General features: G+C 43.4%; 38 protein-coding genes, 1 tRNA gene and 1 other annotated feature (2 of these 40 cut by a window edge). Of the genes, 8 read left to right on the top strand and 31 right to left on the bottom strand.

From position 1 onward, the window contains the following. The 7 genes from KHZ77_RS04195 to ileS all read right to left on the bottom strand — a co-directional run. On the bottom strand, nt 1–189 hold the start of the coding sequence (locus KHZ77_RS04195) for an iron ABC transporter permease (RefSeq protein ID WP_295196029.1). The gene continues 918 nt to the left of window position 1, outside the view; only the first 189 of its 1,107 coding nucleotides appear in the window; it begins with the start codon at nt 187–189; its stop codon lies beyond the left edge, outside the window. 278 nt (nt 190–467) lie between these two features. After that, nucleotides 468–686 (bottom strand): 4Fe-4S binding protein, encoded by a 219-nt coding sequence (locus KHZ77_RS04190; protein WP_295196027.1) that lies wholly within the window; start codon nt 684–686, stop codon nt 468–470. Nucleotides 687–774: 88 nt separating this feature from the next. Then, nucleotides 775–1,650, bottom strand: a complete 876-nt coding sequence (locus KHZ77_RS04185) for a Cof-type HAD-IIB family hydrolase (protein WP_295196026.1) — start codon at nt 1,648–1,650, stop codon at nt 775–777. 32 nt (nt 1,651–1,682) lie between these two features. Continuing rightward, nucleotides 1,683–2,051: a surface-adhesin E family protein gene (locus tag KHZ77_RS04180; RefSeq protein ID WP_295196024.1), complete on the bottom strand. Its 369-nt coding sequence runs from the start codon at nt 2,049–2,051 to the stop codon at nt 1,683–1,685. Nucleotides 2,052–2,510: 459 nt separating this feature from the next. Continuing rightward, entirely contained in the window at nt 2,511–20,231 is a 17,721-nt protein-coding gene (locus KHZ77_RS04175) for a YadA-like family protein (protein WP_295196022.1), read from the bottom strand. 859 nt (nt 20,232–21,090) lie between these two features. Further along, the gene (locus tag KHZ77_RS04170) at nt 21,091–21,471 is read right to left on the bottom strand and encodes a hypothetical protein (protein ID WP_295196020.1); all 381 of its coding nucleotides are present in this window, start codon (nt 21,469–21,471) and stop codon (nt 21,091–21,093) included. A 242-nt stretch (nt 21,472–21,713) separates the two neighbouring features. Then, nucleotides 21,714–24,545: an isoleucine--tRNA ligase gene (ileS, locus tag KHZ77_RS04165; protein ID WP_295196018.1), complete on the bottom strand. Its 2,832-nt coding sequence runs from the start codon at nt 24,543–24,545 to the stop codon at nt 21,714–21,716. 37 nt (nt 24,546–24,582) lie between these two features. Then, nucleotides 24,583–24,805: a binding site (T-box leader), on the bottom strand. 274 nt (nt 24,806–25,079) lie between these two features. Between ileS and KHZ77_RS04160 the strand changes: the two genes are divergently transcribed. Next, on the top strand, nt 25,080–26,258 hold the full coding sequence (locus tag KHZ77_RS04160; RefSeq protein ID WP_295196014.1) for an MFS transporter: 1,179 nt from the start codon (nt 25,080–25,082) through the stop codon (nt 26,256–26,258). A gap of 122 nt (nt 26,259–26,380) precedes the next feature. Here KHZ77_RS04160 and KHZ77_RS04155 read toward each other — a convergent pair whose 3' ends face one another. The 5 genes from KHZ77_RS04155 to fusA all read right to left on the bottom strand — a co-directional run bounded on the left by KHZ77_RS04155 (nt 26,381) and on the right by fusA (nt 31,660). After that, nucleotides 26,381–27,265 (bottom strand): radical SAM protein, encoded by an 885-nt coding sequence (locus KHZ77_RS04155; protein WP_295196012.1) that lies wholly within the window; start codon nt 27,263–27,265, stop codon nt 26,381–26,383. A 250-nt stretch (nt 27,266–27,515) separates the two neighbouring features. Beyond that, nucleotides 27,516–27,839 (bottom strand): metalloregulator ArsR/SmtB family transcription factor, encoded by a 324-nt coding sequence (locus KHZ77_RS04150; RefSeq protein ID WP_295196011.1) that lies wholly within the window; start codon nt 27,837–27,839, stop codon nt 27,516–27,518. A 143-nt stretch (nt 27,840–27,982) separates the two neighbouring features. Next, complete coding sequence (locus KHZ77_RS04145) at nt 27,983–28,882, bottom strand: EamA family transporter (RefSeq protein ID WP_295196009.1); 900 nt, start codon at nt 28,880–28,882, stop codon at nt 27,983–27,985. 129 nt (nt 28,883–29,011) lie between these two features. Next, nucleotides 29,012–29,485: a YhcH/YjgK/YiaL family protein gene (locus tag KHZ77_RS04140; protein ID WP_295196007.1), complete on the bottom strand. Its 474-nt coding sequence runs from the start codon at nt 29,483–29,485 to the stop codon at nt 29,012–29,014. Between the two features lie 105 nt (nt 29,486–29,590). Further along, nucleotides 29,591–31,660 (bottom strand): elongation factor G, encoded by a 2,070-nt coding sequence (gene fusA / locus KHZ77_RS04135; RefSeq protein ID WP_295196006.1) that lies wholly within the window; start codon nt 31,658–31,660, stop codon nt 29,591–29,593. Nucleotides 31,661–31,947: 287 nt separating this feature from the next. Between fusA and KHZ77_RS04130 the strand changes: the two genes are divergently transcribed. Continuing rightward, a complete protein-coding gene (locus tag KHZ77_RS04130) occupies nt 31,948–33,333 on the top strand; it encodes an amino acid permease (protein ID WP_295196004.1) in 1,386 nt (461 codons plus the stop codon). Between the two features lie 66 nt (nt 33,334–33,399). On the opposite strand, the gene KHZ77_RS04125 is transcribed toward KHZ77_RS04130, so the two are convergent. From KHZ77_RS04125 to KHZ77_RS04115, 3 genes are all read right to left on the bottom strand, one after another. Next, nucleotides 33,400–33,903: a hypothetical protein gene (locus KHZ77_RS04125; RefSeq protein WP_295196002.1), complete on the bottom strand. Its 504-nt coding sequence runs from the start codon at nt 33,901–33,903 to the stop codon at nt 33,400–33,402. A 13-nt stretch (nt 33,904–33,916) separates the two neighbouring features. Continuing rightward, nucleotides 33,917–34,420 carry a hypothetical protein gene (locus KHZ77_RS04120; RefSeq protein WP_295196000.1) on the bottom strand — a complete coding sequence of 168 codons (504 nt, stop codon included), beginning with the start codon at nt 34,418–34,420 and terminating at the stop codon, nt 33,917–33,919. 192 nt (nt 34,421–34,612) lie between these two features. Beyond that, complete coding sequence (locus tag KHZ77_RS04115) at nt 34,613–35,620, bottom strand: AraC family transcriptional regulator (protein ID WP_295195998.1); 1,008 nt, start codon at nt 35,618–35,620, stop codon at nt 34,613–34,615. 220 nt (nt 35,621–35,840) lie between these two features. Between KHZ77_RS04115 and KHZ77_RS04110 the strand changes: the two genes are divergently transcribed. Continuing rightward, on the top strand, nt 35,841–37,004 hold the full coding sequence (locus KHZ77_RS04110; protein WP_295195996.1) for an iron-containing alcohol dehydrogenase: 1,164 nt from the start codon (nt 35,841–35,843) through the stop codon (nt 37,002–37,004). A 17-nt stretch (nt 37,005–37,021) separates the two neighbouring features. Next, nucleotides 37,022–37,579, top strand: a complete 558-nt coding sequence (locus KHZ77_RS04105) for a sugar O-acetyltransferase (RefSeq protein ID WP_295195994.1) — start codon at nt 37,022–37,024, stop codon at nt 37,577–37,579. A gap of 273 nt (nt 37,580–37,852) precedes the next feature. Here KHZ77_RS04105 and KHZ77_RS04100 read toward each other — a convergent pair whose 3' ends face one another. The 5 genes from KHZ77_RS04100 to KHZ77_RS04080 form a co-directional block, all read right to left on the bottom strand. After that, nucleotides 37,853–38,761, bottom strand: a complete 909-nt coding sequence (locus tag KHZ77_RS04100) for a LysR family transcriptional regulator (protein ID WP_295195992.1) — start codon at nt 38,759–38,761, stop codon at nt 37,853–37,855. A 299-nt stretch (nt 38,762–39,060) separates the two neighbouring features. Then, nucleotides 39,061–40,383 carry a putrescine-ornithine antiporter gene (gene potE, locus KHZ77_RS04095; RefSeq protein WP_295195990.1) on the bottom strand — a complete coding sequence of 441 codons (1,323 nt, stop codon included), beginning with the start codon at nt 40,381–40,383 and terminating at the stop codon, nt 39,061–39,063. A 790-nt stretch (nt 40,384–41,173) separates the two neighbouring features. After that, nucleotides 41,174–41,767 (bottom strand): hydrolase, encoded by a 594-nt coding sequence (locus KHZ77_RS04090; RefSeq protein ID WP_295195988.1) that lies wholly within the window; start codon nt 41,765–41,767, stop codon nt 41,174–41,176. 151 nt (nt 41,768–41,918) lie between these two features. Continuing rightward, on the bottom strand, nt 41,919–43,349 hold the full coding sequence (gene argH, locus KHZ77_RS04085) for an argininosuccinate lyase (RefSeq protein ID WP_295195987.1): 1,431 nt from the start codon (nt 43,347–43,349) through the stop codon (nt 41,919–41,921). After that, nucleotides 43,350–44,576: an argininosuccinate synthase gene (locus KHZ77_RS04080; protein WP_295195985.1), complete on the bottom strand. Its 1,227-nt coding sequence runs from the start codon at nt 44,574–44,576 to the stop codon at nt 43,350–43,352. It lies immediately after the preceding gene. A 297-nt stretch (nt 44,577–44,873) separates the two neighbouring features. Here KHZ77_RS04080 and KHZ77_RS04075 point away from each other — a divergent pair, with 297 nt between their 5' ends. Continuing rightward, a complete protein-coding gene (locus KHZ77_RS04075) occupies nt 44,874–45,704 on the top strand; it encodes a biosynthetic peptidoglycan transglycosylase (protein WP_295195983.1) in 831 nt (276 codons plus the stop codon). A gap of 336 nt (nt 45,705–46,040) precedes the next feature. Here KHZ77_RS04075 and KHZ77_RS04070 read toward each other — a convergent pair whose 3' ends face one another. From KHZ77_RS04070 to KHZ77_RS04050, 5 genes are all read right to left on the bottom strand, one after another. Further along, a complete protein-coding gene (locus KHZ77_RS04070) occupies nt 46,041–46,580 on the bottom strand; it encodes a flavin reductase (RefSeq protein ID WP_295195981.1) in 540 nt (179 codons plus the stop codon). A 264-nt stretch (nt 46,581–46,844) separates the two neighbouring features. Then, nucleotides 46,845–47,252 (bottom strand): DUF3343 domain-containing protein, encoded by a 408-nt coding sequence (locus KHZ77_RS04065; RefSeq protein ID WP_295195979.1) that lies wholly within the window; start codon nt 47,250–47,252, stop codon nt 46,845–46,847. Nucleotides 47,253–47,286: 34 nt separating this feature from the next. Then, complete coding sequence (gene yedF, locus KHZ77_RS04060) at nt 47,287–47,988, bottom strand: sulfurtransferase-like selenium metabolism protein YedF (protein WP_295195978.1); 702 nt, start codon at nt 47,986–47,988, stop codon at nt 47,287–47,289. Further along, on the bottom strand, nt 47,978–49,036 hold the full coding sequence (gene selD, locus KHZ77_RS04055; protein ID WP_295195976.1) for a selenide, water dikinase SelD: 1,059 nt from the start codon (nt 49,034–49,036) through the stop codon (nt 47,978–47,980). The genes yedF and selD overlap by 11 nt, the downstream gene beginning before the upstream one ends. A gap of 44 nt (nt 49,037–49,080) precedes the next feature. After that, entirely contained in the window at nt 49,081–49,293 is a 213-nt protein-coding gene (locus KHZ77_RS04050; protein ID WP_295195975.1) for a DUF951 domain-containing protein, read from the bottom strand. A 620-nt stretch (nt 49,294–49,913) separates the two neighbouring features. On the opposite strand from KHZ77_RS04050, the gene rbr reads away from it, so the two are divergent. Continuing rightward, on the top strand, nt 49,914–50,462 hold the full coding sequence (gene rbr / locus KHZ77_RS04045) for a rubrerythrin (protein ID WP_295195973.1): 549 nt from the start codon (nt 49,914–49,916) through the stop codon (nt 50,460–50,462). 403 nt (nt 50,463–50,865) lie between these two features. Here the strand turns inward: rbr and KHZ77_RS04040 are convergent, their stop codons facing one another. The 3 genes from KHZ77_RS04040 to modA form a co-directional block, all read right to left on the bottom strand. After that, a complete protein-coding gene (locus KHZ77_RS04040; protein WP_295195971.1) occupies nt 50,866–51,489 on the bottom strand; it encodes an ATP-binding cassette domain-containing protein in 624 nt (207 codons plus the stop codon). 85 nt (nt 51,490–51,574) lie between these two features. Then, a complete protein-coding gene (gene modB, locus KHZ77_RS04035; RefSeq protein ID WP_295195969.1) occupies nt 51,575–52,237 on the bottom strand; it encodes a molybdate ABC transporter permease subunit in 663 nt (220 codons plus the stop codon). Nucleotides 52,238–52,336: 99 nt separating this feature from the next. Next, on the bottom strand, nt 52,337–53,152 hold the full coding sequence (modA, locus tag KHZ77_RS04030) for a molybdate ABC transporter substrate-binding protein (RefSeq protein WP_295195967.1): 816 nt from the start codon (nt 53,150–53,152) through the stop codon (nt 52,337–52,339). A gap of 591 nt (nt 53,153–53,743) precedes the next feature. Here modA and KHZ77_RS04025 point away from each other — a divergent pair. After that, nucleotides 53,744–54,724: an AEC family transporter gene (locus tag KHZ77_RS04025; RefSeq protein ID WP_295195965.1), complete on the top strand. Its 981-nt coding sequence runs from the start codon at nt 53,744–53,746 to the stop codon at nt 54,722–54,724. 178 nt (nt 54,725–54,902) lie between these two features. On the opposite strand, the gene KHZ77_RS04020 is transcribed toward KHZ77_RS04025, so the two are convergent. Then, nucleotides 54,903–55,715 (bottom strand): class III extradiol ring-cleavage dioxygenase, encoded by an 813-nt coding sequence (locus tag KHZ77_RS04020; protein ID WP_295195963.1) that lies wholly within the window; start codon nt 55,713–55,715, stop codon nt 54,903–54,905. A gap of 299 nt (nt 55,716–56,014) precedes the next feature. Between KHZ77_RS04020 and KHZ77_RS04015 the strand changes: the two genes are divergently transcribed. Beyond that, nucleotides 56,015–56,090 (top strand) — tRNA-Thr (locus KHZ77_RS04015). A gap of 158 nt (nt 56,091–56,248) precedes the next feature. Here the strand turns inward: KHZ77_RS04015 and KHZ77_RS04010 are convergent. Continuing rightward, a complete protein-coding gene (locus KHZ77_RS04010) occupies nt 56,249–57,364 on the bottom strand; it encodes a metallophosphoesterase (RefSeq protein ID WP_295195961.1) in 1,116 nt (371 codons plus the stop codon). Between the two features lie 26 nt (nt 57,365–57,390). Then, nucleotides 57,391–57,671, bottom strand: partial view of a MarR family transcriptional regulator gene (locus tag KHZ77_RS04005; RefSeq protein WP_295195959.1) — the 3' portion only. Its footprint extends 178 nt past the window's final position; the window shows 281 of its 459 coding nt (coding positions 179–459); its start codon lies off the right edge, out of view; its stop codon occupies nt 57,391–57,393.

Genomic DNA, 57,671 nt, shown 5'->3' with positions numbered 1-57,671 from the left:
GTCCACTACCTCGCCGGCAGGGATCACCACACTGCCTAAGGCCACCGCCACGATAATTGCGCAAAATAAAAAGGCAGTCAGAACCACTACGGCCCAACTACCTATTATGTCTGTACGATGCGGTGTAACGGTCGGTAATGTACTTAGGCCACTCCCATTGGTTTTAGACGTCAAATCGACGTTATTCATAAAAAAATCCTCATTTCGCTTATACACAATACACTGAATAAACTGTAAACGAGGCCAACTTATGGCTTACTGTATATTATTTTCCTACGCTACTTAGCATCTAATTTATTAAATATTATCAAAGATATTGTATAGTAAATGATAACTTATGTCAATTGCCCGTATGGATTATTTTTGTACCTTTTGGAGTATTTCATCAATTATTTTTCAATGTTTTCTAAAAAAAGAGCGCTATAAACTTTTAACACAGTTTATAGCGCTTTAACATTGCCATATGTCTATTTTATTAATTTAATGGCCCCAACAGGGCAAATTTCGTAACAATCTCCGCAGCCGATGCAGCTGTCCAGAATCCTAAAACTTCGGAGCGCGTGAATCTCTTGAGAATTCATTTGAGAGTCCGCCTCATCTTTAGGTCCTGCGATACTGTTGTATTCACATTCCTGCGCACAGGCGGCGCAACATATGCATTGGCGCGGTTCTATATAAAATTTCATCGTAACATCCCAACGTAATTTCTCATCATAAATGCGCAATGCAACAGCTCTTCATACAAGTTCAGCATATCATTTGTATGCCAAACTTTCATCGTACTTGAAGGACTTGTTCAATGGCCTTTGCCACACCGTCCTCTTCATTCGTTTCAGCCACATATCGTGCAGCCGCTTTTGCAGTCTCTTCCCCATTGCCCATAGCAAAGGATACCGGGGTGTATCTCAGCATAGTCAAATCATTATTGCTGTCGCCGATGCACATAACTTCATCCGGCTCAAGACCCATGGACTCAGCCAATGCTGCCACCGCACGGCCCTTACTGATGTCCGGTTTAACGAATTCCAAATTACCTTCACTGGACTCGATAATCGTAAAATTCGTGCGACCTTTCATGTAATCCAAAATTTCCTGTTTCTTGCTGTCGTCGCCGTAGAATAACTGGACTTTTTCCAAGGCCAAACCTTCTGTGGCAATGTAATCACGCAAGCTGTCTACCATGACACGGCTGGCCTTAATCAAAGGCAATAAATGTGGGGAGATTTTCGAAGCAAACTCTTTCATTTCTTCCCCATCACCGTAAATCTTCGCGCCGCTGTACGCTTCAATATATACATTGAACGGTAAGAGCATGTCGATTAGCGCCAAACCTTCTTCCGTACTAAACGATTCGTGGAATACAACCTCCGCATCATCGTCGGATGTGCGCTTCATCACCACTGCACCATTACTGCAGATGTAGTGCTTAATTTCAGGGATTTTGCGTTTCACTTCCGCCATTTCACCCCATGCACGACCGCTGGCCACTGCCACCGTCACGCCCAGATCCATGGCTTTGTGAACCGCTGCCACCGTCGCCGGCGTTACGTATTTATCCTTATTTACCAATGTGCCGTCCACATCAGAAACAATCAACTTAACCGGTTTCTTTAAAAATGCTTTGTCAAATGTTTTACTATCCGTTGTCATTCAAAACCTCCGTTAACTGTACGCTGATTTATTTACCAAATTAAATTGTAAATTGACTCCATCATACTATCAGGTGGAATAGGCTCCCAGGCTGTCGGTTGATTGTGAGTAACAACTACATTACCCGATTTATCATATGCAATAGCGTTAAGATATTGCACCATTCTTGAGTTATGATTTATACGAGTCCTATAAAGCACTGATTCACCATTTTCACCAACGACTCTAATCCACAGCACTGCTTCCTCTTTATTCTTCTTCACACTGTCATTATCTATAAAAAACGTACCGCCGCTACTACCTTTATTTACATAATACCAATCAGCGGCCGAAGAAATATTACTTACTGCAAAAATCCCCATTAACATAAATGCTGCTAAACAAATACGTACATATCTCATTTTTTAATCCCCTTATGCCAAAACACGAATACCTTCCCTCTATTAAATCCTTCACATTGCAACGACGCCCTTACTTCAAGCTATCATATATGAACTGTTTGCGTACTGTCTATACTTCAAGCTATCCGCTATATGTTCCATCTATATAGCATCTGCAATCAATCTTAGTTTAAATTATACACTATATCAAGAAAATCTCCTATACGGCGCAATGCAAAAGGCTCCGGTACGCCCTACATACCGAAGCCTTTGCTGACCGTTTGTGATTGTTTTGACCCGAGGTATTTCTCAACCCCAATTTACTAACAATGTACTTACAAATTTATGTTTTCTTTACAAAGCGTTTAACGTCTCCAATGCCATAGAATCCCCCCTTTACTTCATTATAAACGCATTGCGAAATTTTCGATATATCAAAATTTAAAATTAAGTTTTTTCTTTAAATGATTTATCTTGCGTCTAGCCTGCGATCAGGGAATTTACCAATTCTTCCAGTTTTTGAATACGTTCATTCTGACTTTCGTTCTGTGCTTTCAACGCATCAATTTCGCTAGTCTGTTGTTCTACATATTCAATGAGGCGACCTTTACTCATGCTTGCATATGGATTGGAATTACCAAACTTCATACTCACACCCATGTTCATCATGTTTTCGCCATTGCCCATGGAGCCGCCCACGCTGAACAGTAAATCTTCGTTCGGACGATAGAATGCGCCTACGGCCATTGCGTTAGAACCGTGATAAGTGCCTACGCCGGCTGTGAAATTCCACTTGTTGTCCGGATCGTAATCGAGCGGATGTAAAGCGGCCAATGCGGCTGCTCCGGCACCGGATTTATTAATCTTCGAATCCAGTTTCGAAATCTGACGAGCGTTATTTTGAACACCTAAGGCAACGCCGCCGATAGCACTGGTCAACTCTTCACGAACCGTGTAAACCTGACCGGTTGTCGCTGCGCTTGTGCCGTCAGCTGTAAGTTCAACAGCCTTCACGTTCTTAATTTCCTTATCATTAGCATTAATGCCGTCTTTGGAAATGTACGTCATGTTATCAACGGAAATACTGTTGCCAACCTTCAAGTCATCACTTAAGGACAAGTTGTATTCGTTTTTACCTTCCACTTTAACGGCGTTGATATTATCGTCACCGTTGATTTTTGTAGGGCTTGCAGATTGTGAGATAGTCTCGGCAAAATCTTTCAATTGACCTTCCGTAGCTGCACGATCTTCCACAACCTTATCAGCATCCCAAGTTGTGTTAGTTAAACCGGTAATCGTACGGCTTGCCGTTTCACCTTCAGCTGGAGCCTTACCATCGATAGTAATACCGCCGACCTTGATCTTTTCCTCAAGACTGACTTTGACACCCTTAGTCGCATCATTAGCATCGACCTTTTCAACCTTAACACCGGTTTCCGTATCGCCAACTACATTAGCTACGCCAACTTTACCTTCTGTTATATCAGTAATTTGATTATTGATATTGGTGATGCTGGTGTTAATATTGGTAATGTCATTGTTAATCTTAGTAATATCGCCTTCAACCTTAGTTACACGGTTGTCCAAATCGGTGATATTCTTCGTATTATTGGTAACTTGCTCTACGAATTTAGAGTCTAGACCTACCTTGATGTTATTATCTTCTTGAGTAATCTGAACCTTTTCGCCATTAACAAAATTAATCACAGAGTCTTTTTTAATGGCCCGTTCGCCTGTACCATTTACAGTAAGTTTCCATGCTCCAGCATCACTGAGTAAGGTATCAGTAATCCCCAATTTAGTTTTCCAGCTATTTACATTATCATCTGACAAGTTAGTTGCATCCACTCTTGCGGAAGAATCGGCCACAGCCTTCAGTTGTTTTTCAGAAGCTGCACGGTTTTCAACAATACCGTTAGCTTCCGGATTCCAATCAGTATTAGCTAACCCCGTAATAAATAAACCGTCTTCGGTTGTATTTTCCTTAGTTGTCGGTACAGCTTTCTGATTAGCAATGTAAATGCCACCAGTAAGACTGCCATCATCAGCAGTAGTTCCACCAATGCGTACACTACCATCAGCCAAGTTAAGGTTCTTAGCTAATTTTACAGTTAAGCCGCCTTTGTCTTGAGCAACGACACCAATGTTATCATCCGATAGTAAGCTTGCATCGCTGATACCACCTGTTACTGTTAAGGTTTCGTTCAATTTCTTAGCGATGGTTACGTCCTTAGTATCGCCGGCAAACTTCAAGCCATCTTCTAGAGTAGCTACCGTATGTTCTTTATCGTTTTCATCAACATAAACGATACGAGTCATACCGTCTTTACCGTTAGTGCCATCGACCCCATCAGCACCGTTCTTCACGGAGATTTCGCCGTAAGCATTTTTACCCGGTTGTCCGTCTTGACCGGCAGGACCTTGCGGACCAACTAAACCGATGCTACCAGGCTTGCCGTCTTTGCCGTCCTTACCTGGTGTACCGATGACAATTTCATTACTCAACTTCAAGTCATAAACCTTCTGACCGTTTACATCTTTCACTGCCATAGTGAGATTATTATCGCCAATGTATTCACCTAAGGCTCCATCAGCTCCAGCTGTTGCAGATTTGCCGTCGAGAGTAAGTTCGGTGTGAGCGCCACCAACAGAGGTTACTACGTTAGAGATTGCTGCGTTTAGCTGATCTTCAGTAGCAGCTCGACCACTTACAATACCATTGGCATCAGGGTCCCATTTAGTATTAGTGAGACCGGTAATCGTATCGGTAGATGCAATTGTATAATTTGTAGAACCATCAGTTTCCTTCTCAGGCGTAATTTTAACATTATCTCCAGCAGTCAAAGTTACCTTATTGGCTTTCAACTGTGATACGTTAACCGCATCTTTATCATCCACACCGTCAGCTACGTTAATAATGCGCTGATTACCGCTGTCTAAACCGGCTGCACTTAAGGTTACCTGACTCGTATTAGCATCTGCCGCCTGTCTAAAGGTAGGATTGTTTTCATCCTGCGGTGGCGTAAAGGTTAACTGACCTTCTTCCAAATCGATGAATTTAGACAATTGAATATCATGGATTAGTTGTCCATTTTCTTCTTTTACACCCATAGTGAGATTAAGATTTTTAATGTATTCACCATGTTTGCCATCTTCACCTGGCTCAGCTGATTTACCATAAATAGTAACCCTATTATGATGATCTGTCTTTTCAGCTATTTTGCGAAGTTGAGCCATGTTAACAGCATCAGTATCAAGCTTACCAGGTGCCACGTTAACGATACGTTGGTTGCCATTGTCTAGACCGGTTGAACTTAACTTCACGGATCCCATTGTAGGATTTGCTACAGCCGTTAAGGTTGCACCGTCTTTAGTGTAAGTCTGAGTAGCTGCATCATAGACAGCATCGGTTAAATCAGTGTACCAGTTACCGTCTTCACCTTTAACGAGCCAATTGCCGTCTGCGTCTTTAGCCGAGTCAGCAGTAATAGTGACACTACCGTCAGATAAGTTAACATTCTTAGCTAATTTAACAGTTAAGCCGCCATCGGCTTTTGCTACGACACCGATGTTATTATCTGTTAACAAGCTTGCATCACTGATACCGCCTTTAACTTCTAAAGTTTCGTTGAGCTTCTTAGCGATCGTTACATCTTTTGTATCACCGGCGAACTTCAATCCGTCTTCCAGAGTGGCTACCGTATGCTCTTTATCGTTTTCATCGACATAAACGATACGAGTCATGCCGTCTTTGCCGTTAGTGCCATCGACACCATCAGCACCGTTCTTCACGGAAATTTCGCCGTAAGCATTTTTACCCGGTTGCCCGTCTTCACCGGCAGGACCTTGTGGACCAACTAAACCGATGCTACCAGGAGTACCGTCTTTACCATCTTTGCCAGGTGTACCAATAACCACTTCATTACTTAATTTCAGATCGTAAATCTTCTGACCGTTAACATCTTTCACGGCCATGGTGAGATTGTTATCACCAATGTAATCGCCTAACTTGCCATCAGCTCCGGCTGTTGCGGATTTACCGTCGAGAGTAAGTTCGGTATGAGCACCGCCAACTGAGGTCACAACGTTGGAAATTGCTGTGTTCAACTGATCTTCCGTAGCAGCTCGACCACTTACAATACCATTAGCATCTGGATCCCACTTGGTATTGCCTAAACCAGTAATAAACAAGCCATCTTCAGTCTTACCGTCCTTAGTCGTTGGCACGTCTTTCTGATTAGCGATATAGATGCCGCCAGTAACAGTTCCGTCTTCAGCTGTAGTTCCACCAATGCGTACACTACCGTCATTCAATTTGAGGTTCTTAGCTAATTTAACAGTTAATCCACCATCTGCTTTGGCTACGACACCGATGTTATTATCCGTTAGTAAGCTTGCATCACTGATTCCACCCTTAACTTCTAGAGTTTCGTTCAGTTTCTTAGGAATCGTTACGTCTGCTGTATCACCGGCGAACTTCAATCCGTCTTCTAGAGTAGCTACAGTATGCTCTTTATCGTTTTCATCAACATAAATGATTCGAGTCATACCGTCTTTACCGTTCGTGCCATCGACACCGTCAACGCCGTTCTTCACGGAAATTTCGCCGTAAGTATTTTTACCCGGTTGTCCGTCTTCACCGGCAGGGCCTTGCGGACCGACTAAGCCAATGCTACCAGGAGTACCGTCTTTGCCGTCCTTACCCGGTGTACCGATGACCACTTCGTTACTCAACTTCAAGTCGTAAACTTTCTGACCGTTTACATCTTTCACAGCCATGGTGAGGTTGTTTTCACCAATGTAATCGCCTAATTCACCATCAGAGCCAGCTGTTGCGGATTTGCCGTCGAGAGTAAGTTCAGTGTGAGCACCGCCAACAGAAGTTACTACGTTAGAGATCGCTGCGTTCAGCTGATCTTCAGTAGCAGCGCGACCGCTAACGATGCCATTAGCATCAGGATTCCACTTCGTATTGCTTAAGCCGGTAATAAACAAGCCATCCTCTGTCTTGCCGTCCTTAGTCGTTGGAACCGCTTTCTGATTAGCGATGTAAATACCACCAGTTGTTACACCATTTTCATCAATTGTGCCACCAATTCGAACACTACCGTCATTCAAGTTGAGGTTCTTAGCTAATTTAACGGTTAAACCACCTTTATCTTGAGCAACGACACCAATATTATTGTCTGTGAGTAAGCTTGTATCAGTAATGCCACCTTTAATTTCTAAAGTTTCATTCAACTTTTTAGCAATAGTTACATTTTCTGTATCACCAGCAAACTTTAAGCCGTCTTCCAGAGTAGCGACCGTATGTTCCTTATCGTTCTCATCAACATATACGATACGAGTCATACCGTCTTTTCCGTTAGTACCATCCACACCGTCAGCACCGTTCTTTACGGAAATTTCGCCGTAAGCATTCTTACCCGGTTGCCCGTCTTCACCGGCAGGGCCTTGCGGACCTACTAAACCGATACTACCAGGTGTACCGTCTTTACCATCTTTGCCTGGTGTACCGATAACAACTTCATTGCTAAGTTTGAGGTCATAAACTTTCTGACCGTTTACGTCTTTCACCGCCATAGTGAGGTTGTTTTCACCGATGTACTTGCCAAGCTCACCATCAGCACCAGCTGTTGCGGATTTGCCGTCAAGAGTTAGTTCTGTATGAGCGCCACCGACAGATGTTACTACGTTAGAAATCGCTGTGTTCAGCTGATCTTCAGTAGCAGCTCGACCGCTAACGATGCCATTAGTATCAGGATTCCACTTCGTGTTGCTTAAGCCGGTAATAAATAAGCCGTCTTCGGTTTTACCATCCTTGGTAGTTGGAACCGCTTTTTGACTAGCAATGTAAATACCGCCAGTAGTGACACCGCTTTCATCAGTAGTTCCACCAATACGTACACTACCATCATTCAAGTTGAGGTTCTTAGCCAACTTAACGGTTAAGCCGCCGTCAGCTTTCGCTACAACACCAACATTGTTGTCCGTAAGCAGACTTGCATCGCTAATTCCGCCCTTAACTTCAAGTGTTTCATTGAGCTTCTTAGGAATGGTTACATTTTCTGTATCACCGGCAAATTTCAAGCCATCTTCCAGAGTAGCTACTGTATGCTCTTTATCGTTTTCATCAACATAAACGATTCGAGTCATACCGTCCTTGCCGTTAGTACCATCCACACCATCAGCACCGTTCTTCACGGAGATTTCGCCATACGCATTTTTACCTGGTTGTCCATCTTCACCGGCAGGACCTTGCGGACCAACTAAACCGATGCTACCAGGTGTGCCGTCTTTGCCATCCTTGCCTGGTTGACCGATGACAACTTCATTCTTCAACTTGAGATCGTAAACCTTCTGACCGTTAACGTCTTTAACAGCCATGGTGAGATTGTTGTCACCGATGTAATCGCCAAATTTACCATCAGCACCGGATGTGGCGGATTTGCCATCAAGCATGAGTTCAGTATGAGCTCCGCCAACAGCTTCAGATACTTTAGAGATAGCCGCATTCAACTGATCTTCAGTTGCAGCTCGACCGCTTACGATACCATTAGCATCAGGATTCCACTTCGTATTGGTGAGGCCGGTAATGAATAAACCATCTTCGGTCTTACCGTCCTTAGTCGTTGGTACATCTTTCTGATTAGCGATGTAGATACCGCCTTTGGTTGTGCCATTTTCATCAGTCGTGCCACCAATTCGCACACTACCGTCAGCCAAGTTAAGGTTCTTAGCTAATTTAACGGTTAAGCCGCCATCAGCTTTAGCTACCACACCAATGTTGTTATCTGTCAACAAGCTTGCATCGCTAATGCCACCTTTAACTTCTAAGGTTTCATTCAGTTTCTTAGCGATGGTTACATTTTCTGTATCACCGGAAAACTTCAAGCCGTCATCCAGAGTAGCTACAGTGTGTTCTTCACCGTTTTCATCTTCATAAACGATACGGGTAATACCGTCTTTACCATGTTTGCCATCGACACCGTCAACACCGTTCTTCACGGAGATTTCAGCGTAGGCATTCTTACCAGGTTGTCCGTCTTCACCGGCAGGACCTTGCGGACCTACTAACCCAATGCTACCAGGTGTACCGTCTTTACCATCCTTGCCAGGTTGACCGATAACAACTTCATTCTTCAACTTGAGATCGTAAACCTTCTGACCGTTTACATCTTTCACGGCCATAGTAAGGTTATTTTCACCAATGTAATCGCCTAAGGCGCCATCAGCACCGGCTGTTGCGGATTTACCGTCTAGAGTGAGTTCGGTGTGAGCACCGCCAACATCTGAAGACACTTTAGAGATAGCTGCATCGAGTTGGTCAACATTGACTGCATCAGTGCCATCAATCCCAGTTGCCACGTTAACAATACGTTGATTGCCATTGTCTAAACCCGTGGAGCTCAACTTAACTGCACCAATTACAGGATTAGGTGCAGCTTGTAATATTTCGCCATCCTTAGTGTAAGTCTGCGAATCTGCATCATAAACAGCATCTGTTAAATCGGTGTACCAATTGCCGTCTTCGCCTTTTACAAGAGCATTACCCTCTTTATCTTTTGCAGTTTCGGCAAAGGCTACACTGCCATCAGACAAGTTGAGGTTCTTAGCCAACTTAACAGTTAAACCACCGTCAGCTTTAGCTACCACACCATTGTTATTATCTGTCAACAAGCTTTCATCGCTTATACCACCTGTTACTGTTAAGGTTTCGTTCAATTTCTTAGCGATAGTTACATTTTCTGTATCACCGGCAAACTTCAAGCCGTCTTCCAGCGTGGCTACCGTATGCTCTTTATCGTTTTCATCAACATAAACGATTCGAGTCATGCCGTCTTTGCCGTTAGTACCATCTACACCGTCAACACCATTCTTCACGGAAATTTCGCCGTAAGCGTTTTTGCCCGGTTGTCCGTCTTCACCGGCAGGACCTTGTGGACCAACTAAACCGATGCTACCAGGGGTACCGTCTTTGCCGTCCTTGCCTGGTTGACCGATAACAACTTCATTACTCAATTTGAGATCATAAACTTTCTGCCCGTTAACATCTTTCACAGCCATAGTAAGGTTGTTTTCACCGATGTAATCGCCTAAAGCACCATCAGCCCCAGCTGTTGCAGATTTACCGTCGAGGGTAAGTTCGGTATGTGCTTTGGCAATGGTTTCTACCGTTTTAAGTTGAGCCAAGTTAACCGCATCAGTATCTTCAGAGCCTGCCGCAACATTAATAATCTGACGAGTAGCACCTGAACCACCTACTGAAACAGCACCATAACTAGGTTTATATGCTGCAATAATCCCGGTCCGTTTTTCAAAGCTTTCAGTCATAGCGTTTGCAGCATCTACATAAGCTTGTATTGCATTTGGATCTCTCGGGTTCTGCTGATACGCCGCTAATTTTTCCTGGACAATCTGAACTTTTTCAACATAATTTTGATTTGCCTGTTCAAATTCAGCAGTTTTACCTAGATAGGCTGCTACTGATGCGTCATCCGTAAAGGTTACACCATCAGGTGAATAGCCATATACTTCAGCACTACGATTGGCCACTGCACCTAAGCCCAAGGCAACCCCCGATTTTTCTGTTACAGATGTTCCATAGCCTAAGGCTGTACCTCCTTGATTAGTAACCGAACTATTAATACCTATGGCCATACCATAATTTGCATTATTAACATTTGCCATAGAACCAATAGCAATACCGGAATCAGAGTTTATTACTTTCGAGAATGTGCCCAAAGAAGTTCCATAATTCGAACCACTAACAATAGCCGATTGCCCTACAGCAGTCCCCTGGAGTGAATTAGTAACGTTAGCCCTTGTACCGAGTGCGGTTCCAAATAACGAATTATCTACTAGAGTACCGTAACCAATTGCAGTTCCTTGTTCCGAATCGGCTACTTTAGAAGTGGCACCATACGCACTGCCAAAATTAGAATTACTAATTTCAGATTGATAGCCGGTAGCAACAGCACTCGCAGCTGTTACTTTTGTTTTAGGGCCAATAGCAATCGAGTTATCTCCCGTAGCCCCATCATTAAGTTTATTCTCTGTTTCAGAAGATTTAATCGATACGTATTCAATCTTATTAGAATCTACTTTTGTAGTAAGATCATTCAACTGTGACATATTCACAGCATCTGTAGCTTGAACCCCAGCTGCCACGTTAGTAATCCGTTGATTACCATTATCCAAACCATTAGAAGTTAATTTCACAGTGCCCACCACAGGATTTGCTACTGCCGTTATAACCTCTCCATTTTTAGTGTAACTTTGAGCATCCGCATCATAAACCGCATCGGTTAAATCAGTGTACCAGTTACCGTCTTCACCTTTAACGAGTGCGTTACCGTCTGCATCTTTCGCCGTTTCAACAAAGGCTACGCTGCCGTCGGACAGGTTAATGTTCTTGGCCAATTTCACGGTCAAGCCGCCTTTATCTTGAGCAACAACACCGATATTGTTGTCTGTTAACAAGCTTGTCTCACTGATGCCACCTGTTACTGTTAAGGTTTCGTTCAATTTCTTAGCGATCGTTACATCTTTTGTATCACCGGCAAATTTCAAGCCATCTTCCAAAGTAGCTACCGTATGCTCTTTATCGTTTTCATCAACATAAACGATTCGAGTCATACCGTCTTTACCGTTAGCGCCATCGACACCGTCAACACCGTTCTTCACGGAGATTTCAGCGTAGGCATTCTTACCAGGTTGTCCGTCTTCACCGGCAGGGCCTTGCGGACCAACTAAACCGATGCTACCAGGAGTACCGTCTTTACCATCCTTGCCAGGTTGGCCGATAACAACTTCATTCTTCAATTTGAGGTCGTATACCTTCTGACCGTTAACGTCTTTAACAGCCATGGTGAGATTGTTTTCACCAATGTATTCGCCTAAGGCACCATCAGCACCGGCTGTTGCGGATTTACCATCAAGAGTGAGTTCGGTATGAGCACCGCCAACGTCTGAGGATACTTTAGAAATAGCTGCGTCGAGTTGGTCAACATTGACTGCGTCAGTGCCATCAATCCCCGTTGCCACGTTAACGATACGTTGATTGCCATTGTCTAAACCCATGGAGCTCAACTTAACTGCACCAATTACAGGATTAGGTGCAGCTTGTAATGTTTCGCCATCCTTAGTGTAAGTCTGCGAATCTGCATCATAAACAGCATCGGTTAAATCTGCATACCAGTTACCATCTTCACCTTTTACAAGAGTGTTGCCCTCTTTATCTTTCGCCGTTTCAGCAAAGGCTACACTACCGTCAGACAGATTGAGATTCTTAGCCAATTTAACGGTTAAGCCACCTTTATCTTCAGCAACAACACCAATGTTGTTGTCTGTAAGTAAACTTGCATCGCTGATACCACCTGTTATGGTTAAGGTTTCGTTCAATTTCTTAGCGATAGTTACATTTTCTGTATCGCCGGCAAACTTCAAACCGTCATCCATCGTAGCAACAACGCGTTCTTCACCGTTTTCATCTTCATAAACGATACGAGTGATACCGTCTTTACCATGCTTGCCATCAACACCGTCAACGCCGTTCTTCACGGAGATTTCGGCATACGCATTTTTACCAGGTTGTCCATCTTCACCGGCAGGACCTTGTGGACCTACTAAACCAATGCTACCAGGCGTACCGTCTTTGCCATCTTTACCAGGTTGGCCGATAACAACTTGATTACTCAACTTGAGATCATAAACCTTCTGACCGTTAACGTCTTTCACAGCCATGGTAAGATTGTTTTCACCAATGTAATTGCCGAATTCACTATTTTCACCGGCTGTTGCAGATTTACCATCAAGAGTGAGTTCGGTATGAGCTTTGGCAATTGTTTCCACGGTTTTAAGCTGAGCCAAGTTAACGGCATCAGTATTCTCTGTGCCTGCTGCTACATTTATAATCTGACGAGTTGCGCCTGAACCACCTACTGAAACAGCACCATAACTAGGTTTATATGCTGCAATAATACTAGTCCGTTTATTGAAACTTGCAGTCATGTTATTTGATGCCTCTTGAAAAGCTCTTAGTGCCTCCTGATTTGTAGGATTTTGCTGATAAGCCGCTAATTTTTCCTGATAAACTTTAACGTTTTCAACATAATCTTGATTTGCCGATTCAAATTCAGCCATTTTCCCTAAATAGGCCGCGATAGAGGCGTCATCGGTAAAAGTAGTACCATCAGGCGAATAACCATACACTTCAGCATTTCGATTAGCTACTGCACCAAGACCTAAGGCAACCCCTGACAGTTCAGAAACAACAGCACCATAGCCCAAGGCTACTCCACCTTGATTGGTAACGGAACTGTTAATGCCTATAGCCATACCATAATTTGCGTTATTAACATTAGTCTTAGAGCCTATTGCCATGCCCGAATGAGAATTTGTGACTTTAGCACTTGGCCCTATTGCTATGCCATATGCAGAATTCGATATATTAGAAAACGAACCTAATACGGTTCCTGATTCACTATTCTCAACTTTAGCACTAACCCCCATAGCAGTGCCACTACGAGAACTTGTAACTTTAGCAAATGAACCTATAGAGGTACCATTTTCGGATGATTTAACTTCAGCACTAGAGCCTATAGAAGTACCTAATTTAGAACCTGTTACCTTTGATGTTGCTCCATAAGCACTGCCCCATTCAGAAGTACTTACTTCTGAGCGATAACCGGTAGCCGTTGCTGCCTTCGATTGATTATCAACAGCAGCTTCGTCACCTACTGCTATCCCCCACTCGCTATCCACTTTTCTATAATCTGATGCTGGATTATTTTCATCAATTCGTTTACCACTACCGATAGCCACAGTACCGGTAGCCGTTGCTTTCGCATTTGAACCAATCGCTATAGAATAATCCCCTGAAGCATCTGCACTCGTACCACCGGCAAAAGCATTTGCACCGGCATGTGTAAACCAACCAACCGCTGTACTTTGATGTCCATCGGCAATACTATGTTGTCCCACCGCCAAGCTGGCACCGCCAGAAGCTTTAGCATCCGCATCAGTTGGGTTGCCACCAAGATCCATATCTATAAATTTAAGTCCGATATCGACAAACTTGCCATCTTGATTAAGTTTTATGCCACGTTCAGCACGAAGTACGACTTCACCGCCTGGTGTAATAGTTGTTGCTTCACCGTTTGCTTCAGATTCATTAGTTACAGCACCCGGTAGTCTGGAAACGCCTAAAGTCCAACCTTTATTGACGTTTTCGCTAACCTTTTTAAGTTGTGCCACGTTAACTGCATCAGTATCTTCCGAACCTGCCGCCACATTAATAATCTGACGCGTATTGGCCGCAGTACCTACAGAAACAGCACCTGAACCGGAGCGATATGCAGAAATAATCTTATCTCGTGCATCAAAGCTTGCTTGCGTTGCTGCACCTGCTTCATTAAGCTCAGCTTTCAACTGTGCATTATTAGGATCATTCGCTAAAGCGGCTTTTTTCTCGTTAAATACAGCTAATTTAGCATTGAAATCCTCATTTGCCGCTTGATATTCTTCTATTTTACCTAAATAAGCAGCAACTTCAGCACCAGTGGAAAGGGTAACTCCATCAACAGTATAACCGTAGACTCCACCTGCTCTGTCAGCTACAGAATAGGCCCCTAAAGCCACTGAACTCCCTGCCGTTGTTTGGGCTTTATAACCAACCGCGGTGGCATCTGTACCACCTGTAGCACGAGCATAAGAACCTATTGCAGTTGAATTTTTCGACGAAACATTACTATAATGGCCTAAAGCCGTGCCTAGCTGGGCACTGGCAACCGCTTTTTGTCCCATAGCCATGCTCCAATTAGCGGTAGCTTCTGCTCCACCGCCAATACCAACACTACCAAACCCTAAACCTTTGGCAGTAGGACCAATGGCAACACCGTATACGCTATCTGTTTTAGCTTCAGTACCGATGGCGACAGTGCTATTGCCTGTAGCATTTGACCTGTCACCAATTGAAACTGCATTACGGCCATTTGCTTTAGCATCTATCCCCATAGCACTGGATGAAAATTCGGCCAGCGCCCCACTACCTATGGCCACACTGCCTTGACCTTTTACCTTAGCACCGCTACCGATAGCAACGGCTAATCCACTACCATTGCTTTCAGGGTCGGGATCCATAAATGCATCGGCACCATTCCCTATAGCCACACTATAGGCCCTTGCTTTTGCCCCATCACCTATAGCTACATCAGCTTGTATAGTATCGCCGGCGATAGCACCATAACCAATAGCTACACTATGCCTTGAGCTTGAATATGCTTCTTCACCGACAGCGACACCGCCTTTAGAATCTATATTACGACCGATAGCTACGCCAGCTTCAACGCTTGTCTTAACATTAGGTCCTATAGCAATCGTGTCTTTTGCTACTGCCCCATCATTTAGCTTATTACCTTCTTCAGAAGAGTTAATCGATACATATTCAATCTTATTGGCATCAACTTTAGTATTGAGAGCCTTTAATTGAGCCAAGTTAACAGCATCAGTATCTTCACTACCGGCCGCCACATTGGTAATCTGACGAGTATCAAGGTCACTACCTACTGAAATAGCACCTAAGGTTGAACGATAGGCTGCTATAATCGCATTTCTTGCCTCAAAGCTGGCTTGTGTAGCTGCTTCAGCTTCGGCAAATTCGTTCTTAAGCTGTTCATTATTTGGATCTGCTTCTAAAGCTGCTTTTTTATTATTATAAACAGCTAATTTAGCATTGAAATCTTCTGTTGCAGTTTGATAAGCTTCTGCCTTACCTAAATAAGCTGCAATCTCTGCATCGGACTTAAAAGTCAAACCATCAACATTATAGCCTTCGACTTTACTACCTCTATCTGCTATGGAATAAGAGCCTAAAGCCACACCGGTATTTACATTAGCTGCTGAATCATAGCCTAATGCCATAGAGGCACCATCGGATGCGATTGAATAGCTACCTAAAGCAACTGAACTTCCGGCCCTCGTTCTAGCATAATAGCCAACAGCTGTTGCGTATTTACCGTCTTCAGCACTAGCCCAAGAACCAACTGCCGTTGATTTTTCCGAGGTCACGTTACTATAAGGACCAACAGACGTACTCAAATCAGCACTGGCAATAGCTTTACGGCCTACAGCCATACTCCAATTACCGGTAGCCTCTGTTTCACCACCGATACCGATACTGCTTGATCCTAAGCCTTTAGTATACGTACCTATGGCAATACCGAATGTACCGTTAGCTTCAGCCCTATTACCAAGTACAACTGAACCTGATCCGGAGGCTTTTGTCGTGTCACCAATAGCTATTGCACCACGGCTCGTTGCTTTAGCACTAGCACCTAAAGCATTTGCTTCGAACGTAGCTTCAGAGGCAAAGCCAACGGCCACACCACTTGGCCCTGTTACTGTAGCACTACTACCAACTGCTACGCCCAAACCTGAACCATTACCAAATTCAGGATTCGGATCCATATACGAAGAAGCGCCATTACCGATTGCAACGCTATATCCAGCAGCTTTACTACCGCTACCAATTGCTACATCTGATTGTAAATCATTACCTGCAATCGCACCTAAGCCAATAGCTACGCTATTTCTTGCACTCGATGAAGCATTTTCACCAATGGCTACACCACCATTTGCTTCGACATTCCGACCAATAGCAACAGCACCTTCTTTAGTTGCATTTGCTTTTGGACCTATAGCTACAGAATCCAATCCAGTTGCGCCGTCATTGGCTTTATTTTCATCTTCAGAAGAGTTAATCGACACATATTCAATCTTATTGGCATCAACTTTAGTGTTGAGAGCCTTTAATTGAGCCACGTTAACGGCATCAGTATCTTCACTACCGGCTGCAACGCCTGTAATTTGACGCGTATTTATAGCGTTCCCTACAGAAACAGCGCCTAGTCCTGATTTATAAGCATTTACAATAGCATTACGTTTTTCAAAACTAACCTGGGCTGCATTAGAAGCTTGAGCTACTTCATTTCTCAACTGTTCATTATTAGGGTCTTTTTGCCATGCTTCGTATTTCTCATTAAAGCGAGCCACATTGCTGTTAAACTCATCATTTGCAGCTTGATATTCTATTGTTTTACCTATATATTTAGCCAGTGCTTCGTCTGAGTCATAGGTAATCCCATCAACGGTATAACCATATACGCCACTTTCTCTATCGGCAAGTGACCATGCACCAAGTGCTACGCCGTCTGTAACATTTGAAGTGGCGCGTCGGCCTACTGCAACAGAATTTTCACCATTAGCTCGGCTCACGGCACCTAAGGCCATACCATTTGATGAGGATACAGTGGCACCTGTACCGATAGCCATACCATTATAAAAACCACCGCTATTTTCAACTTTCATATACTGCGTCGGTGTTTTTTGACCAAATTTGTCAGTTTCATATGCAGCCCCTACATAGTCTGCCTTTTCATCATCTGGTAACGCATTATATTCATCAGGTGTAATGACTTTACTTTTTACAACTGCTTCTGTACCAATAGCGATGGATCCGCTACCATATACAGCCGACTTAGAGCCGGTTGCTACTGAAGCGTTAGCAAAAGTAGCCGCTTCACTACCTACTGCTACCGAACTTTCGCTTTTACCTTGAGCTCCAACGCCAACAGCTACGGTTCTAAAATTAGATTCCGAATCATTACCCACTGAAATACCACCGCTACCATTACTTTTAGCGTTATAACCGACAGCAACCCCCAATAACGTAGACTTCGCCGAACCACCGAGAGCTACTGAAACGCCATCCGCGCTCGCAGAAGAACCTAGTGCTACCGACTCTTGGCCGGAAGCAGTTGCCTTATAACCTATTGCCGTTTGCCCATGTGCACGATCATCCGAAATAGTCGCTTTATGACCAATAGCTATACTATTAGACGCATTCGTTGTTGCACCGGCCCCAATAGCCATGGAACTTCTACCTGTAGCGCCCTGATTATCAGCATTTACAGTTTCGTCTACCAATTCAGTATTGTCATCATAATACGTAGGTTTGACAGAAAAATATTTAATCGAGTTATTGTCAACTTTAGTATTTAAAGCCTTTAATTGGGCTACGTTCACAGCATCAGTATCTTCAGATCCCGCAGCAACATTAGTAATCTGTCTTGTAGCACCCACACTGCCTATAGAGACGGCACCGTTTCCCGATTGCCATGTACCAATTATCTGCTTTTTTTCTCTTGTCGCAGAAAGAAAGTCCGGATGTTCATTAACCCAAGAGTCTAATTTCTGTTTTGCTTCAGCTTCTGCATCTGAACCAGAAGGGGTATTCCAATAATCATTATATAATCTATTATATTCATCTTTTAAAGGTTCAATGATAGCTGTAAGCTCATCATATCTTACTTTTTGACCAGTGGATTCCATAGCTTTTTCTACGGTACTATTATCACCACCTAAAGCATAACCTATTTTCCCTTTTTCACGATCTGCTATTGAATGAGCACCTAGGGCAACCCCATTTTCTACAGTTCCCTTTGTATTATAACCAAGGCTTACAGCCCCCTGTACGTTTGCTTTCGCAGAGGTACCTATAGCTGTACTATTTTCTGCTGCAGCCGATATTCCTCCTAAAGCAACCCCATGTTTAAATGCTCTCGCATACGAACCGACAGCTGTATTCAAATAATTCCCAGCTATATTGTTTCCATTCGTCATTTCTTTTAGGAAATAGTGTTCAACTCCACTAGGTTTAAAGTATTTTTGCTGTTCTTCAAGTGAAAGTGCATCATACGCCTTCTTATCTATATAGCCATTAAAAGCTAAACTTCCATAACCAATTGCTACAGAATCATGCCCTGCAGCAACATTGTGACTTCCGACTGCTAAAGAACGTGTTCCTATTCCATTGGTAAAAGCGCCAAGAGCCGTTGAGTTTTTTAATTCAGCAATACTGTAATTACCCATAGCAAGTGAAGACTGACCCATGGCTTTTGTATCAGGCCCGTAAGCCGCGCTATGGCTACCGGAGGCTTGAGCATTCCGACCGATAGCAATAGCAGAATTACTGGTTGCCCCTGCTTGTGGCCCAATAGCCACGGAATGAACTTCAGTAGCACCATCATTGGCTTTATTTTCTTCATAGGTTGAATTAATCGATACGTATTCAATCTTATTGGCATCAACTTTTTTATTTAAAGCTTTCAACTGAGCCACGTTAACAGCATCAGTATCTTCACTACCTGCCGCAACATTTATAATCTGACGAGTCGCAAAATCTGTGCCTACCGATACAGCACCAAAGTATGATTTATAGGCAGCCGTAAGTTTTAATAAAGCTTGTTGGCTGGCAACCCATTTTGATTCAGCTTCTTCGGCCGCAGCTCTTAATGCTTCATTTCCTCTATCAGCTCTCCATGCCGCATATTTTTCGTCATAATCTTTTTTATTCGCTGCAATAATATCTACAGTTGCATTATACTCATCTATTTTTCCAAGATAAGTAAGTAATTCGGCATCACTTGTAAACGCCGCATGATCTACTGTATAGCCGTAGGTATCATAGCTCCTATCTGCCACACTCTTAGACCCGATTGCCACAGATGAACTTTTAGTAGCAACAGCATTATGGCCGATTGCAACTGAATCTGCACCACTAGCACTTGTATAACCGCCTATGGCCATTGAATAATTACCGGTAGCCTGTGTTTGAATCCCCATGGCCATGCTGCGTTTTCCTGATGCAATACTCTCAATGCCCATGCCAATAGATCCACTGCTTTTTGCTTTCGCTCTATCGCCGATAGCAATGGATGATTCATTCAAGGTTTCCGTATTACTTACCGCGGCACTCCCAATCGCGATTCCAGCCTTTCCATAGGCCTCTGCCTCCGGACCTACAGCAAGCGAACCTTCGCCCAATGCTTTTGAGTTAGTCCCATAGGCCGCACTATGCCCAATACCTGTAGCGGTAGCATTCCAACCTACCGCTGTATTCGATGAATTCGCGTTGGCATTAGCATTTGTACCAATGGCTACAGATGTATCCATTTTTGTAGACGAATTTTCCCCTATAGTAACGCCCGGACCTTCTCCTAACTGAAGTTTTGCAATGACCGCATCATACACCGCCTGCTGATCTTCAGTTAAATCTGCCGCTAATCCGGTTCCCCACGGATAAAAAATTGAGCTTGTAAGTAACGATGCTGCCAAAAATGCTTTCGTTTTCCTGTTCATATGAACATCCCCTTTCATTTTGAAGCCTATTCAAAACTTTTACTCCTTTTACTCCTTTTCTAACATGACACTAAATACACTGTTCAAAATACTCACACTAACTAATGGCTCTTACATATTTCTTTAATCATTTAATAAGTATAAAATTAACTTAACAATAGATTACTTGACACTTGATAAGGCAAGGGCCTTTTTAATTACACCAATGATACGCCTTAAATCAAATTAAATCAAATATCTATAATACATTTTATTTTTCAAACTATACATTCTTATTCGTCTATTTTCATCTTACTTATTTTATCTTTCTTTTATTTTCATTTATATTTCATGTTTCGTGTAATTTTTTAATGAGTAAGCTCAGATTAGTTAAGCGAATTTATTAATAATTATTTCTTATCCAACAATGGTTAACGATATATTTTTATATTTATAGAAAAATCTTCATTTATCTCAAACAAAAACTCCAATTAATCTATAAATGTAAAAATTCTATAGACTAATTGGAGTTAGTTTAATATTCAACTATGTTTATTCACTATATTCGATATTTATCGTCATTTTTCAGTATGCATAAAATTCACAGTTAGCAAAAGAAATTTTTTATGACACTGATTTGGTGACATATTTTTTATTGACAAACCAATTTTATAAATCAGAGTTATATAACCTGTATTAATTATATTCGCTACACTTATTAGATTAAATGTACCGTTTAATCCTTATTTTTTCGAATTATTTCTCTGTAAATTTACCCAATAAACCACCTGGTCCTCCGCCCTTAAATCCCTTCAGAGTTAAAAGCCGAAGCTCTCTATGCACAGTTATAATAATTAGGCACTAATTTTCACCTTAACAGTTACCATAATAGCGAATAAATCCACTCCATCGGTGAGTCCGGTACAATGACAAGCCATTCACTATTTACCGCCCCCGCTTCAACAACCTCACCGGATACATCATACTTAATCCGCGAAATAACCTTTACCGTGCGCGACTCACGATCCATACCCATCAAGTAATAAATCGTTGAACCGTCAGGACTCCCTTTTCTGACCCATAACTTTGCTTGCAAACTCGTCTTTTCAAGACTTTCATTATCAATGAAAAAAGTATCTCCATTCGCACTCTGACCCACATAATACCAATCAGCAGCCTGCGAAACACCATTTATTCCCAATACACAAAAAAATAATAGCCCCACCAAAAGCACACGCAAAAACCGCAAAAACCTCATCATAATCTCCCCTTATCTCAACAACTCCCAACTTTACTCCTAATTATTTAATTATACTATGAACCCCTACCTCAAATATACATTTCCTTCTCCCACCCCAATAATCTCTGAGCAAAAGCTAAGAATACTCAAACAAAAAAAGAACACATCTTCCGCAGCGACTTTTCCTATCAGCAAAGCTGTAGGTGTGAGCAAGGAAGATGTGTTCTTTTTTGCTACCCGAGCAATTAAATTTTACTCAGAGATTATTTACTTAATACGTCCACACAACGATGGCACAATGTCGGATGTTCTTTATCGGCACCTACTGTTTCACGATGGATCCAGCAGCGTTCGCATTTTTCGTATTGGCTTGGTTTTACTACAACGCTCAAGTGGCCTTCTTCAGTGGCTACTGCTTCAGCCGGTGCGTTGTTGCGGCCTTCTACGAGGTATGCTTCACTCACGATGAGCAATGCGGCCAAGTCTTTTACATTGGCCAATGTCTGGTATGCGTCACCATCAGCATATACGGTGATGCTTGCATCCAAGGAATGTCCGATTACTTTGTCCTGACGAGCAGTTTCCAAAGCTTTCGTCAATTCACTACGGAAGTTCAATAAGTGGCTCCATTTTTGAGCTAATGCTTCGTCATAGTGGCTTTCAACGCCTGTTGGCCAGTCTTCAAGCATAACGCTTTCGCCCATGCCGTCTTCTTTTGGCATGTACTGCCATACTTCTTCAGCGGTGAAGGACAATACCGGCGCTACCATGCGTACCAATGTGGTAACGATCTGGTACATAGCGGTCTGTGCACTGCGACGTGCCAAGGAAGTAGTTTCTTCCGCATACATTGTGTCTTTCAACACATCGAGGTAGAAGGAGCTCAAGTCAACGGTACAGAAGTTGTGAATTGTATGATATAAAATGTGGAATTCATAGTTTTCATACGCTTCAGTTACTTTACGACGAACTTCTTCTAAACGAAGGAGCGCCCATTTATCGATTTCAGATAATTGTTCGTAAGCAACTTTATCTGTATTTGGATTGAAGTCATCCAAGTTACCTAACAAGAAGCGGAAGGTATTACGGATTTTACGATATACTTCGGACAACTGTTTTACGATGTCTTTGGAAAGACGTACGTCGCCCTGGTAGTCCGCGGAGGATACCCAAAGACGCATTACGTCAGCACCGTACACGTCGATGATGTCGGAAGGTGCTACCGTATTACCTACGGATTTAGACATTTTACGACCTTCGCCGTCCACTACGAAACCGTGAGTTAATACGGAGTTGTATGGAGCTTGGCCTTTAGTTGCTACGCAAGTCAACAAGGAAGAGTTGAACCAGCCGCGATGTTGGTCGGAACCTTCCAAGTACATAGCACATGGAACGTCAAGACCTTCGTTTTCGAGAACGCCGGCCCAAGAAGAACCGCTGTCGAACCAAACGTCCATGATATCTGTTTCCTTGTGGAATTCGCCATGGCCGCAATGAGGGCAAGTAAATCCTTCAGGCAATAATTCTTTAGCAGTGTGATTCCACCAAGCGTCGGAGCCTTCTTTGGCAACCCAGCTCTGAACGGATTTGATAGTTTCATCATTGATTACATATTCGCCGCAGGAATCGCAGTAGAATACAGGGATTGGCACACCCCAAACACGTTGACGGGATACGCACCAGTCTCCGCGGTCTGCGATCATGTTGTAAATGCGGTCATGCCCCCATTTAGGGATCCATTGAACCTGATTATCGATAACGTCGAGGGCTTCTTTACGATAGCCGTCAACAGAGGAGAACCACTGTTCCGTTGCACGGTAGATAACAGGGTTCTTACAGCGCCAGCAGTGTGCGTATTGGTGGCGAAGGGTACCTTTTGCCAACAATGCACCGTTATGAGCAAGGATTTTCAAAACAGGCACTTCTGCATCATGGATTTCCTTACCTGCCAAGGCTTCTTCTGTATCGCCGTAGCGGTCGTTATCTACAGCTGCCACATAGTTACCGGTTGCATTTACGAAGGACAAGATATCCTCATTGATTTTGCCGGCTTTATTATAATCTTGGAAAATGTAGAAGTCCTCTTCGCCGTGTGCAGGTGCGGTATGAACGCAGCCGGTACCGGCTTCCAAGGTTACATGAGAGCCTAATAATACAGGCACTGTGCGATTTACGAATGGATGTTTAAAGGTAGCCAATTCTAAATCAGCACCGGAGAATGTGTTAAGAACTTTGTATTCTTCCACTTTTGCATCTTTCAATGCACTTTCCACCAAATCGGTCGCCATGAGGTAGTATTCATCGCCAACCTGTACCCAGGAGTAGTTAAGCTCAGGGTTTACGGAGATTGCCTGGGATGCAGGTAATGTCCAAGGTGTAGTTGTCCAGATAACAGCATAGGCTTTGGCAGGATCTACGCCTTCAGGAAGGGTGCGTTTCAACTCATTTACGTACGCATATTTTACGTAGATGGAGAAGGATTTCTTTTCATGGTATTCGATTTCAGCTTCTGCCAAGGCAGTTTCACAGTGTGTACACCAGTAAACTGTTTTCAAACCTTTGTAGATATGACCGCGTTTTGCCATTTCACCGAAGATGCCGATTTGTTTTACTTCAAAGGCCGGTTTCAATGTCAAATATGGGTCTTCCCAACGGCCAAGTACGCCGAAACGAACAAAGTCTTTCTTCTGTTCTTCTACGCAGTCCAATGCGTATTGTTTACATTTGGCACGAAGATCAAGCGGGCTCATTTCATGGCGATTAAGGCCGGTGTTCTTGATTACCGCATGTTCGATTGGTAAACCATGCGTATCCCAACCAGGGATGTATGGAGTGTAGTACCCCTGCATAGTTTTATATTTCATGATGATGTCTTTTAATGTTTTGTTAAGGGCATGGCCGATATGAAGCTTGCCGTTAGCATATGGAGGGCCGTCATGAAGAACAAACGGCTTCTGACCTTCTCGTTTTGCTAGGCGTTTTTCATAAATTTTATGGTCCTGCCAAAATTTGATAAATTCCGGTTCCCGCTTTGGCAAGTTGCCGCGCATAGGAAATTCTGTTTCCGGTAAATGAAGTGTTTTCCCGTAATCCATTACAAACTCTCCTCTCAATAAAAAAAGCGCTCATCCCCGAAGGGACGAACGCAAATATCCGTGGTACCACCCTACTGACTTAAGAAACTTAAGCCACTCACACATATAACGGTGTTCACCGACGAATTTGCTTGTGAAATATTCTAACAATTAACTCGTATGCTCCTAAGTGATTCGCTATCTCTTCATTCGCTGAACTCGCACCGTACATCAGCTCGCTGAGAACTACCCGAAATAGCCGTCTTAGTCATCGCATGTTTTTATGACTCTGTACAATTTGCTTTCACACCTGAAATCAAGGCGTTACGCTCGTACATTATGGTCATTTTATTTAGTTATAGATAGAGTATAGTTAAGGTATTGCGTTTTGTCAAGGGGGCTTATGCAAGATGTTATATTTGTAAAATCCCTTCAAAGCCCCTTACGAGGTCGCCATGAAACGACTTATATTCCCACCTAATAGGTTTGTAAAAAATATGTTACAATAAAGTAAATATCACGTGTTTGTTTTACCGTCTGCGGAGGAGGATGTTTATGCCCGCCTGGCAACGCACAGTCTATGTATGTTTATTCGGTGCTTTTCTATCAGCAACCGGTCTCAGCCAAATCGCCCCGATTCTACCCTTGTATCTTCATGACCTGGGTGTGACCGATACGGCAGAAGTGGCGTACTGGTCCGGTTTGGCCATGGGGATTACCTATATCGTCGTCGCCTTAGTGTCGCCGTTTTGGGGCCGTTTGGCCGACAAACGGGGCCGCAAACTGATTCTATTGCGCGCCAGTTTCGGCATGATGCTCTGTAACCTGCTCATCGGCTTTGTTCATACGCCGCTGCAGCTCGTTTTAGTCCGCACTGCACAAGGTCTTGTATCCGGTTTCTTCTCCGGTTCCATCACCTTAGTTGCCACGGAAACGCCGGAAAATCGGACCGGTTGGGCCTTGGGGCTCCTCGCTTCCGCCAACTTGGCCGGCTCCCTCCTGGGGCCGCTCATCGGCGGTTATTTAGCCGGTATCTTCGGTATCCGCATCACCTTCTTCATTACAGCCACCTGCTTAGGCTTAGCCTTCCTGTTGGTCCTTTTCTTCGTTCACGAAAATTTCAAACCACAGCCAAAAGCACTGCCGAAGGGTTTCAACGCCTTGCGCAAAGAGCTCCCTTATTTCAGAGAGCTCACCATTATTGCTGTATCTACTTTTATTTACGCCATGTCCATGATGTCTTTGCAGCCGATCATCACTGTGTATCTGCATGAAATCATGCCGGCCAACACGCCGCACTTAGCACTTATTGCCGGTTTCGTGTTCTCCTCTACCGGGATTGCCCAAATGCTGAGCAGTTCCTTCTTTGGAAAACAAATCGACCGCATCGGCCCACGGAAAATATTAATCGGTTCCTTATTATTTACCGCCTTAATTACGATTCCGCAAGCCTATGTTACTACCGCTTGGCAGCTGGCGGTGTTGCGCTTCCTCATGGGCTTCGGCCTGGCAGGACTGTTACCGGCGCTGAACACCTACATCTCCACCCATACGCCGAAAACATTATCCGGACAGGTATTTTCATATAACCAATCCACACAGTTCCTGGGATACTTCCTCGGATCCGTAGGCGGCGCCACCTTCATGGGCCTCTTCGGATTTACCGCCCTCTTCTGGGCCACCGCCGGATTATTCTTCCTGAACTCGCTTTGGGTCTATGCGAAACTAAAATAAAATATATACGCCCTGCACTTAGAACTCTTATATTAACCTTACAAGGCCCATATCTAGAGCTCTCACGATAATCCTCTTGCACGGCCCATACTGGGCGCTCTCATAAGAGCCTGAACTATATATTAAACCGTACGCATCATGCTGCGGCGCATACGCATGCCCCGTTCATAATCTTCATTGTAGTTACCGATAAACTTATTCAGCTCTTGGATAAGTTTTTTTTTTTCTTGCGGCAAGGTGGCACGGAATGTTACGCCATTGGTAGACGTATTCGCATCTACAGTAATTTCATTGTTCAAGTTCACAATAAACTCGCGGAATTCCTGTACACGCTCCAGCTCTGTCACTTCTTCAAATTCGCCCCGTTTCATTTCTTCGAAGAGTTCTGTATCAGGTAATAACGACACGGTAGTCAAATACATGTAATGCGGTTTAATCTGATTCCACACGGCCGCACTGCGCTTAGCACTTTCTACTGCCTTATCGTGACCGGCCAAACCGCCCAAGTAAATTACACGATACTGCATGCCGGACGCTTCAATTTTCTGACATTCACGCACAATATCTGCCGCCGTATACCCTTTGTTTACCGCCTTAAGAACCTCATCATCGCCGCTTTCAATGCCGATAACAATATCGTTAAAGCCCAATTCTTTTAACTGTTTCAAGTCATCTACCGATTTATTATAAAAGTCGTTAATACGGCCATAGGTTGCAATGTTAGCTTCCGGTAAGTATTTGCGGAACAATTTACCGATAGGGATCAGGCGATCCATGGACAAGGCTAGCGGATTCCCGCCGGACGCCCAAGCCCGTTTTGCATGAGGATATAATTCCACCGCTTCCTGTAAATCTCTCTCTATCTTCTCAATGTCTATAACGCGGAACGGAAATCCTTTATAAAAATTACAGAATGTGCACGCATCATGAGTACAGCCTACAGTAACTTCGATAAACACACTGTTTGCATCCGTTGCAGGTCGTACAATAGGTCCACTAAATTGCATATATAATTCCTCCAAATTCTATCAGCCTTACTGACATATATTTACTAAATCGGCTGTAAAAGCCTTCCATCAGAAAATCTTCCAATCATTTACGAAGAATACTTCGCCTGACAATCAGTTGTTTCTCACATCATCGCTCGTCAAACTATCATATCTCAAATTATCATATCTCGAATTATCATATCTCGAATTATAGATATGCAGTTTTAAAACAAAGGACAGCTTTCGCTGTCTCTTTATATCTGTCATTTTATAATGCGTCGCCAATATACTTCGCCAATGCTTGAATGGTTGCTTCATTGCGGCGATAGTAGGTCCACTTTCCGAAACGCGCCGATTCTAAGAGACCTGCGCGCTGCATCAAGTCTAAATAATGGGACACTGCCGATTGTGAAATGCCCAATTTATCTTGAATACTTCCTACACAAACGCCTCCTTCAAACGCATCTTCCTCAGGAATATGAATACCCTGGGGTGGAAAGTATGTTTTTGGCTCCTTAAGCCACTGCAAGATTTTTAAACGGCTTTCATTCGACAAGGCTTTAAATATTTCCAATAATTGTTGATTTTCCATAATTTAATTATATCTCATTTTCTAGATATGTCAATATAGTTATTAATGTTTTATTTTTTCTGACTCACTATCTAATCTATCTAATCTTTATCCCCGCGGCTCTATTCCAACTGCCTTATTGCAACTGCTCTATTTGGTCGTCTCTATTCCGACTTCTCTTTTTCGCGGGCCAGGATAAAGATGGTTACCAGAATCATCGTAAATCCGATGTAATCGGATGGAAGGAAATGATTGCCCAACAAAGCCCAACCAAGGATGGCTGCTGAAATTGGTTCAATGGATGAAAGGATCGTGCCCTGCACGGCCCCGATGCGGCGTACGCCTTCCAGGTACGCATTGAAAGAAACGACTGTACCCAGTATTACGATAACGAAGTAGGCCCCATAGGTATACACATCCCAGTAGCCCGGTACTTCTGTAGGCCACCATAAAAGACCGCCTACAACACCGCCGATTAACATGCCCCAGCCCAAGATGGACAGAGTGCCGTATGTGCGCAACAACTCAACCGGTTGCACACTGTAAATGGCTACCGCAATAGCGGATAAAATGCCCCAGAAGAGCACCACTTCGTCGAGCCCGGAGACGTCCCACGACCCTTGAAGGGCAATGATAAATGTACCGGCTGTAGCCAATACGACACTGATCATTTCGCCCTTGGTCGGCAACTTCTGATACCTCAACAGCATGTAGATAACAATCAACGCCGGTGCCAAATACTGAAGCACCGTAGCAATGCCGGCGCCTGCATAATAAATGGAACGGAAGTAAGCATATTGACAGAGTGCAACACCGAACACGCCGAATATAGACATTTTGACTACATCTTTCGGCACGGAGAATACGCGAAATACGTCTTTGCCGTCCTTCAGAGCAGCCCATATGATATTAATAGCGCCCGCAATGAACAGCCGCGATACCAACAACCACTCCGGCGTAATGAACCGGTCCTGTTGAATAAACTGCGAACTTGTACCGGATAAGCCCCACAGCGCGCCCCCTAATAAAGTTAATCCTATACCAACCAATTTATAGGAGTCCATCAATATGTCATCCTTTCCTACGATGCGGCAACAAAATGCCACGTGTTAAATCTTATCTTTTATATAACGAGTCTTTCAAGCCTGCAAAAAAACGACCGGCAGAACACCGGTCGTTCTTTTTTATATATTCTATTTTAGCAAATCCACGCTCACCTTTACAACTACTTTGCGAATAGGCTGCGGTGTATCGTCTATAGCGATTAGAGGTCGATGTAAATCATCGGGGAAAAATATGGAATAATTACCTTCACGTGCTGTAACTATGCCCACATCAGCTGATGATGGATCATAAAAGTATAAATCTTTGTCTTCATATACTTCGGTAGGTGGCATCTTGGCTACATTAGGTATAAATCCAATTTTTTCAGCGCCTCGCACCATAAACTGTATATCAATATACCGTTTATGAGACTCAGGCTTAGTGTCAGCAAACCGGCGCGTCTTAACATCATCTACGTTGGCGTATATTGCGTCGCCCTCTATCTCATGGCGCCCGGCCGCCAGTGATAACAAATCTGTATGCTTCAACCAGTCCAAGGCTTTTACAAGTACCGGCGCATACGCGAGAGTATCATACGGCACATTAATATGTCCAAATATCATGTTGTATAACTCCTAAAATAACTTTTATCGGGAACATTATTTAACATGTTCCGTCTAATAGGTTTTAATCTAAGAAATATCTGTCTTTCTACTTATAGTATACATCTATTCTTCGGAGTCGTCCACATAAGCGGCAATGATGGCTTCCGCTTTCTTATGCGGTACTTCTTCGTAGGAGCTGAATTCCATATTGAATACGCCCTGACCTTGTGTCATGGAACGCAATACAGTTACATAATCGAGCATTTCTTCAAATGGCACCTGTGCCTTAATAACGGTAATACCGGCACGTTCGCCCTGTTCCATACCCAATACGCGGCCGCGGCGGCTGTTCAAGTCGCCCATAATATCGCCGGTAAATGCATCAGGCACGAAAATGTTTACATCGTAAATTGGTTCCAATAAGACAGGTTTTGCTTCAGGTACGCCTTTTTTAAGCGCCTGTGCCGCTGCCACTTTAAAAGCCAATTCCGAGGAGTCTACGGAGTGGTAAGAGCCGTCCAATAAGGTTACTTTCACACCAATCATCGGATAGCCTGCAATGAGACCATGTTCCAATGTTTCGCGAACACCTTTTTCAACAGCCGGAATGTACTGTCTTGGTACGGCGCCGCCGAAAATTTTATCAACGAATTCAAAGTCGCCGTCATATAACGGTTCAATCTTAATTTTTACATGACCGTATTGACCATGACCGCCACTTTGTTTCTTATGTTTGCCTTCCACTTCGAACGTACCGCGAACGGTTTCACGATATGGAATGTATGGTTTTTCCAACTTAGCTTTCGCGCCATACTTGCGTTCCATCTTAGTCAAAATATGTTCCAAGTGAACTTCGCCCATACAACGAACTTGCATTTGACGACCTTCCACATCTTTCGTTACAACGCAAGTCGGATCTTCTTCAGAAATACGCTGCAATGCGGCGGAAAGTTTTTCTTCTTCCCCTTTCTTTTCCGCAACCATGGCTACCGTGTGGAGTGGTTGTGGGAAACGAACAGGCGGATATACTACCTTGAATGCCGGTGTACCGAAAGTATCGCCGGTCTTTGCATTCGGTAATTTAGGAATAACAACGATATCGCCGGCACCGGCTTCTGTAACAGGCACCTGCTGTTTACCGATTAAGGTATACATTTTGCCCCATTTTTCTTCCACACCTTGCGATATGTTGTATAACTTGTCGCCTTCTTTTAATTCTCCGGAGAAAATACGTACGAAGGTCTGCTTACCTGCAAATGGATCAAGTACAGTTTTAAATACGAAGCCTGTAAACGGCTTATCTACGTGAACGATTTTCTGTTCGCCCGTATCCGCATCTGTTGCGGTCATTACTCGTTTAGCCGCATCAGGCATGTAGCGAATCATACGGTCCAATACCTGGTCCATACCGATGTGGTTTGTTGCGCTGCCGCACATAACGGCGCACACGCGACCGGTCAACATACCTTCACGAAGGCCTTGGCGAATTTCTTCCAATGTGAGCTCGTTGCCGTCCAAATATTTTTCCAGCAATTCATCATTACCTTCAGCTGCCGATTCTACAGTGAGCTCGCGGATTTCTTCTACCTTATCAGCCAATTCAGGCGGTACAGGCACTTCCGTCATTTTACCATTTTCATATACGTAAGCCGTCCGTTTAGCTACGTCTACGACGCCTTTAAAATCAGGGCCTTCACCGATTGGAATCTGGAGAGGCATGATTGTTTTACCGAAGTATTCGCGCATTTTTTCCAAGGTACCGAAGAAATCGGCCCCTTCCACGTCCATTTTGTTAATAAATGCCATGCGCGGCATCTGTAATTCTACGCCGTAATCCCACGCGCGCACTGTGTCAATTTCAACCCCGGTTGTAGCAGCTAATACCATTAGCATGCCGTCGGAGGCTCTAAGGGCTGAACGCACTTCGCCATGAAATTCCGAATAACCCGGCGTATCTATAAAATTAACTTTGTGACCCTTCCATTCACAAGGCGCAATGCCCAGCTGAATTGTTACATTACGTTTAATTTCTTCAGGCTCAAAGTCCATAATATGTTTATTGTCTTGACCTTTACCGACTGCATCAACAGCACCACATGCGAGTAGTAGTGCTTCCACAAGCGCTGTTTTCCCCGCACCGTCATGGGATACAATAGCCACATTACGAATCAAATCACTTGCATATTCTTTCATTATGAACCGCCTCCTTTAATGCGTAAACGCAATTTATAACTAATGTATTCTCCAGAGGCGTACAAAAATCCTTTAACTTTTTTCATAGTTTTTATGCAATTCTTGCAATACGTGTAAAAATCAAATAAAATATAGGAGATTTTGTAAAAATGTTTCAAATTTATCAAAAAATGGCAATAAAGTGATTGCCAAAAAGATATATATACTCTATCATTAGACATTATATATATTATTTATTATTTTATACTTTGTAATTATGGAGAAATGCACAAGGGGAGAGAAAGCTTATGAGTGAACAAAAACATGGTTCCGGCCAGGCGCCTCAAGAAATGAAGCGCGGCCTCAAGAACCGCCATATGCAAATGATTGCCCTCGGCGCCTCCGTAGGGACGGGCCTGTTCTATGGCTCCGCTCCAACAATTAAACTGGTAGGCCCGGGCATAATCGCATCGTATTTGCTGGCAGGACTTTTTATATTTTTCGTGATGCGCATGCTCGGTGAAATGGCCGTTCGTGAACCGGTATCCGGTTCTTTCAGTCACTTCGCGAACAAGTACTGGAACGGGTTTATGGGCTATTTGGCCGGTTGGAACTATTGGACCTTATTTATGTTGGCCGGCATGGCCGAACTGGCCGCCATTGCCGTATATCTAGCGTACTGGTTCCCGGATATTCCGCATTGGTTGACCACCTTAATATGTCTGGTCATTATTACCGCCATCAACCTGATTAACGTTAAAGCGTACGGCGAAGTGGAATTCTGGGCGTCTTTCATTAAAATCGGCGCCATCGTGAGTATGATCCTCTTCGGTTTCTACTTGCTCTTTACCACTATGGGACCTTTCCCGCAAAACTTCCACAACTTATGGGATAACGGTGGCTTCTTCCCGAACGGTACGTGGGGCTTCCTTTGCTCCTTGGCCGTAGTTATGTTCTCCTTCGGGGGCGTTGACCTCATCGGTATTACCGCCGGTGAAGCGGAAGATCCTGAAAAGAGCTTACCTACCGCAATCAACGAATTGTTATTGCGTATCCTTATTTTCTACATCGGCACCATGGTCGTTCTTATGTCCTTGGCTCCATGGGATAAAGTAGGTTTGAATGCGAGTCCGTTCGTGCAGATTTTCGAAGAAATCGGTATTCCCGCTGCATCCAACATCTTGAACTTAGTCGTTCTCGTTGCAGCTTTATCTGTATTCAACAGTATTCTGTACAGTAACTCCCGCATGCTTTACGGCTTGGCCCAAGCTGGCAATGCACCTAAGATTTTCAAAAATCTGTCCGTGCACGGCGTGCCCCTAATCAGTACCTTATTCTCCGCCGGATTGGCGCTAATCATCGTATTGACCACCTACCTATATCCACAGGCCGGTGAAGTCTTCATGCACCTGTTGGCCCTCGTAGTAGCCGGTCTCGTAATCAGCTGGTTCATCATCATCGTAACCCATCTGAAATTCCGTTCCCTCTTCACACGAGAAAATCGTTTGGATGAATTGAAATTCAAATCTCCATTCTATCCAATCATCAACTACCTCTGCATCCTATTCCTTGCCGTTGTAGTTGCCGTAATGTGGGAAATGGACAGCTTCCGACCATCCGTAATCGCCATTCCATTGTGGGTAGTGTTCTTGTATATTACCTATAAAATGAAGGGTAAATCGGGAGATAAATAGTAAACGACCAAATAAATAGCGTATAAATGTAAAACCAGAGGTTTAAATTAAACCTCTGGTTTTTTGTTATTCAGTAAATTTTGCCATCTTCTCTTCGAGTTCTTTATAAAAATTACTTGAAAGAACGATGACTTTGTTTAAGTTTTCATTATACAGGAGAACCGCAGTCCTCAGAAGTTCAACCCGCAAGCTCATAGCCTTTCTGAATTCATCATCCATATTCATCACATGTTGCAAACGACACACGCCTTCAAACTGCATGTCAATTAACCGTAAGGCAGCCATTATAACATTAAACTCATGTTCCAAATGCTCCATGTCAACAACTTCTAAGGTTTGTTTTGCTAAAATTTCCCCCAGTTCGCTCACCGTATTACGCAGAGTCTTAACATTTACTTCCATCGGAATATTATTGCTTCGTAAATCAGTACATGCCGGCTCTTGTTGAGTTAATTCATATAACTTATCAGCACAATTCTCAATAACTTCCGTATAAAGTCTTACAATATTCTCTCCTTTTGAATTATAAACATTTACCTTACCGCTCAAATCGAAATACTTTTCACTCATGTAGTTCCCCTTTCTACAATGACTCTCCATGTTCCTCAACAAAGTGGCGATGCCCCTCTACAATAGCGCGGTTCAAGTCCGGTCCGTATAAGTCCAAAGCGATGAGCAGTAAACGAGTGGTTTCCACCCAATTGTCCACGATTTGGGCCTGCTCTTCATCATCGATCTTCTTGTGCGCCAAATTCCGTATTTCCACAACCTGCTCTCCCAACGGCTGTCGAATAGACATAATATGAACGAACGCGCGCTCCAACTCATCTACATCAACGGATCCCAGTAAAAAGGCGGCCTCCACCTGATCATGGAGCACATCGATGAAATCGTACAAACTATCAAGATTTGTCTTTATAGGAATATTGTTATGCGCCAACACATCCTGAATAATATCCATTTCCAACAGGTCTTCCACGTCCCCTATGTATCTGATGATAGCGTCCGTAAAAAACGCCCCTACCACCTTGCCTGCCGGATTATCTACATGCACGTCCCCGGTTAAATCAAAATAACGCTCGCCCATATGATTCCCCTTTCATAATACGATTCCTTTGCTATTATTTTTTCAACATTACTAACATATTATACTCAATCCAACTGGCATTATACCGTTGATTTTCAGCGCTATTAATTTTGCGCAATTAATCCGTAATAGTATAATTCTACACGTTTTTAAATTCTCCTTCTTTGCTCACAAGAGGTAGATCTCATGTCGTTACTCCCCATTAATGTCTTTTAACGACTTTGCCAAATACTCCCGCGGCGTCATGCCAAAGTAACCTCTGAACGCCTTATAGAAGTTACTGCTGTTGCTATATCCCACCATGCCGGACACGGTTTCCACTGACAAATCTGTACTCCGCAGCAAAGCGACAGCTCGGTCCATGCGCTGTTCCAGCACAAGTTCAGAAAATGATTTGCCCAATTCCTGATGGAGCAAAGACGAAAGATAGTTCGGATGGTACGCAAAATGACTTGCCATGTCTTTCAAGGTTATTCTGTCTAAATGACTGCTCATATACTGTAAGAGCCGTTCCTGCAACGTAGCTTCTCCCGCTTCACCGGCCTCACCGGATTCTCCGATTTTATTGCCTACGTTCTTGTACTCTCGTGCCACCAAGAGCAATAAGGTAACGACCAACGGCTGCAGTACGGCCTGTGTATCGGTGCCTTTGTTCGCATACTCCAGCACCATAAGTTCCAGTAAGGAGCGTACCATTTCCGGTTGGCTAAATTGTAAATGAATAAACTCTTCAGAGAATTTATTATTTTGCGGTCCTAAAAAGAAATTAAACACGTTCAAATCAGCCGCCAAAATAGAGAAGAACGTTTTAAAAAACTCTTCTTTTTCGATAAGGACACCAATGATAACCAGCTCCTCTTCACTTTCCCCGCGCAAGGCGTAGCCGGTGAAAGGTTGACCGATGTAACATTCGTTTTCAGCGACTTTAATGTTATTATGCTGCTCATAGCTGAGTGCGCCATAATCGCCTTTATAAGCAAAATTAAAAAAGAAAAAATCATGACGATGGAAAGCTTCTTCAATGTGATTGCCTTTAAACACACAGATCATAATCCGCTCGTCTTCGCCACCGGGCCATGCATAGGTTTTCCCTTCACGCCCCTCTGAAGACGCTACCAGCCAAGGCCACTGCTCACTGATAAATCGTTCGCCCAATGAGTCCAGTGCCGCCTGAAGCCCCATAGTTTCCATATCATTCATAATCGGCACCTCCTTAGCGATAATTGTTACAGTAATAATTATATGTCCTGCCTCATCCGAGTACATAAATAACTCTAACAATACGTATCTCAAGTATATCATCAATCTTAGATTTAGCCACTATATATCTTAATATTTAGCGTCGTTCCCTCGTCAACAACTGCCTATACTGATAGTAGATATTCATACTAACTATATTCCTTGTTGAGGAGGTTTTACTATGAAACAGTTTATTTTCAATATGCCTACAAAAGTATTGTTCGGTTTCGGCCAACTTGGTCATTTACACGAAGAAACGTTACCGGGGAAAAAGGCACTCATCGTTACGTCCAACGGATCGTCCACTAAAAAATACGGCTACTTGGACAGCCTTCAAAAAGAGCTTGATTTAGCCGGCGTAACCTATCATCTGTTCGACGAAGTACGCCCAAATCCAACTCGTAAAAATGTAATGGACGGTGCGAAAGCGGCCCTTCAAAACGACTGTGATTTCGTAATCGCCCTCGGTGGCGGTTCCGTTATGGACTGCTCCAAATGTATCGCCCTCATGATGACCAATCCCGGCGACATTTGGGACTACTCCTTGAGCCATCACGGCGGTAAACAGGCTGCACCGCATGACGCTGCTCCATTGGTAGCCATCACTACATCCGCCGGCACAGGCAGCGAAGTAGACATGGCGTCCGTAATTTCAGATGACGAATTACAGGAAAAAACAGGCATCTTCTTCCCATCCATGTTCCCGACCCTTTCCGTTGTCGATCCGGACCTCATGATGAGCGTACCGCCTAAATACACAGCCTTCCAGGGTATGGACGCATTTTTCCATGCTACAGAAAGTGTTATAAATAAAAATGCCCACGTTATGGGGGAAATGTTCGCGCTTAAAGCAATTGAACTCATCGCCAAGTATTTACCAATCGCCTACAAAGATGGCAGCAATCGCGAAGCCCGATACTACATGGCCATCGCCAACACATTGGCTGGCTATTACATGTACTGCACATCGCCGCACACAATGGAACACATCATGGGCAGCTACCACAAAGACTTGGTGCACGGCGCCGGTCTCATTATGATTGCCCACGAATACTATGACTTCTTTGCGTCCCGTCAGGCCGCTGAAGAGCCTATGATAAAAATGGCCAAAGCTATGGGCGTAAAAGAGCCTACAAATGGCAAGGATTTCATCGCTGCGTTGGACCAATTGTTAAAATCCATTAATTGCGATACACTTAAAATGAGCGATGCGGGGATCACAAAAGACGAATTAAAACTGTATCCTCAGCGCATTACAGAAGTATTGGGCGGCGACATTACAGCCGATCCTCTAACATTGTCTGCGGAAGATTATTTAGAAATTTTTGAAAAATCCTATCGTTAATTATCTCAGGAGGTTGTATGACAGAGCTTGAAAAATTGGAAGCCGGACTTCCGTATAACTTTTTAGATCCTGAAGTGGATGCGAAAAAACTTAATGCAGTGGCCTTTTGCCAGCGACTTAATGCTATCAGTGCCGATGACTACGAAGCCCGCGAATCCCTCATGCGTGAGTTTTTTGGAAAAGTCGGCAAAAATCCAATTATTCTGCCCACATTTAACTGCGACTGCGGTCAAAATATCTTCCTTGGTGATAATTTCCTTATGAATTATAATGGTACAATCCTTGATATTGCCCCGGTTACCATCGGCGACAATGTTATGATTGGCCCTAACACTTTAATTGTCACTGTCGGTCATCCACTGTCAGCGAAAGAACGCCGCAATCACATCGGTATTGCCAAGCCTGTAAATATCGGAAACGACGTATGGATTGGCGGTAATGTGACCATTCTTCCGGGCGTAACTATCGGAAACAATGTGGTCGTAGCAGCCGGTGCGGTCGTAACTAAAGACGTGCCTGACAACAGTCTCGTCGGCGGTGTACCTGCGAAGTTGATTAAAACATTGGACGAGTAAAGCTCGACGTACTGAGGTAAAACTACATACACGTAACACAAAAAGGCGATGAAAACTCACTTCAAGTTTTCATCGCCTTTATTTTATTCCAAAGATACAGTTTTAAATTGTAAGTTTTAAATTTTAAGTTTTGAATTTTGGGTTTTGAATTTTGGGTTTCGAATTTCAGGTTTCGAATTTTAGGTTTCGAATTTTAGGTTTCGAATTTCAATTCTTAAATCTTAACGTTCATTTCCAACGCTTCATATCTAATGCTAACTCTTCACTTCAACGTCAAATCTGATCAGTTGTGTTTCGTTTCAACGCATCAATGTAAAGTTGGCAATATTTTCCCGGCGCCACTTTATTGTGTAAGATGTAGCCGATTTCCATGTGGTCGTCTACTTCAAGCGGGATGGCCAAGATATTCGGACCATTCAATTTTTCATTAATAACACCACTGCAGAGAGTATAGCCGTCCAGACCGATTAACAGATTGAACAAGGTGGCCCGGTCACATACTACAATATCCTTCGGACGATCGATGGTGCTCAGTACTTCTTCGGAGAAGTAGAAGGAATTATGAGAGCCCTGTTCGTAGGATAAGCGTGGATATGGCTCCAGTTCTTCCAAGCTGATAGACTTCTTTTTCGCCAACGGGCTGAAAGCGCTGACAAATACATGAGGTTTCGCCAGGAATAAACGATGGAATTTCAAGTCGTGATGCTTGAATTCTTTGCGCAATACCGCTTCATTATATTCGTTTAAATATAAAATGCCGATTTCACTGCGTAGCTTCGCCACGTCTTCGATAATTTCATAGGTCTGCGTTTCACGAAGGCGGAAATCGTATTCGCTGCCGCCGTAGGAGTTCAATACGTCCACGAAGGCATCAACAGCAAAGGAATAATGCTGTGTGGACACGCAAAACTGATGTTTCACTTCCGGCTGGCCGAAGTATTTTTCCTCAATTAAATTGGTCTGTTCAATCACCTGTCGCGCATAGCCCAAAAATTCTTCCCCATCCGCTGACAAGACTACGCCTTTATTGGTGCGTGAGAAAATAGTAACGCCCAGCTCCTGCTCCAATTCCTTAATGGCGGCGGTCAAACTTGGCTGCGCGATAAACAGCTCCTTCGCCGCCTTGTTCATGGAGCCGCAATTCGCCACGGCCACTACATATTTCAACTGCAATAATGTCATAGTATCTAATCCCCTCTAAACTCTTATATCATTACGCGCTCTCATTCGCGTCCGCATTTAAAAATTATCGGCGTTACGCGCTCTCATCCGCATTTATAAACTATCAGTAACCGGCTTTTTTTAAGCGCTCACATATAAAGCGACATAAAATTCATACTAAAAAGCCAAAATAACAATCGACAGTGCCACCGATAATAAAAAAAGACTGTAATGCATTAATTATATCATAGCATTACAGTCTTCGTATTATTTTGTTACACACCCTGATACGCAGTGTGCCACGCCCCTATACAAATTGATTAGCGATTGCGTACTTCCGCCATTTTCGGTAAAAGATTGAAAACAATCTGGTAACCGATGTAGCCTAATACGATGGCGATGGTGCCGCCGATGATTGGGCCTTCGCCGGCTGCGTAAATAGCGTATACGGAGTAAAGCACTGCGAAGAAGCTTAAACCGTAGATGCTGCGGCGAATGAATGGAGACGCATTTTCTTCTTTTAACAATTTATTAACAGAGATGCAGCAGAGAATGTAAGGGAATACATTCGTAACAACTGCCAAGTTTACAAGGTTTTCAAACTGATGGGCCAAGGATTCATTGGTGGTCATAAGGGCCAATGCAGTTTGTACAACTAACAGGATCATCAAGCCGCGTACAGGTGCATCAGCTTTGTTTACCTGAGCGAAAACGCGTGGGAAGAAACCTTCTTCCGCTGCGCTTTTGAATACGCGGGATAAGGTGAACTGCCAGCAGAGAATCGCACCACAACATGCGATAATCATGGAAGCCATTACGAGATGGCCTACAGTGTCGTTAAACATATGTGCAAACACGAGGCCGAAAGGCGCTGTGGAATGCAATAAATCTACGTTCGGTACGATGCCCGCCATGATATTAGTGGACAATACATAAATCACCGCTACGGCAAGGGTGCCAAAAAACGTTGCAATTGGTACATTTTTCTTAGGGTTTTCAACAGCATCCATATTAGCCGCTGCGGATTCAAAGCCTAAAAACGCCCAAAGTGTCAGTGTAATGGATTCACTCACTGCACTGAAGAAAGGTAGTTGGTTAGGATTCCATACAGATTGATATAATGTAGGATCAAACCAGAACCAACCGAATGTACTAACAAACAATACAGGGATAATGGATCCCCAAACTGTTATGTTACTGATTTTACCGGTACGTGCGTTACCGCCGAAGTTCAAAAGTGCTGCCAGGCATAATAAGCCGATCGTTGCCAAGCTCAATTGAATCGGAGATAAGGACCAATCAAATAAAACAGCTGTGTAGCCTACTGCGGAAATCGCAATCGCTACATTTGCAATTACAAGTGAAATGGCATATGAGTAATTTGCCATGAAATGTCCGGTTCTGCCAAAAGTGTATTCTGAATAACCGCCCATACCGCCGGCGCGAGTAGTAAACATACCGCACTGTGCGAAAATATGAGCTAAGATTAAGGAGCCTACGGCTGTAATCAGCCAAGACAAAACGGAAATTGTGCCTACTTCTGCGAGTTTTGTAGGTAGCATTATAATTCCAGCGCCTAACATATTGGCTGCTACGAGTGTAGTTAACTGGAATACAGACATTTTTTTAGCGGTGCTTTTCATGTATCAGACCTCCCTATATAAATGCGTAGCGCCCATGTGACGAATCACACCACTACTAATTGCTGAGACCGCTGCCAATACCAGTTCGTGCGGGATGTGCTCGAATGTAGTATTGTACAAGATATGTATTGTATCAAATTCTTTTCTTTTTGCGCATTCATCATACCATGGAAACACGCAGAATCAAAGGCTTTTTTCTCATAAGAAAATGTCATTCAGTCTACAAAAAAATACAATAAAAAAAATCTATGTGTTCGTGAAACTAAAAACGCCCCCATAAAGCCTTTTTTAAGTTTTTATCACTTTATCATGTAAAAGTTTAGTAAATTTTAATTACACGATTTGAATAAATTTTGAAGAACTCAAACGAAGTTATGCATTTCATATATGAGAATATGTGAGACATGTGGAAATCTATAAAATCTCTATAGAAATTCAATAACTTATATGTTTGCGCAGTATAATTGGAGCAACTTATCAACAAATCATATAAGTTTGTTTTTCTTTGGTGAGAAAACTGAGAATTCAAAATGACCCTATTTTACCCCTTCAAAAGCCTCAGCAAAAAAAACGATAACTCGACAACGACTTTCTCAGGACACATGCATGTCAAAAAAGCGCAAAATTGATCACCTGACCATGACGTCCTCAATATATCCGTACGTCAAAAAGCACCTAACTCAACGCCCTCGCAGGCTCTTGTCAAAAGAACGCAAAAAACCGGCCGATATTCATCAGCCGGTCTCTACATACACGTTTTATATATTACACTGTATATTTTCAGGTTCTACTATGCCGTATATTTTTCGGTTTCTGCAGCAATGCGATCTTCGTGTTCCTGCATAGCCTGTAATGTTTTAGTCAATAATTCATCCAATTCCCAGCCCAAGCGTTCAGCGCCGTCTTTAATCACGTCGCGGGAACAGCCGGCAGCGAATTTTTTGTCTTTGAATTTTTTCTTAAGACTCTTCAATTCCATATCCTTGGTGGATTTAGAAGGACGCATCAACGCAGCAGCCCCGATAAGGCCTGTCAATTCATCAGCAGCGTATAGAACCTTTTCCATCAATTCTTTCGGTTCCCAATCGATGCGCATACCATAACCATGGCAGCAGATAGAGTAGATCATATCATCGCCAACACCTGCATTTTTAAGCAGTTCCTGCGCTTTAACACAGTGCTCTTCAGGATATTTTTCAAAGTCCAAATCGTGAAGCAAACCCACCATGCCCCAATACGGAACTTCGTCTTCAAAGCCCAACTCTTTGGCATACCACTCCATAACCGCTTCTACTGTAAACGCATGCTGTAAATGGAATGGTTCTTTATTATATTCTTTCAATAATGCAATCGCTTCTTCGCGAGTCAATGTCGGTTCATGCATGTTAATTCCCCCTAAATCTCTACGTACGCCTTTGCAACAACTTATGTGCACCTAAGTTCAGATGACCAGGTGACATAATGGCTAATGTCGGTAATTTTTACGACTATAAACGTATTATACACCTTACGTCATTCAACGTGCAGACCCAATTTTACAAAGCGTCCACTTTGCTGTTAATAGACTGCCACTGAGCAATCTGTGCTTCTTCCGCATCAACGATGGCACGGCCCACTTTGCGCTGACGGGCTACGCATTCCGGTGCTGTACCGGAGTAGTTTTTACGGCCGTTCACACAGGCTTCAATCGTAATAGCATCTAAAATGTCCGCTTCGAACACAGGAGAAATCTTTTTAAAGTTTTCCAAGGTCAGGTCAAGCAATACGCAATGATTCTGAATGCAATGCTGTACGGCCTGTCCCACGATCGCGTGTGCCTCTCTGAAGGTCACGCCCTTCTTCGCCAAGTAATCCGCCATATCGGTGGCGTTGGAGAAGTCGTTAGCCAATACATCGTGCATGCGCTGGCCGTTCACCTTCATCTGACGAATCATGGCCGCCGTAATTTGCAAGGCAAAGTGCAATGTATCAATCGTATCGAAAATACCTTCCTTGTCTTCCTGCAAGTCTTTATTGTATGTGAGTGGCAAGCCTTTCAAGGTTGTCAGAAGGCCTAATAAGTGACCGTAAATACGGCCTGTTTTACCGCGCACCAATTCGCAAACGTCAGGATTCTTCTTCTGCGGCATGATACTGGAACCGGTGCAATGCGCATCGTCCAATTCAATGAAACCGAATTCCGTGCTGGACCAGAGAATTAGCTCTTCACTCATACGACTTAGATGCATCATCACCATGGAGCCGAAGTGCAGGAATTCCAAAATATAATCCCGGTCACTTACAGCGTCCATGCTGTTTTCGTAGATTTTACTGAAGCCTAACAGCTCCTGTGTGTAGGATTGGTCAATCGGATAGGTTGTACCTGCCAGCGCACCGGCCCCCAAAGGCATCACGTCAGCGTATTTAAAAATGAGGCCCAAACGGTCAAAATCGCGTTGGAACATGGAGCAGTACGCCATCAAGTGATGAGCAAATAGTACAGGCTGCGCCCGCTGTAAATGGGTGTAGCCCGGCATAATAACGTCGCTGTATTTTTCCGCCGTTTCAATGAGCGCCTTCTGCATGTCCACCAACAATTCGCCCATTTGTACTACCGCTTTACGCACGTACATGTGAAGGTCCACAGCGCACTGATCATTACGGCTACGGCCCGTATGAAGGCGTCCACCCGCGTCACCGATAGCGTCGGTAAGGCGTTTTTCAATATTCATATGAATATCTTCCAGCGCCACGGAGAACTCGAATTCGCCGTTTTCAATTTGCTGTTTTATGTTGTCCAGACCGGCTACAATCGTCTGTCCGTCTTCCTTGGAAATGATTCCCTGTTTCGCCAACATGCTCGCGTGAGCCTTGCTGCCTGCAATATCTTCCGCATACATACGGGCGTCAAAAGCGATAGAAGACGTAAAGTCTTCTACCGCCTTATCTGTACCCTTTGTAAAACGGCCGCCCCAAAGTTTAGCCATTTATTTACCTGCCTTTTCTTTCATCAATGCATTAATTTTGAGTGGCAATCCGAACAAGTTGATGAAGCCTTCTGCATCTTTCTGATTGTATACGTCGTCTTCTTCAAATGTTACGAATTCCTGACTATATAAGGAGTATGGAGACTCGGAACCGGCACTGATAATGTTGCCCTTATATAGTTTTAAGTTAACAGTACCTGTTACGGTTTTCTGTGTTTCATCTACAAATGCCTGCAATGCCAGACGAAGTGGTGCGAACCACATGCCGTCGTACACGAGCTCTGCATATTTATTAGCCACCATTTCCTTGTAGTGGTAAGTAGCGCGGTCTAAGCAGAGATATTCAAGCTCTCTGTGAGCGTACATGATAATTGCGCCGCCCGGATTTTCGTAAATGCCACGGGATTTCATGCCTACTAAACGGTTTTCTACAATATCTACGATACCGATACCGTTAGCTGCGCCCAATTCGTTCAGTTTCTGTAATAAAGCCAATGGCGTACCTGCCTGACCGTTCACTTTTACCGGTACACCTTCCGCAAATTCGATGGACACTTCGGTTACCTGATCCGGTGCATCCATTGGGGATTTGCTAACTAAAAGCACATCGTCTTTCGGTGCGTTGATTGGGTTTTCCAAATCGCCGCCTTCATGAGACAAATGCCATACGTTCTGGTCCATGCTGTATGGATGAGATTTTGTAGCCACTACAGGAATGTCGTGTTTTGCCGCATATTCCATGCAGTCTTCACGGGATTTCAATTCCCATTCACGCCATGGTGCAATAATTTTCGTATTTGGTGCCAATGCTTTGATGGTTAATTCGAAACGCACTTGATCATTGCCCTTGCCGGTAGCACCGTGAGCAATGGCGTCAGCCCCTTCGGATTGTGCTACTTCTACCAACTTCTTCGCAATTAGAGGACGGGCAAAGGACGTACCTAATAAATATTTACCTTCATACACAGCGCCGGCTTTTACAGTTGGCCAAATGTATTCCGCAACAAATTCTTCCTGCACGTCTAAAATGTAGGCTTTTGTAGCACCGGATTTGATGGCTTTCTTTTCTACAGCCGCATAATCTTCCGGCTGACCCAAGTTACAGCATACGGCGATAACTTCGCAGCCGTAATTTTCTTTTAACCAAGGAATAATAACCGATGTATCCAAACCGCCGGAATAGGCCAACACTACTTTTTTAATCTCGCTCTTTTTAACTTCACTCATTGTTACGCACCTCTTAATCTCAATCTTACTCTCAATGTAAAACGCTACTTGGTCCCATCCTCTGTTTCATCCCGGATTTGTAAGGACCAATCGTCTGTTTTTAAAATTTATAAACCACATTATACACACCTGTGAATATTAATGCAAGTCTTTTTGTAAATTTATACGCACTTTTTTGTATTTTTATTTTTCGTGCCTTAAAAATATATGCTAATCGCCTAACCGCCGCTGAAAGCACTATATTATTTTCGGCCTTAATGATATGATAGAGCCATGAAAAAATTTTTTATATGGTGCATGAAGCTCCTGGTTTTGTTTGCCGTCTTAGCCGTCGGACTCTATTGGTTCGCCGGGTATACGCCGAGTGAAACGGAACCGGTAAGGGGCCCTCAGACCACCAAAGAACAACAAATCGAATCATCGGAAGATCAACTGACTCGTACCGACCGCATATATCGTTTATTTCATTTCCAAGAGGCTGTTGAACAAGCCTTGGATAAACGTGTGCCTCCAAGCCAGCGCGTAAAAGGAGACGCCATCAGCGAAGATTTAAAAAAGGCCTTGGTCGCCACAGAAGATAAACGCTATTACGAACACGGAGCCATTGATGCTTTCGGCATTGCCCGCGCCTTCTACACCAACGTAACCGCCGGTGAAACCTTAGAAGGGGGCAGCACCATCACTCAACAACTGGTAAAAAACCTCTTCCTCTCTTCGAAACGCATTATGTCGCGAAAAGTAGAAGAAGTGATTTTAGCCTATTTAATGGAATATTATTACACGAAGGATGAAATCCTCGCCATGTACCTGAACACCATTTACTACGGAAATAATTATTACGGTATTAAACAGGCCAGCGAAGGATATTTCGACACTGCTCCGGCGGATCTCACCCTCGGGCAGTCGGCCTTAATGGCAGGCATGCCGCAAGCACCGACTTATTATAATCCATTGACTAACTACAAGGCGGCTAAAGCGCGTCAGCGCACCGTGCTGAACCTGATGGCACAGCAGAACATCATTACCCCATCCGAAGCCGACAAAGCCTACTACAGCGACTTACATTTGACGAAACCGCTTACCGACGTGGACATTGATAAAAACGAACGAGGCGGAACCATCGAATAGGCACTGAGTAATCACAGAGTAGTCACAGCATAGTCATAAAGTAGTCATAGAATAAATAATTAAAATAAATAATAGAATGCTAGAATAATAGAATAATAAAACGAATGAGTAGTCAGGCTTATGTGTGCTTGATGGTAGTTCAATAGCAAAAACAGGGACGTTCAAAGAACGTCCCTGTTTTTTATTATGGATTATTATGGATTATTATGTTGTTATACTCTTGTAATTCTTTTATACGATTTTTTATGCTACTGTAATTCTTAACAAAAAACTATATCCTTTAGCTATTGCTTTTACCGATACAATTTAACTTAACGATTTCTTTTTCAGTTGCTTTTAACGATTATCTTCCACAGCGATAATATCGCCTACGAATATCCAATGAGGCTGCCATTCGCCATTTTCGTCAACAGGGTATGCTTCCGGGAAGGATTTATAATAGTCCTGCACTTCCTGCGCAATGCCTTCTTTAGCAAATTGATGCGCATATACTTTACGACAAGTAAAGGTAAGCGTTGCTTCTTTAAAGCCTACACTGCCGTTCTTTTCGACAGGCGTCAAACCGGCGTTAGCGGCCTTGTCTTCATTGCGGCCCGTATGCGAACCCATATAGCCCAACGCGCGTTTATATTGTTGAGGGAAGAAACTTACTGTAAATGTATCTTTTTCAGCGAAAAACTGTTGCGTATAGCGAGCCGGATGAAGATAAACAGTTACAACCTGTCCATCTTTCCCCGGGCGAGTCCACAAAGTACCGAAACTGCCCCAGCTTACAGTACACGCATTATAATTGTCCAATGTGCCCGCTGAAACAAGCGCCCACTGGTTTTTAAACAAATCAAATACTTGATAATCTTTCTTTTCGTAATCCTGCATGACATAACCTCCAATTTACATCCGGACAAATCTATCCGCTCATGATGGCTAATTTCTTGATACGTTCTTTATGGATCATAACAATATCGGTTATTATAACCCGTGGCTTTATTATATCATGTTTTCTAGATATGTAAATATTTCAATATGAGGTTGCCTTATTTTTTATAAATTTATAATTTAGTCTTTTATACGTTTTAAGCCGTCATACCCTTCAATACATGTATGCTTCTATGCTTATATATCTTTATACCTTTAAGCCTTTTATATTTTTATCTTCCTACATTCTTTAGCTTTTCGATTGTACTCGTAAAACCCGGAATGAGAGATACTTGCGCGCTTCAGAATCTGAAGTATTTTATGTGCTATTTCAGCATTGCCCTGACAGGAAAAATCGGCTGCTACGTTTGCCTTATCACCGGTGAAATCTGCTTCTACGTTCACCTTATCACCGATAAACTCTGTCTCTACGTTCGCCCCATCGCCGGTAAAATCTACCTCTACGTTCGATTTCCCAAAGGCTGACTCAGGTTTTATCAGAATACAAAGTCCGCATGTATTCTTCAACACAAGCGGTGTAGGAATTAAATTTACCTTAATGCCTGCAGTTTGCAATGCCTCTTCCGCCTTCGTGGCGAAGTAATAATCAGTAAATAATATGAGTATATCCAAGATAATATGTCCTCTTTTTCACCAGGAAACGGCTCTATAACGTAACCATAGATTCCGTCATCATAGCATCGGTAATCGCGTAAAGATTGGTAATTGTACCCACTTTCACAGCATCTTTAATACCATAATAGTCCAAGCAAATTCCGCATGCGCCCACTTCAACGCCGGCTTCAACTAACGCCGCCAAGTGCTCCAAGTGTGCCGATCCTTCGCACACCATCTTCACGCCGCTGTTAATAAAGAAAATTTTCTTCGGTTTAACAGGCGCTTCCGTCATACAATACCAGAACGTCTTCATCAATGTACGGCCCAACTCTTCACTGCCTTCGCCCAAATAATCCTTAGTCACCAGCAGGACCTTATTGCCGTAATTAGATGCACTGTTAGCATCGGCAGAAAACGCCGGAGTAGTTACCTGAGTTGCAGTAGCTTGCACTTTAATCGCCTCACCGGTTACAGGCGGCTTCCCTGTAAGGGTAATATAAAACGACTCACCCTTTGTGAGAACCTCTGTTTCACGTCCTCGGGATTGACCGAATTTCACCACATTGTCCCGGCTCACTTCATTGTCCACGATAGTTACAATGGTTGCCTCCGGCTCCGCCTCCAAAGCGACTTTTGTTTCAATCACCGGAATAGGGCACAAGCTGCCGCGCACATCAACCAAAATGGTACCATCGCCTAATACTTCATATACATGACCGTTTGTGGTCTTTGCTTCTTCTTTATTTAACATAAATCGGGTTCTCTCCTTTTTCTTTAACATATCCTATATATGCCGCAGTTTGCACGCCTGCATGGATCAGCGCTTCCAAGAATGCTTCGCGTTCTTCCATCGGCACCGCAAACAATAATCCCCCTGAGGTTTGCGGATCAAAGCAAATATCCTGCCACACGTCCCCTAAGGTCGTTTCAAAATATATATCCTCTATAGCTTGGCGATTGCCGTACGTAGCGGCCGGCACTAACCCCATTGATGCCGCTTCCATTACATCAGAAAACAGCGGTAATTTCTCTGTTTCGATTACCAACGACACCTCGCTGCCCTTTGCCATTTCCCTGCCATGGCCCATTAAACTGAACCCTGTTACATCTGTACAACTGTGAACGGTAAATTTTTTCGCCACTTCCGCTGCCTGACGATTTAGGGTACACATGGATTGCACCGCTTCCTGCACGCCAATTTCAAAGAGCCCGCCTTTTAGAGCTGTTGTCATAACACCTGTCCCCAAAGGCTTCGTCAAAATGAGCGCATCCCCCGGTTGCACCCCTTTGTTACGCCAAATTCTGTCTGTTTCAACGGTTCCCGTCACAGCCAGGCCGAAAATAGGCGCCTCATTTTCAATGCTATGACCGCCCAGCGTCACCACGCCCGCATCACGCAATGCCTCATTGGCTCCGCGCATCACATCGGCCAATACGCCCTGCTCCACTAAAGGCACAGGAAATGCCACCAGGTTCATCGCTGTCAGCGGCGTGCCACCCATGGCATACACATCGCTCAAGCTATTGGTCGCCGCAATTTTACCAAACAAAAACGGATCGTCTACGACGGGCATAAAAAAATCCGTCGTCTGTACCAAGCTCAACGTATCATTGAGTCGATACACGCCGGCATCGTCAGCGCCGCTCATATCTACAAGCACATTTTCGTTTGTAGGGAATGCAACGTTTCTAAGGGCCTCTTCTAAGAGATGAGGCCCTAATTTACAGGCGCAGCCTCCTTTGGCTGCATATTTTGTTAATTTAATTTGTGATTTAATTTGTGAATTTGTATGATTCATTCACTTGTATCCTTTAAAATAATTCTTTTTTAATTACTTCTCTTCTATTGCTTTTCTTCGTTTTCAGGCAGACGGGAGACCAATTTTTTAACAGCCTTTTCAAATTTTGGGCGTGGAATCATCACCTGATGACCACAACCTTTACAGGCAATATTAAAATCCACTCCAATGCGACGCACTTCCCACTCATCGCTGCCGCACGGGTGCGCCTTCTTCATTTTAACCACATCGCCTACATAATATCTAACAAATGCCATAGGTATTTTCCTTTCTATATGCCAATAGTATCTGTATTTCTGTTGCATCGTAACCTTAGCCGTAACCCTTTTACATGTTACCCGGCGACCGCATGTCATGCTACTTAGCAGTTGTGTCATATCGTAATCTGTTATCTTTTATTATACCATTAATGCCAAGTCCCGGTGATATGCTTCGTCAGTTATCTGTAAAATCTATATACTTACAAAGCAAGACGAACAGTTCCTTTACAACCGATTAAACATGGATTTTATCCTTAAATTGTATCCATTCTCTATCAATTCTCATTTCATTTTATATAATAACGACTTTCATTCTCATTTATACTTTTAGAAACTCCCACAATACACGCGAGTTTTCTTGGCTCCAAAAGTGCGTCAACAGAGCCATTGATAAGAATTATCAAATAGAATTTTTTAGGACTTTTTTAAAATCTACCCTTGATTTTCTCAATTTCATAGCTTATAATGTAATCAACAATGATTATTCATTAGTTTGAATTGTTATTACTTAACGAGTGTTTAAGTAAGCTGTTTTAAAAGTTTATATTTACAATTTGAATGTAAGTTCATCTAAATTGCAATGCCCCGGTGGGCATACGAAAAGGAGTGCGATTTCAATGTCAGAATTAAAAGGTACTAAAACAGAACAAAACTTACAGGCTGCATTTGCCGGCGAATCTCAAGCCAACCGCAAATACACTTACTACGCAGGTGCTGCTCGTAAAGCTGGTTTAAACAAAATTGCTGATTATTTTGAAGAAACTGCTATCAACGAAAGCGCTCATGCTAAAGTTTGGTTCAAATTATTACACGGTGGCGAAGTTAGCTCCGACGTAGTTGTTAACCTCCAAGATGCTGCAGCAGGCGAAAACTACGAACACACTGAAATGTACCCTGAATTTGCTAAAGTAGCAAAAGAAGAAGGTTTCACTAAGATTGCTTATTTATTTGAACAAGTGGGCAAAATCGAAGCTCGTCACGAAGAACGTTATTTAGATCTTGTAAACTTTGTAAAAGAAGGCCGCGTATTCAAACGCGAAAAACCTGTTGCTTGGATCTGCGCTAACTGCGGTCACATCCATGTAGGTACTGAAGCTCCTCAGCTTTGCCCTGTATGTGCTCATCCACAAGCATTCTTCCATGAATACACAGGTACTACATTATAATTAATACCGGAAATCCGGATATGTATAGTCAGGTGACATTTTCTAAGAACTAAAAGTTTAGTCTTATCTTTTTCGTCAAGTGACTCAACATAAGCTAAAAGTTTAGTTCTATCAATCAATGCCAAGTGACTTAATTTCAAACTAAAAGTTTAGTCCCTGAAACAATTCAAACAAGTGTGAATTTATCAAACATTGCAAGGTGCAACGGTACTTTCGCCAAGTGGCGTTTTATAATCAAAACCAGGTGGTTTTTAAAAACAAAGTACAAAGAAGCCCGTCGGATACGTCCGACGGGCTTTTCGTTTTGTCCTATAGCTCTTTTATAACTCTTTTGTCTATAATTCTTTGTCTATAACCTTTTTGTCCTATAAGCCTAATCCTATAGTCCTCAATAACGCTGACTCTAGACTTTCAACAACCCTTCCTCACAGCGCCATCGCGTCCGCCCCACGGCTTCCGCCTCGTCTTTGTCGTGAGTAACCCACAGGCAAAGGATTTTCCATTCTTCAATGATCTGCACTAAATCATCGCGTACGTTGCTTCGTAAATCCCAATCCAGCGCTGACAGCGGTTCGTCCAGCAACAGTACGACCGGTTTAGCGTATAAGGCCCGTCCCAGCGCCACACGTTGTTGTTCGCCTCCTGACAGACGGCCTGCTTTCGTCTTCGCATAACGCGTCAGCTGCAGTCGAGTTAAGATTCGCTCCAATAAAGCTTCATCGCCGCGCTTGCTGTATGTAATATTGTGCACCACGCTCATGTGGGGAAACACGATGTTCCCCTGCGGCATGTAACCTACAAAGCGCTTCTGCGGTGCCAAAAATAACTTCTTTTCACTATCGAACCAAACTTCATCGTCTTTTACTATGCGCCCGGCTTGCGGTTTCAATAACCCGGCCAGGCTTTTTATAATGGTGGACTTGCCGCTTCCCGATGCACCCGTTAGCGCCGTAATGCCCTCATTGAGCGTCCCCTCGGCCGTTACAGTCAGATTGGACCGTTCCACCGTAATATCAAATGTAAGCACTTCGTTCTCCTATCTGTTGAATCAAGTTTGCCATTGCGGTAATTTCTGCGATACGTCGCTCTTACTTGTGAACTACCTAACCGCATTACTCTCTATTTCCGAAGAGCGTACCTTTGGTTATAAAATGAACGAACCACAGGAGCCCCAAAGTTAACGCGCAAATGTAGCCAACCAGTTCAAAGGCACCGCTGTAGTCACCGAACTCGACCAACGAATAAATGGCCAACGGCATGGTGCGCGTGAGGCCCGGAATGTTCCCGGCAATTAAGATGGTAGCACCGAATTCACCAAGGGCACGACTAAAGGCCAGTATGGCTCCGGTTAAAATGCCTTTCCAAGCCAAAGGAATGGATATGGTAAAAAAGATGCGAAGTTCGGAAGCCCCCAAGGTGCGCGCCACATCTTCCATGGTGGCATCTACGGATCCAAGAGCGGCTCGAACCGTTTGATAAAACAAAGGGAATCCGATAATAGACGAGGCCAATACAGCGCCGGCTTTTGAAAAAACTACGCCAAGGCCATGTGCTTCCAGCCAAGCGCCAAAAGCATTGCCGGGTGTGAATACGACCAACAGCGCAAAGCCCACCACAACGGGTGGCAGAACCAAAGGCAAGGTAACAATGGAATCAATTAATGCCTTGCCTTTAAAATTGTATCGCTTCAAAACATAGGACAAACAGAGCCCTACAATGACGATATTTACGAGGGCAATCGACGCCACTTCAATCGATAGCCATAACGGACTCATGCTTACCTCCTATACAGTGAATTAACTTGAATATTTAATACATAATCGCTAAGGTCGACTAACCAAGATAATATGGCTTAGTAGCTTCCTATAACGATCTTATTTAGCCTGCGTTGCTTCCGATACAGGCGCAAAGCCGTATTTTTCCAACACTTTCTGTGCTTCTTCACTGGTTAAATACTTGTAAAACTCTTGTGCCAATGGGCTGTCATATTTTGTAACGATGCCGATTGGATACAAAATTGGCGTATGTGAATTGGCCGGTGCCGTATCAGTGATTTGTACTTTTTCTTTCAAATCGAGCGCATCTGTCTTATACACGAAGCCTGCTTCTGCAGACCCTTCCGCTACATAGGCTGCCACAGCCTTAACGTCTTTTGCATAAACGATGTTCGGCTCTACCTGATTCCACAAATTAAGGGCCGTCAATGTTTCTTTGGCATATTTGCCGGCCGGAACAGTTTCTACCGTACCGATTGCCAATCGATTAACGCTGCCCAGCTGATCGATTTTTACAGGTGTTTTATCCTTTTGCATGATAAGTACCAATGAGTTGGCTGTGAGCGGTTTTACATTATCCACTAACTGCTTATCCTGGAGCATTTTCATATTTTTTTCGTCTGCTGATACGAAAATGCTGGCCGGTGCGCCGCTTTCAATCTGTTGGCGCAATGTGCCGGAACCGCCGAAGTTAATGGCAATTTGCGATTCATCCATATTATGTTCTTTAATGAAATTAGTTTTCAACTCTGTCATAGCCGCCTGCAAACTTGCTGCTGCAGACACGGTGATCTTTTGCGACTTATCAATCGTATTGCCGCCGGTCTGTGTACTGCTTCCGCAACCGGCTGCTACTAACAGCGCCGCCCCCAATACAGCTATCGTCAATACCTTATACATACTTTTAAATTTCATTCGTCGTCTCCTTTACTCAAAACCTATACCCTGCTCACTCATTTTAGTCACTTTACTCTGATAATCAGATTCATAACTAACTCTACTATCCATTATAGCGAAACTTTTTTCAAAAAGTAAGGGAAACAAAAATAGATTGCCTTGGCCCCTGAATAAAAGGTCGCAGTAATATATAAAATATTTTCTGTTTCTATTATAATCAATGATTATAGTCAATGCTGCACTTCGTTGAAAGTTTTGCATATGACAGGCAAAAACAGCCATTTTTCATTTTCAGTCATTGTCAACTTGAGACTATTTCTGTATAGTAATAGAGAGGAACCCCGAGAGGCATTGACCATAAGGAGCATCCTTTTTTTATGTGTTTTTTTATGTTATAAACAACTTTATCAGTTTATAATAATATTTCAACGCTTTATATTATTCTTTACGTTACGCAGTTTTATCATACCTTTCGCGCGATACTTTCAACTTGATTCGTATCAGCTTTATAAACGATTTTGTGAAGCTTCATAGGCATTTTATAACTACGCATTCATAGTATTCCTGATTCCGGCAAATACCGGGGCTAGTAAAAAGGAGGCTATACAGGTGACTTTATTCCTTCACATTTTCTGGACCAGTATCATCCCAATTCTTATTTTAGTGGTGGTAGGCTTCGTTTTAGATAAAAAATTCAACTTGGACTTACGTTCGCTAAGCAAGTTGAACTTTTACATTCTCCTCCCTGCCTATGTATTCCGTTCACTTTATACGGCCCACTTAAATCATGAGAGCATTGAAATTGCCCTAGGTGCTTTCGTTATTCTCATGTCGAACGGCGTCTTAGCCTGGGCTGTGTCAAAGTTTATGGGCTATGACAATCGAAAAACGCAGATTATAAAAAACTCCACCATGTTCAACAACGGCGGTAACATCGGTGTTGCCATCGCAACCTTCGTATTTTCCAATATGCCTTACATCGTAGACGGCAAAACGCCGTACCTTGATACAGGCATCGTTGCAGTAATCGCCACCTTTATTATTCAGACGATTTTCTGTAACACCCTCGGATTCTATCAGGCCGGCAGCGGTATGTTAACACGCCGCGACGCCCTGAGCCTCGTGTTCCATATGCCGCTCGTTTACGTGGCACCGGCAGCCCTCTTGGCTCGCCTGATTCCTTACGATCTGACAACTTTGATTGTATGGTCTCCGCTCAACATCTTCGCCAGCGCTTTCGTCGGCATGGCCATGATTACCTTGGGCGTGCAAATCAGCCGTACGCCATATAACTTCTTCAAAAAAGACGTTCTTATCGCATCGGCGCTTCGTCTGATCGGCGGCCCTATTTTGAGCTCTGCCATTATGTTGTTATTCATCCTTTTCTACGGCCCTGTGAATCCGATTGCCGCTCAGGCTATCATTATTACTTACAGCGTACCGGCTGCTGTAAATACAGCGCTTATTGCCTTTGAAATGAAGAATAATGCAGAGCTGGCTACACAAATCGTAATGGCTACCACGGTGCTGTCAGCCATAACCTTGCCTCTGGCAATTATGTACGCCTTCTACATCTATCCGATTATGTAAAATAAACCTAGCGAATTATACAGAAAAAGCGGCTCGAAACCACGTTTCGAACCGCTTTATTTTTACAATCTTATTATTGGTTTTTAATAACTATCATGATTTTAGAGTTCCAAAGCTTTGTTGGCTATTAGGTTTTAATTACTAAAACCATCAGCCAGTTATATATGTATTTACAAGATTATAGACCCCAACTCAAGCTGGTCATGCTCAAGCTGCCCCATACGTAATCATGAGCACCGATGCCATATGGCTGCAATTGTAATTCATCTACATTGCCTTGGCCGAGAACAGCGCCTAAGCAATAGAACAATGGAGCTAAATGATCCGGATGTTCAGCCGCTACGCGAGCGCCCGGTAAGGATTCCCAATTAAGAGCACCTTTCAAATCATTTTCCTGCGCCGGATCTATTTTTCTAAGTAACGTTTCTTCAAAAGCTTCCGCTTCAGGTAATGGCGTATTGCCCATGCTTGGATTGATGAGTCGCAAGTTATGTACAATGTCGCCGCTGCCCATAATGAGCACACCTTCTTCACGAAGCGGGCTCAATAGCTGGCCGATTTCAAACCATTCGCGGGCGTTCAATTTATAGTTAACCGACAATTGCACTACCGGAATCGTCGCTTCCGGATACATTTTTAAAAGCGGTGCATAGGCGCCATGATCGTAACCGCGGTCTCCTTGTAACACAACTTTATCGCCTAACAGTTCCTGCACACGGCCAATTAATTCCTTGGATGTAGACGCAGGATATTTTAATTCGTAAATTGGATCCGGGAATCCGTACATATCGTAAATCATGGCCGGATTTTCATCGCTCTGAAGCGCCGTGGTTTTAGCGAACCAATGTGCAGAAATCATTAAGATTGCCTTTGGTTTAGGCACCATTTTTTCCATACGTTCCCATTCTTTAGTCCATGGATTATCTTCAATTAAATTCATTGGTGAGCCGTGACCGATAAAAAGAACCGGCATTTTTTCTTGTACACTCATACTGATGCATCTCCTTTTGAAATGTATATTCTTAGCAAATTTCTCTATTTGCAATTATTGCGTTCAGTCCCACAAGACCTATCATTATTGCGTTTATATTCACAATCTCAGGACTTATCACTATTACATTAATAACTGCTTTACTATCCATTTCTTTGTTTTTCTTGTAACTATTTTTATTACAACTTAATAATATCACACTTCTACAGGATACGCAACTCAATATATCGATATTTCTGAAACTTGTCCCTTATTCTTGACTAATGAGATAAAATTGACTAGAATAACAGAGTAGACATGCTGGTATAGCTCAGTTGGTAGAGCAACGCATTCGTAATGCGTAGGTCGTAAGTTCGAATCTTATTACCAGCTCCAGTGAAGAATGCCTATACAGTGCCGGTTATGATGACTTGGCACTGTTTTTTTATGCCTTAATATAAATAGCCATCGCATTACATCAAAGTACGATGGCTTGACTAAGTTTAATTCACAAAAAATAAAAGCCGTGCAATACGCTGCACGGCTTTTTATTATTACACATCAACGATTACGTATTCAGATTTTGTACCGGTTTTAAACTGGAGCGCCCAGTCGGAAATACCGGATGTAACGATGAAGTTTGTATTTCCACGTTGTTCCATACCATAGAGGCGGTCATTTTCGCCCAGGTTGAACCAACGAATCAACTGCATAAGTGGAATCATCTGACCACCATGTGTGTGGCCGGACAATACGAGGTCCACGTTGGCGTTTGCTTCCGCATCATAATCGCGCGGCTGGTGATCCAATACGATCATGTATTTGCTCTTATCCAGCGGCTGAACCAGGTCGGCCATATCGGCACGGCTGCCGCCGAAATCGAATTCAGACGCATCCTGACGGCCGATAATATAGAAACGGTTGTCTATCAACATGCTTTCGTCTTGAAGAACTACAACTCCGTTTTTCTCTAATTCGGCGACTAAATCATCGCCGGTGAAATCACGCGCGCCACGGGCATAGATGCCTTTATCATGATTACCAAATACATAGTAAACACCATACTTGGTTTTTACATCTTTTAACGCTCTCGTAGCTTTAATCATTTCCGCTTTTGTAGTTCGTTCATCTACAAAGTCGCCCGCAATAATCAATACATCCGGATTTTGCTCTTCAATGCGTTTTAAATGTTTCGCGAAACCGTCCGCATCAAAGGTGGATCCTAAATGGGAGTCACCGAACATGGCGATGCGCAAGTTGCCCACCGGTTTAGACGAAGTTAATGCATAATCCGTCTGCGCCACGTGATTGGCCTGTACCCAGCCGACGCCCAGGTAAATCAAGGTCACCACGATAGCTAAGCCTGCTGAAAAATACGGCGGCATCGGTTGTTCCATAAACTTTTGTGCCAGCACCTTAATTCCATCGGCTACGAGCCAGAAGAAGGTGAGATGTATAAGCACCACCATGGCATTCATGTAAGTCCATGCCATATAAATCACTGCTAGGGGAATAATTATGATGGTCGCACTGGTCAGCCAAGGAAGGATGTGACCGTGCGCTGCCAACGCTGCAATAATAGGCAGCTGTTTAACGCTGTAAATTAAATATAACAGGCCGCTCGCTCCCAACAGGAACACGCCGCCGAATAAAACTAACCAAATCATCATGGTAATAAGGCTCCTCTCTCATAGTATTACTTCGTTTCACGTTTTGTCGTATTCGCCATCACTTCTGTACAACTTCTGATGTAAATTCTGGTCAACTCCAACAACGTGTCTTGTTGTTCTTTCGTAAGTGCTTTTAAAGCTTGTAATTCACAATTTCGCAATTGATTCAACACTTCATTGGCCTTGGCCAGACCTTCTTCTGTAAGATTAACGGTCTTGTTGCGGCGATCTTCCGGCATTTCCTCCAGTTTTACCCATCCGTTTTTCAGGAACGACGTAATCACAGAATTCACCGTTTGCTTCGGCA

This window comes from Veillonella sp., from assembly GCF_018364065.1.
Taxonomy (GTDB): domain Bacteria; phylum Bacillota; class Negativicutes; order Veillonellales; family Veillonellaceae; genus Veillonella_A.
This window is presented reverse-complemented; position numbering and strand designations above follow the sequence as displayed.

What these genes read in the sequence shown, in the direction of transcription:
- KHZ77_RS04080 (WP_295195985.1), bottom strand. Translation starts at nt 44,576, where the DNA reads ATGAGTGAAGTTAAAAAGAGCGAGATTAAAAAAGTAGTGTTGGCCTAT.
- modB (WP_295195969.1), bottom strand. Translation starts at nt 52,237, where the DNA reads ATGAGTCCGTTATGGCTATCGATTGAAGTGGCGTCGATTGCCCTCGTA.
- KHZ77_RS04050 (WP_295195975.1), bottom strand. Translation starts at nt 49,293, where the DNA reads ATGGCATTTGTTAGATATTATGTAGGCGATGTGGTTAAAATGAAGAAG.
- rbr (WP_295195973.1), top strand. Translation starts at nt 49,914, where the DNA reads ATGTCAGAATTAAAAGGTACTAAAACAGAACAAAACTTACAGGCTGCA.
- KHZ77_RS04145 (WP_295196009.1), bottom strand. Translation starts at nt 28,882, where the DNA reads ATGGACTCCTATAAATTGGTTGGTATAGGATTAACTTTATTAGGGGGC.
- argH (WP_295195987.1), bottom strand. Translation starts at nt 43,349, where the DNA reads ATGGCTAAACTTTGGGGCGGCCGTTTTACAAAGGGTACAGATAAGGCG.
- KHZ77_RS04175 (WP_295196022.1), bottom strand. Translation starts at nt 20,231, where the DNA reads ATGAACAGGAAAACGAAAGCATTTTTGGCAGCATCGTTACTTACAAGC.
- KHZ77_RS04010 (WP_295195961.1), bottom strand. Translation starts at nt 57,364, where the DNA reads ATGATGATTTGGTTAGTTTTATTCGGCGGCGTGTTCCTGTTGGGAGCG.
- KHZ77_RS04140 (WP_295196007.1), bottom strand. Translation starts at nt 29,485, where the DNA reads ATGATATTTGGACATATTAATGTGCCGTATGATACTCTCGCGTATGCG.
- KHZ77_RS04180 (WP_295196024.1), bottom strand. Translation starts at nt 2,051, where the DNA reads ATGAGATATGTACGTATTTGTTTAGCAGCATTTATGTTAATGGGGATT.
- KHZ77_RS04115 (WP_295195998.1), bottom strand. Translation starts at nt 35,620, where the DNA reads ATGAATGATATGGAAACTATGGGGCTTCAGGCGGCACTGGACTCATTG.
- potE (WP_295195990.1), bottom strand. Translation starts at nt 40,383, where the DNA reads ATGAAAAGCACCGCTAAAAAAATGTCTGTATTCCAGTTAACTACACTC.
- KHZ77_RS04020 (WP_295195963.1), bottom strand. Translation starts at nt 55,715, where the DNA reads ATGAGTGTACAAGAAAAAATGCCGGTTCTTTTTATCGGTCACGGCTCA.
- KHZ77_RS04160 (WP_295196014.1), top strand. Translation starts at nt 25,080, where the DNA reads ATGCCCGCCTGGCAACGCACAGTCTATGTATGTTTATTCGGTGCTTTT.
- KHZ77_RS04100 (WP_295195992.1), bottom strand. Translation starts at nt 38,761, where the DNA reads ATGACATTATTGCAGTTGAAATATGTAGTGGCCGTGGCGAATTGCGGC.
- KHZ77_RS04125 (WP_295196002.1), bottom strand. Translation starts at nt 33,903, where the DNA reads ATGAGTGAAAAGTATTTCGATTTGAGCGGTAAGGTAAATGTTTATAAT.
- KHZ77_RS04170 (WP_295196020.1), bottom strand. Translation starts at nt 21,471, where the DNA reads ATGATGAGGTTTTTGCGGTTTTTGCGTGTGCTTTTGGTGGGGCTATTA.
- KHZ77_RS04070 (WP_295195981.1), bottom strand. Translation starts at nt 46,580, where the DNA reads ATGCAGGATTACGAAAAGAAAGATTATCAAGTATTTGATTTGTTTAAA.
- KHZ77_RS04155 (WP_295196012.1), bottom strand. Translation starts at nt 27,265, where the DNA reads ATGCAATTTAGTGGACCTATTGTACGACCTGCAACGGATGCAAACAGT.
- fusA (WP_295196006.1), bottom strand. Translation starts at nt 31,660, where the DNA reads ATGAAAGAATATGCAAGTGATTTGATTCGTAATGTGGCTATTGTATCC.
- ileS (WP_295196018.1), bottom strand. Translation starts at nt 24,545, where the DNA reads ATGGATTACGGGAAAACACTTCATTTACCGGAAACAGAATTTCCTATG.
- KHZ77_RS04110 (WP_295195996.1), top strand. Translation starts at nt 35,841, where the DNA reads ATGAAACAGTTTATTTTCAATATGCCTACAAAAGTATTGTTCGGTTTC.
- KHZ77_RS04105 (WP_295195994.1), top strand. Translation starts at nt 37,022, where the DNA reads ATGACAGAGCTTGAAAAATTGGAAGCCGGACTTCCGTATAACTTTTTA.
- yedF (WP_295195978.1), bottom strand. Translation starts at nt 47,988, where the DNA reads ATGTTAAATAAAGAAGAAGCAAAGACCACAAACGGTCATGTATATGAA.
- KHZ77_RS04120 (WP_295196000.1), bottom strand. Translation starts at nt 34,420, where the DNA reads ATGGGCGAGCGTTATTTTGATTTAACCGGGGACGTGCATGTAGATAAT.
- modA (WP_295195967.1), bottom strand. Translation starts at nt 53,152, where the DNA reads ATGAAATTTAAAAGTATGTATAAGGTATTGACGATAGCTGTATTGGGG.
- KHZ77_RS04075 (WP_295195983.1), top strand. Translation starts at nt 44,874, where the DNA reads ATGAAGCTCCTGGTTTTGTTTGCCGTCTTAGCCGTCGGACTCTATTGG.
- KHZ77_RS04150 (WP_295196011.1), bottom strand. Translation starts at nt 27,839, where the DNA reads ATGGAAAATCAACAATTATTGGAAATATTTAAAGCCTTGTCGAATGAA.
- KHZ77_RS04185 (WP_295196026.1), bottom strand. Translation starts at nt 1,650, where the DNA reads ATGACAACGGATAGTAAAACATTTGACAAAGCATTTTTAAAGAAACCG.
- KHZ77_RS04090 (WP_295195988.1), bottom strand. Translation starts at nt 41,767, where the DNA reads ATGCATGAACCGACATTGACTCGCGAAGAAGCGATTGCATTATTGAAA.
- KHZ77_RS04130 (WP_295196004.1), top strand. Translation starts at nt 31,948, where the DNA reads ATGAGTGAACAAAAACATGGTTCCGGCCAGGCGCCTCAAGAAATGAAG.
- KHZ77_RS04190 (WP_295196027.1), bottom strand. Translation starts at nt 686, where the DNA reads ATGAAATTTTATATAGAACCGCGCCAATGCATATGTTGCGCCGCCTGT.
- selD (WP_295195976.1), bottom strand. Translation starts at nt 49,036, where the DNA reads ATGAATCATACAAATTCACAAATTAAATCACAAATTAAATTAACAAAA.